The sequence below is a fragment of the Methanoregula sp. genome (assembly GCF_041663825.1).
Lineage (GTDB): Archaea > Halobacteriota > Methanomicrobia > Methanomicrobiales > Methanospirillaceae > Methanoregula.
The window spans coordinates 57,672-105,149 of record NZ_JBAYLY010000008.1 but is presented as its reverse complement, the minus strand read 5'-3'; the positions used below and the strand labels follow the sequence as shown (position 1 = coordinate 105,149).

At 51.2% G+C, this 47,478-nt stretch carries 47 protein-coding genes (1 of these 47 cut by a window edge); 27 read left to right on the top strand and 20 right to left on the bottom strand.

The features are described from left to right. Nucleotides 1-765, bottom strand: a 765-nt coding sequence (locus WCX19_RS05680) for a PAS domain-containing protein (protein ID WP_373006022.1), incomplete at its 3' end; no start/stop codon positions are given. Between the two features lie 151 nt (nt 766-916). On the opposite strand from WCX19_RS05680, the gene WCX19_RS05675 reads away from it, so the two are divergent. Then, nucleotides 917-3,505: a PAS domain S-box protein gene (locus WCX19_RS05675; protein WP_373006020.1), complete on the top strand. Its 2,589-nt coding sequence runs from the start codon at nt 917-919 to the stop codon at nt 3,503-3,505. 210 nt (nt 3,506-3,715) lie between these two features. Here the strand turns inward: WCX19_RS05675 and WCX19_RS05670 are convergent, their stop codons facing one another. After that, nucleotides 3,716-4,168, bottom strand: coding sequence for an Hsp20/alpha crystallin family protein (locus WCX19_RS05670; protein WP_373006018.1), 453 nt, complete (start codon nt 4,166-4,168; stop codon nt 3,716-3,718). Between the two features lie 282 nt (nt 4,169-4,450). Here WCX19_RS05670 and WCX19_RS05665 point away from each other — a divergent pair, with 282 nt between their 5' ends. Further along, the gene (locus tag WCX19_RS05665; protein WP_373006016.1) at nt 4,451-4,684 is read left to right on the top strand and encodes a DUF2164 domain-containing protein; all 234 of its coding nucleotides are present in this window, start codon (nt 4,451-4,453) and stop codon (nt 4,682-4,684) included. 130 nt (nt 4,685-4,814) lie between these two features. Here WCX19_RS05665 and eif1A read toward each other — a convergent pair whose 3' ends face one another. After that, on the bottom strand, nt 4,815-5,156 hold the full coding sequence (eif1A, locus tag WCX19_RS05660; RefSeq protein WP_373006014.1) for a translation initiation factor eIF-1A: 342 nt from the start codon (nt 5,154-5,156) through the stop codon (nt 4,815-4,817). Between the two features lie 348 nt (nt 5,157-5,504). Here eif1A and thsA point away from each other — a divergent pair, with 348 nt between their 5' ends. The 5 genes from thsA (at nt 5,505) to WCX19_RS05635 (ending at nt 11,250) form a co-directional block, all read left to right on the top strand. Next, nucleotides 5,505-7,145 (top strand): thermosome subunit alpha, encoded by a 1,641-nt coding sequence (thsA, locus tag WCX19_RS05655; protein ID WP_373006012.1) that lies wholly within the window; start codon nt 5,505-5,507, stop codon nt 7,143-7,145. Nucleotides 7,146-7,147: 2 nt separating this feature from the next. Next, a complete protein-coding gene (locus tag WCX19_RS05650) occupies nt 7,148-7,441 on the top strand; it encodes a hypothetical protein (protein ID WP_373006010.1) in 294 nt (97 codons plus the stop codon). 218 nt (nt 7,442-7,659) lie between these two features. Then, nucleotides 7,660-10,431, top strand: coding sequence for a PAS domain S-box protein (locus tag WCX19_RS05645; RefSeq protein WP_373006008.1), 2,772 nt, complete (start codon nt 7,660-7,662; stop codon nt 10,429-10,431). Nucleotides 10,432-10,502: 71 nt separating this feature from the next. Further along, nucleotides 10,503-10,781, top strand: coding sequence for a hypothetical protein (locus WCX19_RS05640; RefSeq protein WP_373006006.1), 279 nt, complete (start codon nt 10,503-10,505; stop codon nt 10,779-10,781). A 136-nt stretch (nt 10,782-10,917) separates the two neighbouring features. Continuing rightward, nucleotides 10,918-11,250, top strand: coding sequence for a hypothetical protein (locus tag WCX19_RS05635; protein ID WP_373006004.1), 333 nt, complete (start codon nt 10,918-10,920; stop codon nt 11,248-11,250). A 203-nt stretch (nt 11,251-11,453) separates the two neighbouring features. Here WCX19_RS05635 and WCX19_RS05630 read toward each other — a convergent pair whose 3' ends face one another. Beyond that, the gene (locus WCX19_RS05630; protein WP_373006002.1) at nt 11,454-11,624 is read right to left on the bottom strand and encodes a hypothetical protein; all 171 of its coding nucleotides are present in this window, start codon (nt 11,622-11,624) and stop codon (nt 11,454-11,456) included. Nucleotides 11,625-11,721: 97 nt separating this feature from the next. Beyond that, nucleotides 11,722-12,021: a hypothetical protein gene (locus tag WCX19_RS05625; RefSeq protein ID WP_373006000.1), complete on the bottom strand. Its 300-nt coding sequence runs from the start codon at nt 12,019-12,021 to the stop codon at nt 11,722-11,724. Nucleotides 12,022-12,504: 483 nt separating this feature from the next. On the opposite strand from WCX19_RS05625, the gene WCX19_RS05620 reads away from it, so the two are divergent. Further along, complete coding sequence (locus WCX19_RS05620) at nt 12,505-13,800, top strand: O-acetylhomoserine aminocarboxypropyltransferase/cysteine synthase family protein (RefSeq protein WP_373006026.1); 1,296 nt, start codon at nt 12,505-12,507, stop codon at nt 13,798-13,800. A gap of 614 nt (nt 13,801-14,414) precedes the next feature. Here the strand turns inward: WCX19_RS05620 and WCX19_RS05615 are convergent. The 6 genes from WCX19_RS05615 to WCX19_RS05590 form a co-directional block, all read right to left on the bottom strand. Then, entirely contained in the window at nt 14,415-14,978 is a 564-nt protein-coding gene (locus tag WCX19_RS05615) for a protease inhibitor I42 family protein (RefSeq protein WP_373005998.1), read from the bottom strand. Between the two features lie 466 nt (nt 14,979-15,444). After that, complete coding sequence (locus WCX19_RS05610) at nt 15,445-16,056, bottom strand: hypothetical protein (RefSeq protein ID WP_373005996.1); 612 nt, start codon at nt 16,054-16,056, stop codon at nt 15,445-15,447. A 126-nt stretch (nt 16,057-16,182) separates the two neighbouring features. After that, on the bottom strand, nt 16,183-17,544 hold the full coding sequence (locus WCX19_RS05605) for a hypothetical protein (RefSeq protein ID WP_373005994.1): 1,362 nt from the start codon (nt 17,542-17,544) through the stop codon (nt 16,183-16,185). A gap of 41 nt (nt 17,545-17,585) precedes the next feature. After that, nucleotides 17,586-18,743, bottom strand: coding sequence for a C39 family peptidase (locus WCX19_RS05600; protein ID WP_373005992.1), 1,158 nt, complete (start codon nt 18,741-18,743; stop codon nt 17,586-17,588). Between the two features lie 389 nt (nt 18,744-19,132). Continuing rightward, nucleotides 19,133-19,660, bottom strand: a complete 528-nt coding sequence (locus tag WCX19_RS05595; protein ID WP_373005990.1) for an ArsR/SmtB family transcription factor — start codon at nt 19,658-19,660, stop codon at nt 19,133-19,135. Nucleotides 19,661-20,732: 1,072 nt separating this feature from the next. Then, nucleotides 20,733-21,644: a class I SAM-dependent methyltransferase family protein gene (locus WCX19_RS05590; RefSeq protein WP_373005988.1), complete on the bottom strand. Its 912-nt coding sequence runs from the start codon at nt 21,642-21,644 to the stop codon at nt 20,733-20,735. Between the two features lie 45 nt (nt 21,645-21,689). Here WCX19_RS05590 and hmgA point away from each other — a divergent pair, with 45 nt between their 5' ends. Then, nucleotides 21,690-22,958: a hydroxymethylglutaryl-CoA reductase (NADPH) gene (gene hmgA / locus WCX19_RS05585; RefSeq protein WP_373005986.1), complete on the top strand. Its 1,269-nt coding sequence runs from the start codon at nt 21,690-21,692 to the stop codon at nt 22,956-22,958. Between the two features lie 185 nt (nt 22,959-23,143). Then, a complete protein-coding gene (locus tag WCX19_RS05580; RefSeq protein ID WP_373005985.1) occupies nt 23,144-23,461 on the top strand; it encodes a hypothetical protein in 318 nt (105 codons plus the stop codon). Nucleotides 23,462-23,597: 136 nt separating this feature from the next. Here WCX19_RS05580 and rimI read toward each other — a convergent pair whose 3' ends face one another. After that, nucleotides 23,598-24,086: a ribosomal protein S18-alanine N-acetyltransferase gene (rimI, locus tag WCX19_RS05575; RefSeq protein ID WP_373005983.1), complete on the bottom strand. Its 489-nt coding sequence runs from the start codon at nt 24,084-24,086 to the stop codon at nt 23,598-23,600. A gap of 173 nt (nt 24,087-24,259) precedes the next feature. Here rimI and WCX19_RS05570 point away from each other — a divergent pair, with 173 nt between their 5' ends. Continuing rightward, nucleotides 24,260-25,525 carry a DUF1015 domain-containing protein gene (locus tag WCX19_RS05570; RefSeq protein WP_373006024.1) on the top strand — a complete coding sequence of 422 codons (1,266 nt, stop codon included), beginning with the start codon at nt 24,260-24,262 and terminating at the stop codon, nt 25,523-25,525. Between the two features lie 56 nt (nt 25,526-25,581). Continuing rightward, on the top strand, nt 25,582-26,454 hold the full coding sequence (gene hisG / locus WCX19_RS05565) for an ATP phosphoribosyltransferase (RefSeq protein WP_373005981.1): 873 nt from the start codon (nt 25,582-25,584) through the stop codon (nt 26,452-26,454). A gap of 383 nt (nt 26,455-26,837) precedes the next feature. Here the strand turns inward: hisG and WCX19_RS05560 are convergent, their stop codons facing one another. Then, nucleotides 26,838-30,161: an Ig-like domain-containing protein gene (locus WCX19_RS05560; protein WP_373005979.1), complete on the bottom strand. Its 3,324-nt coding sequence runs from the start codon at nt 30,159-30,161 to the stop codon at nt 26,838-26,840. 204 nt (nt 30,162-30,365) lie between these two features. On the opposite strand from WCX19_RS05560, the gene WCX19_RS05555 reads away from it, so the two are divergent. From WCX19_RS05555 to WCX19_RS05530, 6 genes are read left to right on the top strand one after another with little or no spacing between them, the layout of a single operon-like run. Further along, entirely contained in the window at nt 30,366-30,992 is a 627-nt protein-coding gene (locus tag WCX19_RS05555; RefSeq protein WP_373005977.1) for a hypothetical protein, read from the top strand. Beyond that, a complete protein-coding gene (locus WCX19_RS05550; protein ID WP_373005975.1) occupies nt 30,985-32,127 on the top strand; it encodes a hypothetical protein in 1,143 nt (380 codons plus the stop codon). The genes WCX19_RS05555 and WCX19_RS05550 overlap by 8 nt, the downstream gene beginning before the upstream one ends. After that, nucleotides 32,121-32,621, top strand: coding sequence for a hypothetical protein (locus WCX19_RS05545; RefSeq protein ID WP_373005973.1), 501 nt, complete (start codon nt 32,121-32,123; stop codon nt 32,619-32,621). Before WCX19_RS05550 ends, WCX19_RS05545 begins: the two co-directional genes overlap by 7 nt. After that, nucleotides 32,609-32,968, top strand: coding sequence for a hypothetical protein (locus tag WCX19_RS05540; protein ID WP_373005971.1), 360 nt, complete (start codon nt 32,609-32,611; stop codon nt 32,966-32,968). The genes WCX19_RS05545 and WCX19_RS05540 overlap by 13 nt, the downstream gene beginning before the upstream one ends. Next, a complete protein-coding gene (locus tag WCX19_RS05535; protein WP_373005969.1) occupies nt 32,946-33,413 on the top strand; it encodes a hypothetical protein in 468 nt (155 codons plus the stop codon). Before WCX19_RS05540 ends, WCX19_RS05535 begins: the two co-directional genes overlap by 23 nt. 2 nt (nt 33,414-33,415) lie before the next feature. After that, nucleotides 33,416-34,234: a hypothetical protein gene (locus tag WCX19_RS05530; protein WP_373005967.1), complete on the top strand. Its 819-nt coding sequence runs from the start codon at nt 33,416-33,418 to the stop codon at nt 34,232-34,234. 778 nt (nt 34,235-35,012) lie between these two features. Here the strand turns inward: WCX19_RS05530 and WCX19_RS05525 are convergent. Together WCX19_RS05525 and WCX19_RS05520 are read right to left on the bottom strand one after the other, a co-directional pair. Beyond that, nucleotides 35,013-35,426, bottom strand: a complete 414-nt coding sequence (locus WCX19_RS05525; protein WP_373005965.1) for an ATP-binding protein — start codon at nt 35,424-35,426, stop codon at nt 35,013-35,015. A gap of 9 nt (nt 35,427-35,435) precedes the next feature. Next, nucleotides 35,436-36,818: a PP2C family protein-serine/threonine phosphatase gene (locus WCX19_RS05520; RefSeq protein ID WP_373005963.1), complete on the bottom strand. Its 1,383-nt coding sequence runs from the start codon at nt 36,816-36,818 to the stop codon at nt 35,436-35,438. A 142-nt stretch (nt 36,819-36,960) separates the two neighbouring features. Here WCX19_RS05520 and WCX19_RS05515 point away from each other — a divergent pair, with 142 nt between their 5' ends. Then, a complete protein-coding gene (locus tag WCX19_RS05515; RefSeq protein ID WP_373005961.1) occupies nt 36,961-37,296 on the top strand; it encodes an STAS domain-containing protein in 336 nt (111 codons plus the stop codon). Beyond that, entirely contained in the window at nt 37,280-39,016 is a 1,737-nt protein-coding gene (locus WCX19_RS05510; RefSeq protein WP_373005959.1) for an MBL fold metallo-hydrolase, read from the top strand. Before WCX19_RS05515 ends, WCX19_RS05510 begins: the two co-directional genes overlap by 17 nt. A 29-nt stretch (nt 39,017-39,045) precedes the next feature. On the opposite strand, the gene WCX19_RS05505 is transcribed toward WCX19_RS05510, so the two are convergent. Continuing rightward, the gene (locus WCX19_RS05505; protein WP_373005957.1) at nt 39,046-40,083 is read right to left on the bottom strand and encodes a mechanosensitive ion channel family protein; all 1,038 of its coding nucleotides are present in this window, start codon (nt 40,081-40,083) and stop codon (nt 39,046-39,048) included. A 427-nt stretch (nt 40,084-40,510) separates the two neighbouring features. On the opposite strand from WCX19_RS05505, the gene WCX19_RS05500 reads away from it, so the two are divergent. The 4 genes from WCX19_RS05500 (at nt 40,511) to WCX19_RS05485 (ending at nt 41,828) form a co-directional block, all read left to right on the top strand. Continuing rightward, entirely contained in the window at nt 40,511-40,744 is a 234-nt protein-coding gene (locus WCX19_RS05500) for a hypothetical protein (RefSeq protein ID WP_373005956.1), read from the top strand. Between the two features lie 12 nt (nt 40,745-40,756). After that, complete coding sequence (locus WCX19_RS05495) at nt 40,757-41,023, top strand: hypothetical protein (RefSeq protein WP_373005954.1); 267 nt, start codon at nt 40,757-40,759, stop codon at nt 41,021-41,023. 86 nt (nt 41,024-41,109) lie between these two features. Further along, nucleotides 41,110-41,337 carry a hypothetical protein gene (locus tag WCX19_RS05490; protein ID WP_373005952.1) on the top strand — a complete coding sequence of 76 codons (228 nt, stop codon included), beginning with the start codon at nt 41,110-41,112 and terminating at the stop codon, nt 41,335-41,337. A 47-nt stretch (nt 41,338-41,384) separates the two neighbouring features. After that, on the top strand, nt 41,385-41,828 hold the full coding sequence (locus WCX19_RS05485) for a hypothetical protein (protein ID WP_373005950.1): 444 nt from the start codon (nt 41,385-41,387) through the stop codon (nt 41,826-41,828). A 546-nt stretch (nt 41,829-42,374) separates the two neighbouring features. Here WCX19_RS05485 and WCX19_RS05480 read toward each other — a convergent pair. Then, on the bottom strand, nt 42,375-42,572 hold the full coding sequence (locus WCX19_RS05480) for a hypothetical protein (RefSeq protein WP_373005948.1): 198 nt from the start codon (nt 42,570-42,572) through the stop codon (nt 42,375-42,377). A gap of 94 nt (nt 42,573-42,666) precedes the next feature. Here WCX19_RS05480 and WCX19_RS05475 point away from each other — a divergent pair, with 94 nt between their 5' ends. From WCX19_RS05475 to WCX19_RS05465, 3 genes are all read left to right on the top strand, one after another. Continuing rightward, nucleotides 42,667-44,046: an ATP-binding protein gene (locus WCX19_RS05475; RefSeq protein WP_373005946.1), complete on the top strand. Its 1,380-nt coding sequence runs from the start codon at nt 42,667-42,669 to the stop codon at nt 44,044-44,046. Between the two features lie 798 nt (nt 44,047-44,844). Then, nucleotides 44,845-45,195, top strand: a complete 351-nt coding sequence (locus tag WCX19_RS05470; protein ID WP_373005944.1) for a hypothetical protein — start codon at nt 44,845-44,847, stop codon at nt 45,193-45,195. A 22-nt stretch (nt 45,196-45,217) separates the two neighbouring features. Then, the gene (locus WCX19_RS05465) at nt 45,218-45,400 is read left to right on the top strand and encodes a hypothetical protein (protein WP_373005942.1); all 183 of its coding nucleotides are present in this window, start codon (nt 45,218-45,220) and stop codon (nt 45,398-45,400) included. Nucleotides 45,401-46,010: 610 nt separating this feature from the next. On the opposite strand, the gene WCX19_RS05460 is transcribed toward WCX19_RS05465, so the two are convergent. From WCX19_RS05460 to WCX19_RS05450, 3 genes are all read right to left on the bottom strand, one after another. Next, entirely contained in the window at nt 46,011-46,166 is a 156-nt protein-coding gene (locus tag WCX19_RS05460; protein ID WP_373005940.1) for a hypothetical protein, read from the bottom strand. 274 nt (nt 46,167-46,440) lie between these two features. Beyond that, a complete protein-coding gene (locus WCX19_RS05455) occupies nt 46,441-46,674 on the bottom strand; it encodes a hypothetical protein (RefSeq protein ID WP_373005938.1) in 234 nt (77 codons plus the stop codon). Between the two features lie 27 nt (nt 46,675-46,701). Next, nucleotides 46,702-47,478, bottom strand: the 3' portion of a protein-coding gene (locus WCX19_RS05450) for an AAA family ATPase (protein WP_373005936.1). It continues 87 nt past the right edge of the window; the window shows 777 of its 864 coding nt (coding positions 88-864); its start codon lies off the right edge, out of view; it ends in the stop codon at nt 46,702-46,704.

The following is a 47,478-nucleotide window of genomic DNA, read 5'->3' as shown; positions in this document are numbered from 1 at the left end:
CTGCATGGCCTTGTTTATCTGATCGAATCCCTGGGCAATCTTTACGGTATTTTCGCTGACCCCGGCCGTATTGACAGCGATCTGGTGGACGCCTTTTGATGCCTCTTCAATACTCTGGCTTGCATTCTTCGACGTGGATGTCATATTCTGCATCCGGGTATCCACATCCCCGATACTGAGCCGCAGACTCTTGATAATTCCTCTTACCGAGTCCTGCAATTTTTTTGTTATGGTATATATTGCCTGGGTATCCTCATCCGGGGTAGAGAGGTCATAATGAACCGTCAGGTCTCCATTTGCGGCGTGTCCATAGGCTATCGCGAGTTGGTCTACCTCGTTTTGCATATATGCATAGACCTTTTTTGACGTTGCCTCATTTTTCTGGATTGTTTCAAGTTTATGTCGTTCCTCTGTTGCATCCTGGTAGATGGTGAGGAAATTTTCGATTGCCCCTTTCTGGTCCAGCAGGGGAACGGTATGCCGGACCACAATTTTCTTCCCGGCGGGGAAATTGAATGTTGCTTCGCCGGTGACACCGTGCTTGAACTTTTTTGCCTCTTCAAAGCCTTCGCCGGACGCGGATACCACGTTGAAATCCTTGAGCGTCATCGCCAGGACACGGTCGCGATCATACCCGGTCAGGGTAAGCAATGCAGCATTTGCATCTTCAACGTTCAGACTGGTGTTCCAGAGAATGGTCGGGTAGGGACTGTTGTGGAATAATGCATCTGCCCGTCTCTGAATTTTTGAAAAATCTTCTTCCATACTATGTCAAACCCCATTTTTAAATAATAATGTTAATAAATGGTGATTTGACCAAAATAATACTTAAATCTTTTTCTTTGCGCATACTACAAATTCGGAGATACCAGATAACCACATAAGATTTACATATTTTAAAAGAAATTGCTTACCTATGGATAACACCGGGGTTGAAATTGACCGGATCCGGGATATTTTAAAGTCCTGCCAGAAAGGGCTGACTATCGCAGAAATTTCCCGGATGCTGAACCTGAACCGGATTTCCACATCAAAATACCTGAATATGATGGTTGCAGCGGGCGAGGCAGAGATGCGCATTCATGGCCCGGCAAAAGTGTATTATCCCTGCCAGAGAGTGCCGATATCATCGATCCTGAATTTTTCATCAGATCTTCTTGTCGTGATGGATGACTCCCTCACGATCATTGATGCAAATAATGTACTGCTCGATTATTTTCTCTTAAAAAGATCAGACCTGATCGGCCACAGGATCGATTATTCCCCCCTGGTGCAGTATATCGATACGGTCATTCTCAACCATATCGAGAAAGCAATCGATTCGGAAGGCAGTACCCTGAGTGTCAAACTGACGGTAAACAAAGAAGATTGTTATTTACAGCTAAAGTTTATCCCCACCGTTTTTGAATCAGGGGATCATGGCGTCACGTTGATCGGTGAAGATATCACCGAATTATCACTTCACCGGCAGCATCTCGAAGAGCTGGTGGACGAACGGTCAAAAGACCTGGTATCTGCAAACGAGCAGCTCAAAAAAGAGGTTTCGAACTATAAAAAAGCACGAAACGAGTTAAAAGCAAGCGAAATAAAATACCGGGAACTGGTCCAGAATGCAAACAGTATCATTCTCAGGATGGACAATAAAGGCAATATTGATTTTTTTAATGAATTTGCACAGGATTTCTTTGGCTGGAAACAAGACGAGATTCTCGGAAAAAGTATTTACGATACGATTGTCCCGGAACAGCGGACCGCCGGGAAACATGTAAAAGAACTCCTTGAAGAACTGAAACTAAACCCTGCCGGTTTCACCCGGTTTGAGAATGAAAATATCAAAAAGAACGGGGAACGCGTCTGGATTTCATGGACGAACAAATATATCCGCAACGCACAGGGTTCCATAACCGGCATACTTTCCATCGGCAATGATATTACCGACATAAAACTGGCAGAAGGTGAACTGAAATTACAAAACATCCTGCTTTCTACGCAGAACGAGACAACAATAGACGGCATCCTTGTTGTGGATGAAATCAACAAAATCATTTCCTATAACCACCGGTTTGTCGAACTCTGGGGTATTCCGGAAAAAATTCTCGAAAAAAAAGACGATGCACCTGTTCTGGACTACGTCCGCAGTCTCGTGACAGATCCGGAATCGTTTCGTAAAAAAGTCGAAGAGATCTACAACGATCACCAGAGAACCGTCAGGGACGAGGTCCCCCTCAGGGACGGTAGGTTTTTCGACCGGTACTCGGCGCCAATGATCGGTCCGGACAAAATATACTATGGCAGGATCTGGTATTTCCGTGATAAAACGGATCAGAAGCATTACGAGGAGCAATTACGGAAATCCGAGCAGAAACTTGCCAGCATTATCAATTTCCTGCCGGACGCCACTTTTGTGATCGATACCGGGGGCTATGTAATCGCATGGAACCGGGCGATGGAGGAATTAACGGGAGTACCAGCACGGGATATTCTCGGTATGGGGGATTTTGAATATTCATTAGTCATCCATGGCTCCCGGATACCGATCCTGGTTGATTTTGCTTTGAAACCCGACCAGGAAATTCCAAAAAAATATTATTCCTGCAAACGGGAGGGCAATACATTCACTGCCGAAGTCTATTCTACCTATCTTAACCCGGACGGTACCTATATCAGGAGTACTGCGTCCTCATTATACGATGCCACCGGCACGGTCATTGGCGCCATCGAATCGCTCCGGATTATCACGGATATCAGACGTACAGAACAGGCGTTGAAAGAACGTGAAGCCATTTATTCTGCGATTGTAGAAGACCAGACCGAAATGATCTGCCGGTTCCGGCCGGATGGCACCTATGTCTTTGTCAATGAAGCATATGCTACATTTTTTAACAAACCAAAAAATGAAATTGTCGGGACACACTTCCAGCTGCCTGTTGTTGAAGAAGAGCGATCCATGCTCAACCATTATTTTTCCAGTATCAACAGGTCAAATCCGGTGATCACCATTGAGATCAGGATGATCCCAAAAGAAGGGAATATCCGCTGGACACGGTGGAATATACGCGGGCTTTTTTCTCTCACAGATAGAATTATCGAGTATCAGGCTGTTGGGAGAGACATAACAGATTTCATTGCGGTAAAAGAATCAGCAGATTACCTGGCTTCACTGTTAAACCAGGTAAACGATGGGATCATTGCCACCGATATGGACTCCCGGATCACGTATTGGAACCGGGCTGCGGAAGGATTGTATGGCTGGAAATTACGTGATGTTTTGGGAAAAGATATTCACGACCTCATCCAGTTTGATCTGACAAAACAGGGTATAACTACACTCAGGGATCACCTTATGGCCCACGGGATATGGAAAGGCCCGCTTGTTCAGGTTACTAAATCCGGAAAATCTATCCCGGTTGAATGGTCAATCTCAATTTTCAAAGACCATGCAGGAACGATGACCGGAATCGTGGGATTGTGTCGGGAAATCCCGGCAAACAGACCGCCGGACTAACAAACCTGCTGAAAAGCTAAAAGCCCCTTACCGGGAAACCAAGTGGTACTGCGTATCTTTGTGTGGGTGACGCGGATGTCAGGGAGATTGCCCGCAGGGGGTAAGCTCCTTAAAAAAAACGTGAAATGCGTTTTTCGGGAAACGATCCCATGCCTTCCTGGTACCCCGCAATGAAGAGCGGGAAAAAAGAGTGTAAGTCATGGCATTTTTCTATTGTGCCGGCTGAGCTTTTTTAAGACGGATATCGAGCACGCCATTTTTCAGGGTCAGTTTCGCCCCGGCCTTCATGACCGGCCCGGGGAGCGGGATGACCTGCGAGAGGGACAAGAGTCTTCGTTCGCACAGGCAGTTCCCGTCATACTCCCCGGTTCTTTCCTCCTCCCGGTCACAGGTGATCTTCAGGGTTTTTTCGTCCTGTAAGGCAACGGCAATTTTTGAGATTCCGGTTCCGGGGATCGTGTCCATCGTCACGGCCACTTCGTCGTCATGCTCGGTGACTTCCGCGTTTAAGGTGTGCACATACTGGCACACGATCCCGGTGTTTTCTTCTTCTGGCAACAGCGGATTATCAGCTGGTTCAAGAGCAAGCTGGTACAGGTAGTCCATGGATGCCCTGAGTTCATCGAGTTCGTCATAGATTGATCTGTGAAAACGTCGTACCATTTGTCTACCACCTCCTGATTGCTGCCCAGGTGTAATCCCACCTGGATACTAGGGACGGGTGTTGTCTGTGCCAATATACATTTCGATGAAAAACCCGGGAGCGTTTTGTATTTTTTTTGAGAACGGATTTGAGCGTATGGCCCGGTGGTGACAGGATTTATTTTAGACTGAGTAAAAAGAAACACCCGGGGAATTTTACGGTAAAACCGTAGAGCAGAAGCGTGTCGGAGGGTGTAAGGAAAATCTATTACCGTTTATGCGATAAAAAAAGGAATGAATGGTATGAGAAATGAAAACACACTCACCCTAACAAAAGAGAGAAGGGCCGATATGGTCTCCCTGATAAAGAATTATTTTTTAAAGGAGAGAGATGAAGAGATCGGCGACCTCGCAGCGGGCCTGATCCTGGATTTCATACTGGAAAAACTGGCACCGGAATTTTACAACCAGGGCGTTTATGATTCTCACCAGTACATAAAAGACGCAGCTGAAGATCTTTTGTCAATCCAAAAATAAACAAAGCCTGCATATTTTTTCTATCCGGATACCCGGAGTGAGTGCATGAATCCTGTCACGGGCGATCAGGATCCGGCCAGCCGTTCCACTTCACGGTATGGCTCGGGCAGTGAACAATAAAAAAAGAGAATCAGATGTACCGGTTCTTCCGCAGCCAGTCGGTCTGCGGTTTGAGGTACCGGTAGATGATATCGCATTTCTCATCCTGGATACTCCAGGGAACGACAATGACGGTATCGCCTTCGCGTATCCACTGTCGCTTCTTAATCTTGCCCTTGATCCGGCCCATACGGGGAATACCGTCAATACACTGGACGCGGATATGATTTGCCCCCATCATTGTTTCGGCACGGGCAAACTGCTCATTGTTCCATTTCTTGGGCAGACGTACACGGCAGACCGGCGTACCATCGGGGTTTAACGCATTCGGGTCTGCTGCACCTGTATCTTCTCTCCTGTGAAAACCAGCCATTCAACCAACTACGTACGCATTACCAGTGATCGCTGACATGTTGAAGGTATGGATGGAGGGAGGCCGGGAATACGTTCCACGACAGATACATCTTTCTAGCCCACAGACCAATTACCACCCATCACAGCAGAGCGATGAATGCGTACGGATCAGCTGTAATTCTAGCTGGTGGCGCCCCGCGACAGATCATGACGGGGCGGCATCATTCCCGATATCATACTTTTCTGTCATGATCGAAACGATCCATGGTGCGGCCGTTGTAATAACCGGCACGAAAAGGGATCCGGTATTTTTTCCCGAAAATGAGGGGAACCAGCCGGAACATCCCCCTAAATAACGAGGAATGAAATGTCACAACAGCTTGGCGGGCAGCAGATTATTATCTTACGACAGGGAACGACACGGAACCACGGGCAGGAAGCCCAGAGCAGTAACATCAACGCCGCAAAAGCGGTGGGAACCGCGGTCCGTTCAACCCTCGGGCCAAAGGGCATGGACAAGATGCTCATCGATGGCATGGGCGACGTGGTCATCACCAACGATGGCGCGACGATCCTAAAAGAGATGGACATCGAGCACCCGGCCGCAAAGATGATGGTCGAGATCGCAAAGACCCAGGACGACGAGGTCGGCGACGGCACGACATCGGCCGTTGTCATCGCCGGGGAACTGTTGAAAAACGCAGAAGACCTTCTCGAACAGCACGTCCACCCGACCGTGATCGCGGAAGGGTACCGGCAGGCGGCGGCAAAGTCCCTTCTTATCCTCTCCGACATCGCCATCACGGTAAAGCCGGACGATCACGCGATCCTTGAAAAAGTCGCGGAGACGGCGATCAGCGGCAAAGGGGCGGAGGCATACAAGAAACTGCTCTGCAACATCGTCGTAAAAGCGGTCACCTCGGTGACCGATCCTGACGGTACGGTCGATATAAAGCACGTGAACGTGCAGAAAAAGACCGGGGGCGCTGTCGAGGATACCGTGCTTATCGAAGGCATGGTCATTGACAAGGAACGGGCAAACCCGGGGATGCCAAAGATTGTCAAGGGCGCAAAAATCCTGCTCCTGAACGGCGCACTCGAATACAAAAAGACCGAGGTTTCGGCAACGATCAATATCTCCAGTCCCGATCAGGTCCAGGCGTTTCTTGACGAGGACGAGCAGATGGTCCACGCTCTTGCAGAGAAAGTGATCCGGAGCGGGGCAAACGTGGTGTTCTGCCAGAAAGGTATTGACGATGTCGCCCAGCATTATCTTACAAAAGCCGGGATCTTCGCAGTCCGCCGGGTAAAAAAGAGCGACATGGAGAACATCTCCCGTGCCACCGGGGCAGCAATTGTCAACAGTATCGATGCCATCACACCGGCCGATCTCGGGGCTGCCGGCCTTGTGGAGGAGAAGAAGTTCTCCGGCGATGAGATGATCACGATCTCGAAATGCAAGAACCCGAAAGCCGTCTCTATCATTATCCGGGGCGGGTCCGACCATATCATCGACGAGATCGAACGTGCCCTCCATGATGCACTCATGGTTGTCGGCGTGGTCGTCAAAGAGAAGAAAGTTGTTGCCGGTGGCGGGGCGCCCGAGATCGAACTCTCGCTCCAGCTGCACCGGTATGCGGCGACCGTCGGGGGAAGGAACCAGCTCGCCATCGAAGCATTCGCTAAAGCGCTCGAAGTCATCCCGAGGTCGCTTGCCGAGAACGCCGGCCTTGACGCCATCGATATGATCGTCGCGATCCGGGCGGCACATGAAGCAGGGAAGAAAACGTTCGGCCTCGATGTGTACGAAGGAAAACCGGTCGACATGCAGAAAGCCGGCGTTATCGAGCCCTTAAAGGTAAAGACGCAGGCCATATCAAGCGCAGCCGAGGCGGCAGTCATGATCCTGCGCATCGACGACGTCATTGCATCCTCGCAGTCCGGTAGCCGGGGCGGGATGCCCCCCGGAGGCATGGGAGGCATGCCGCCGGGAATGGGCGGCGATTAAGTATGAGCGTCCTTGTAAAATTCAGGCATACCGGGGTCTACCACCAGGGAGATTCCCTGTCCATCGACCTCGCCAAAATTTCAGAATTTAAGATAACCCGGCAGCGCAGTACCTGCGATCTCCTTGCGATCACCCCGGAAAATCACCAGCCGGATCATCCGTATGCGATTGCAACACGGGACCGGGAATACCAGTTACAGGAGATCATCACCGATCTCAAAGGGCTCAAAAAGGAGACAAAGGATCTCATCTACGAGATCACCGATACCGAAGTCCACCGGGTAAAACCGGCATAATTTTTTTCCGGTTCATTCTTTTTTGTGCAGAGTCGCATGGCGCATGGGGGTTATTGCAGTAACAGAACCACGGGACGTTATTGTGAGAAAACCTTCGGGCCCGGCCGGGATCTATTATAGCGGGGTTGATTTATTCCGGATTTATTCCGGACGAAGTATTTATTGCCCCTGACAACAGGTGAATCTTTTAGAAGAACTTATTTCCGGTAGTTGGTCATTTGATATCTGTTCTCTATGTAGATGATGAACCCGGTCTGCTTGAGATCGGCAAACTCTTCCTTGAAGAGCGCGGGCAATTCAGCGTTGATACTATAACTTCAGTCCCGGCTGCACTTACTATTTTAAAGACAAAGAATTACGATGCCATCATCTCTGACTACCAGATGCCGGGCATGGATGGTATTGAATTTTTGAAAAATATCCGGACTTCGGGAAATACCATTCCGTTTATCCTATTCACCGGACGGGGCCGGGAAGAAATTGTCATCCAGGCCTTAAACGAAGGGGCCGATTTCTATCTCCAGAAAGGTGGGGAACCGGTTTCGCAGTTTACCGAACTCGCACACAAGATCCGGCAATCCGTCCAGAAGAGACAGGCCGAGCTCATGATACGCGACCATGAGCGGCGTGAAGCAGATATCATCAATTTCCTGCCCGATGCAACGTTAGCTATTGATATCCATGGAACGGTGATTGCATGGAACCGTGCCATTGAGGAGATGACCGGTGTTCTGGCAGGGGAAATTATCGGGAAAGCCGATTATGAATATGCTCTCCCGTTCTACCACAAACGGCGTCCGGTCACGATCGATCTCATCCTTCACGATGACCCGGCCGTTGTTGAAAAATATCCGGTCATAAAAAAGGATGGCAGCTCCCTGTTCTCCGAGATCTATATCCCCCACTTCAATAAAGGTAGGGGGGCGCATCTCTGGTTTACGGCATCCCCGCTCTATGACACCGCCGGGAATCTTACGGGTGCAATTGAATCTATCCGGGACATCACAGAGCGCAAGCGGGTGGAAGCGCAGGTTGCCACCCTCAACCGGCTCTATGCGGTGCTTTCCGCGACCAACAAGGCAATCATCCGTATTCACGACAAAAAGGAACTGCTCAACGAGATATGCCGGATTGCTGTCGACAGCGGTGGCTTTGCAATGGTGTGGGCCGGCTTTGTCAATACAGAAAAACATCTCATCGAACCTGTTGCGAGTGCAGGTCAGGAGAAAGGATTCCTCGATGAGATTACAATATCGACTGATAATGTCCCCACCGGGCGGGGGCCGACCGGAACTGCATTCCGCACGGGAATATTCAATTTCTGTAACGATATCGAACATGATTCAAAGAATGCGACACCGTGGCGCACAGGGGCACTTGAGCGGGGCTATCGGTCACTTGCAGCTTTTCCCTTCGCACATAATTCCCCAAGTGCAGGTGTTATTACCTTCTATGCGTCTGAACCGGGATTCTTTACTGACCGGATCATCCGGCTTCTTGCTGAACAGTCCGAGGATATCTCGTTTGCTCTTCAGTCTCTTGGCCATGAAGAGCAGCGAATCGCTGCCGAACAGGATATCAAAACGTCAGAACTCCAGTACCGCCGGCTCTTTGAAACGGCACAGGACGCGATCCTGATCCTTGACGGGGATACCGGGGAAATTCTCGATGCGAATAAGTTTATCCTCGATATTCTGGGATACCCGCTGGATTATTTCGTTGGCAGGCATCTCTGGGAACTCGGGGTCCTCAAAGACAAATCCCTTGCAGAGAACGCATTTGCAAAACTGAAAACCGATGGATATATCCGGTATGAGGATCTGCCCCTGGAAACAAAACAGGGTAAGGAAATCCATGTGGAATTTGTCAGCAATGTCTACCTTGTCAGGGACCGGAGGATTATCCAGTGTAATATCCGGGACATCACCGAGCGCAAAGCGGCGCAGGAACTATTGCAGGTATCCGAAACCCGGTACCGCCGGCTCTTTGAAACGGCACAGGACGGTATTCTGATCCTTGATGAAGGGACAGGAAAAATTATCGATGCAAACAAATTTATCCGGGATCTGCTGGGATACCCATTAGAGTATTTTGTTGGCAGACAACTCTGGGAACTCGGATTTATTAAGGATAAATCATTCGCGCAAAAAGCATTCGCCGACCTGAAAAAGAATACCTATATCCGGTACGAAGATATCCCGCTGGAAACAAAAGACGGGCAGGTCAGGGACGTCGAGTTCGTCAGCAATGTCTACCCGGTAAACCACCACAAGATCATCCAGTGCAACATCCGGGATATTACCGAGCGGAAACGCGCCGAGGATGCACTTGCTCTTGCAAGCAGGAAACTAAACCTGATGTCCGGCATCACCCGCCACGATATTATGAACCAGCTGACCGTGCTTTCCGGTTCCCTGGAACTTGCACGGAATACCGTTAAAGAACCTGATGGTGTTGCCAATATCAACCGGGCATATACCGCAGCAAAAACCATCCGGCACCAGATCGAATTTACTAAAGAATACGAGGATCTCGGGGTCAGGGCACCCGTGTGGCAGCGGTTATCCGACATCGCCCGCTCCGCTGCATCGCATCTGGCAGCCACTGCCATCAGTTTTGAAATTCTCGATGACCGGCTTGAAATATACGCTGACCCGCTCCTTACCCGGGTCTTTTACAACCTGTTCGATAATGCCCGGCAGCACGGGGGAGCGGTCACCCGTATCAGCATAGCACATCATCCCGCCGGCACCGGGCTTGTTGTCACCGTTGCCGATAACGGAACCGGCATAGCCCCGGATGACAGGCCACACCTGTTCGAACGCGGTTTCGGGAAAAATACCGGGCTTGGCCTGTTTCTCTCCAGGGAGATCCTGGCGATTACCGGCATTTCCATTTCCGAGACAGGCGTCACTGGGGAGGGTGCACGATTCGAGATCGTGGTCCCGGAGGGTACATTCCGGTTTGAGAAAGAACCGGCAGCCCCGTAACGATCCGGTAGATCCGTTCCCTTCCCGCCGTTATGCATTCCTTTATCAACAAGGTTGCGGGAGTATTGATTATGTCACCGCGACAATCCCCAAAACCCCATGCCCGGGATCCGCAGTCTCACCCCGGGCCACAGTCCGGCCAGGACAAGGTACGTAACGAGGAAGATAACCTGCACCACCCCATGGATCACCCGCAACCTCACCCGGCTCACCACCCCCAGGCAAAACCAACCCTCTCCCCCCGGCATGATGCCCACTCCCATCCCCATGGCGATGAGCTGCCGGCCCATACAAATCCCCCGGGCCCCCTAAAGCCATCCAAGAAGATGACCCGGACCGGGAAAGCCTGATCGGGAAAGACGTTTCGATCAGGGACAGCGGATTCCCGTTATGGATGACGGGAGGAATTTTCCCTGTTTTTTTAGCTTTGTTCAAAGAAGAGAATATTAGGAATACCGTTACGGTGAATAAAGAGATGACTGACGCATGTTACGCCCCGAAGATGTTGAAACGATCCTGACGACGCACGACCTGTCCGTGTTTCTTTTGGACATGGTAAAGAAAGACGATCGCGATTTGAAAATTGATGTCGATTACGAATCCGGTGAAGTATTCATCAATTGCCCGGGTTTTTCGAATGGTCTTTCCGTGACCACCGATCCCTTCGGGGTCTGGGTGATCAATGAAACGATCTCAAAAGACAATGACGGGATTTTTACCCAGAGCGGGAACCACCACAAGACCGAGAGGACCATGACGGTGCTCCGGGCTGTTGCAAACTGGATCCGGGATCTTGAAGACAGCACCCGGCATACCTGAACAAAATTAGTATTTATTTTTCATTCTTTTTTTTAGAACGGAAGAACCGGTGCAGGACAATGGCCCGGTTTTTCGTGAGGGATACCCGCATTCTTATCCGTCTTGTAAATTATGCACACGATTGCCGGGAAAAACTCTGGCTCCATAAATTTTTTATTCTCCCGTAAAGGGAACGGCCTCGGATTATCCCGCCATACGGAAATTTACATCAGGGCAGATATACTTTGGAGAATCCAGATGAGGACGATGCACATGACCGTAATACCGGCCCAGAACCACCACGTCTTCCAGACCGGGTGAGACTCGGTAAAATCATACGAGAACCGATCCTCCGCGTTTTTTCCCCGGAACCATTCCATCAAGGCATTGGTCATGGTGTCACTCCGCAGTACGCCGGTGTCTGTCCGAAAGAAACAAGCAGGCCGCCCGGCATTCTTCCGGGATTTTTAACCGGGTCATTGAAAGGCATCATCAGAGAATCCCCCGGGCCTGATCGATCAGCTCGATCGTGTAATGATGGGGATAATCGGTTTTCAAAAAAGGCGCTGTCCCCATGATGTAGAAACCAAACCGGGTCTCCCGGATCCGGTTGGTGTAAAGAAAATTCAGCAGGGCACTGATTGAACGGCAGGATTCCCATGACAGGTGATGAAACTGTGCAACCTCCCGGGCAGTTACCACGGCCCGGGTGATATGGTTCGTGAGCAGGTAGGCACAGATGAGATGAGCACAGGTATATCTCTGTCCTGAATCCGTCCTCCTGTGTCCCATTGCCGGCTCCTGTCCTCACATTTCTTATGCCTCATTGGGCCATCAGGGGAAATAGTTTCTCGCAGCCGACGGATTTTTTTAATTCGGCAAACGACGCGCCTGACCCTGACCGGTGCATAAGGGCCGGGGATTTGTCCGGTAGTGTAGGGTTACGGACAAATATTGCCCAAACTGTGGGGAAAACAGGAATTATCAAGGGGTTTTTACTCATTTCCCATGCTATTTACCTGATTTTGAAGAACGGTATATCCGGGACAGCAGGCACCGGCATTCTGCCTTACCGCCTGCTCCACCTTAACGGGCCGGCTGCACTCCCCTGCCCTCCGCGAAAGATCGTTACCGGGAGACAGGATCTCCCGTCACGGGACGATACATAGTATGACAGGAAACGCTTTCGGATTCCTTGCAAAAGTGAATCCCTTCTCCAAAAAGATTCAGGAACCGACAAAAAACAAACCAGAACCCTCAAAAGAGGTGGTAAAAATTACAGAGAAAAAGTTCAGACTTGGCACAATTTCCATTCATGCAGGACAGGATGTAGACCCGACAAGCAGATCAAGGGCCGTCCCGATCTACCAGACCACATCGTATGTATTCAAGAACACCGAACAGGCAGCAAACCTCTTCGGCTTAAAGGAACTCGGGAACATCTACGGGCGTCTCATGAACCCGACCCAGGATGTCTTCGAAAAAAGGCTCGCCGCAATCGAGGGAGGAACAAGTGCACTCGCTACGGGTTCCGGCCAGGCAGCGATCACCTACGCAATCCTGAATCTCACCCGGCCGGGCGACGAGATCGTCTCGGCCGACAACCTGTACGGCGGCACCTACGAGCTCTTCCACTACACGCTCCCCAAGTTCGGGCGGCATGTCGTCTTTGTGGACTCGACCAAACCAGAAGAGTTCAAGAAGGCGATAAACTCCAGGACCCGGGCCATCTACGCTGAGACCGTCGGAAACCCGAAACTGGATACCCCCGACTTTGAGGCAATTTCGAAGATCGCCCACGACCACGGCATCCCGGTCATCGTTGACAACACAACCGGTATCGGCCTTGTCCGCCCGTTCGAGCACGGCGTCGACATCATCGTCCACTCGGCCACGAAGTACATCGGAGGCCACGGTGTCTCCCTCGGGGGAGTTATCGTCGATTCCGGAAAGTTTGCCTGGAACAACGGCAAGTTCCCCGAGTTCACCGAGCCGGACCCGGGTTACCACGGTCTCAAGTACTGGGACACCTTCGGGAACTTCCCGGGCCTCGGGAACGTCGCGTTCATCTTCAAGATCCGCGTCTCGCTTCTCCGGGATACCGGCGCCGTCATCAGCCCGTTCAACGCGTGGACGCTCCTCCTCGGCCTTGAAACCCTCCACCTGCGGGTCCCCCGGCACTCGGAGAACGCACTCGCGGTCGCCAAATTCCTCAAGACCCACACGAAGGTCGCGTGGGTCAACTACCCGGGCCTGCCGGACAACCCGAACCACGCCAACACCAGGAAGTACCTCCACGGAGGCTTTGGCCCGCTCGTCGGTGTCGGTATCAAGGGCGGTGAGGTGGCCAGCAAGAAGTTCATCGATAATCTCAAACTCTTCAGCGACCTCGCAAACATCGGCGACTCCAAGAGTCTCGCGATCCACCCGGCAAGCACCACCCACCAGCAGCTCACGGTCGAGGAACAGGCAAAGACCGGTGTTACCCCCGACTTTGTCAGGCTCTCCATCGGGACCGAGGATATCGAGGATATCATTGAAGACCTCAACCAGGCCCTCGCAGCGGTCTGATAATTCTCGTTCTTTTTTTTAGTGAGGTTGCCCCGGGAACAAAAAAACAAAACGGGTTTCCCGGGCTCGTACGAGTACCGGTATCCCGCATTCGCACTCTCTGACGAAAGGCCCCGTAACAGGGTGTACATTTTGCATCAAGCAGGGGACGAAATCGCAAAAAAGGGGGCCCAATTCGGGTCCCGGGAAGCATTTTCACGTCGGTAAAAAAAGGGCCTAAACAGGCCCAATTGGACGGCCGATCTCCTCCTTATATGACCTCAGGTACGTGGAGATCAAAAGAAGGCTGTTTTTTGGGGGGGCGATCCGGGCATCGGGACATACGGTCCGGCATACTGAGTTCTCCGACGGAGACCCCTTTCCGCAGGGTGGCATTTTCCCTCAAATGAGGCACTGATCCCCCCAAAACCGGCACTAATTCAGGGTCCGGACGGCATTTTCACGTCGGAGAGCCGAGGCCGCTAATAGCAGCGTTCCAGCGGTCGATCTTTTTCCGGATGGATTCTGGCACGTGGGAATGAAAAGAAGGGCGGTTTTGGGAGGTCGATCCGGATACGATACCGAAAGTTCCTAGGGACACACTCTCCCAAACGAGGATCTTTACCCGCACGGCTCTACTTCACGATCACCGTAAGATTGAACCGGAGATTACCCACTTCTTTGGGTTTGGCGAGATATTCTCCGTTAAGGACCGATCTCCCGGGGCTGACCGCCCGATACCTGGCCCGGTAATGGCCGGAAGTATTCCAGAAATCGGTACCAGTGTCGTAATATCCGTCATTCACTAACTCGATCCCACACCCGGAGACCGGGACGATCCAGTATAAGCCATGTCCTGGTCTCCAACGGAGGTTGATCTCAACATTCTCTCCCTTATCGAGCACGATAGTCCTGTCGGAATCGCTCTCGTTCAGGGAATACCGGATTCCGGGCATCGGGTCCTGGATCGGGACGGACGTATCAACCGGAACAGGGATTCGGGAACCAGCAGCGGAAAGATTGCATTGTGACCCGGGATCCTGCAGGGAAACGGTTGACGGTTCAGCAGCCGTATAAGTTGGTTGAGCCGATTCCGCGACAGAGGGTGTCGCAGTATTCATCAAAAATACCAGGATGACTGCCGCACACGCAACAACGCATACCAGGGCAATTCCTGCTATCATCCATCTCTTTTCCATTTCATTCCTCCGGATACTTTTTCCTTGCACGATTCCCGTTATACCGCTGTTTCATTTCCTGCAACCGTTCCCGGCCCGGAAAAAGATCGCTTTGTCATGAAAATTTTAAAAACTTCAGTCGATAGAGCAGGCAAATGGAAATTCGAGTTTGGAGTGCAAAATTTTCATTGCTTTGGTGCGAAATCTTTGACTTCATGCGGGTTTTTTTATCAAAATTCCACAGGCCACAATCGATGAATCACCCGTATCCCGGGCAGATCGGCGGGGATCGCACGTATTTCAAAGTGCAGTTGATATCCGCAGTTTGTGCTTTCGCCCGATCCGTTAAATGATTTCTGGCCATTCCCTTTACACAGGAATCGCCGGATTTTTCTGTTTTTTATAGTGATCACTCTCCATCCACATTCCCGCTCGGGAGTCATTCAGCCGTTTCATCGGAGCCGCGCCGGTTCTTGTTGTGCCGTCACTATTTCACGATCACGGTAAGATTGAACAGGAGATCCCCGGCCTCATCGGGGTTGAGGACCAGTTTTCCGTTGATGACGGATGTCCCGGGACTGACCGCCCGGTACCGGGCCCGGTAATGGCCCGTAGTGTTCCAGAAACCAACACCTTCCACATAGTTGCCGCCATTTACCAGTTCCAGCCCGCAGCCGGAGACCGAAACGATCCAGCGAAATGGAAGTCCCGCAGCCCATCCAAGGTTGATCTCAATCACATCCCCGGTCCCGAGCACGATCGTTTTGCCGGAATCATTCTCACCAAAGGAATGGCGGATTCCGGGCATCGGGTCCTGGATTGGGACGGACGTATCGACCGGAACAAGGGTCCGGGAACCGGCTGCGGAAAGGTTGCACGGGGATCCGGGATCCTGTGGGGTGCCGACAGGTACGGCCGGAGAAACTAGTCGGACCGGTGTCGGAAGAATTGATGTCGGTGGAAGAGTCTGTAGGGGGTTCTGGCGAAAATCTTCTGATGACAAATAGGAAGTATACCCGATATAACTCCCGACAAGTACCAGAATCATCAGGCAAATGAGAAATGCCAGATAATTAGCGTTTATTTTAGATTTTTCCATGAAATGATCACTCACTCATTCCTGCATAAAATCTCCTTTTACAATGTACACTAACAAATTTCTTTCCCTTGATTATCTGACATAATCATTGTTGGAGGGGGATAGTATTCTCAAAAAAATTGAGAATCATGTCCATGCCGATGACATATACGAACTGGTACCGATTTCATCGGAATTATCGCCACCAATGAACCAGTAAATATTCGTAAAAATTTCATCAGTATATGCATTTTCATACTGCCAGACATCGGCGGGTTTTCTCCACGAATTCAGGGTCGCATCGTGGACCCACTGGTCAATAACCGGGGTAGTTGACGCCGAGAAGGTATCCGTTATCGGACTGGTGATCTGCTGGAACTCAGAGGATCCGCTGAACTCGGTAAACGTAGTACTCGGATTATCCTGATCGTTATACACATATTGATCATACCATTCCAGAGTGGCCATATTCTGGAACGTAATATAATATTTCCCGTTCACGATCTGAACATGGTATCCAAATGATTTAGGGAAAGTTGTCGGATCCAATCCAATAATATCTTCACCTGAATTCTCCCAAGTATCCAAGGGTACCGATTCATTGGAATGATTATCATAGATTGTGGGGAATAAATTAATCGTCGTATTTGGCCAGATTGACCAGTGATCGTAATTTACCACAATTTCGATGGCATCCTGCCGCTGATTATTTAGATAATATTCTCTTTCCTGAGGCGCGTAGTACTGATCATTATTGCTGGAGACAGACCAGGAATTCGGTGTGATCTGTCCGATACAATAGTCATAAGTATCGGTATACATACGGTTGAAAAATATCCACTTTCCATGTAACGTGCCAGGTCCCTGAGGGGTTCTCAGCGGTGTTGCTATTCGTGATACCAGCGGATTTGAAACGATTTGTATCTTTTTTACCGATACCGACACATTTGTTTTTTCTGCCAGAACGGGATCCGCGCTGGGAGTAATACTCACAGCATTACCGTCAGGGTGAATGTTGGCATCGAGATCTGCGAGATTTTTGTAATACCTTGAGAAGTACGAAGCCGGGAACGATACAATGCCCTCTTTGGATGTAGCAAGGAACCGGTCATACATCGATTTGGGCATCCGTACCAGGACAACAGATTTATCCGGACTAATGCCGTTTTCAACAAATCTGTTCTGCCAGTTTTTTGATTCTGTGAATTGCGAGACAAAGTTCAGATGGGACACCGGAACCGTGATTATTCCCTCATGCTCGTCCCCGCTGAATGAGTCAAGTGTTTTTTCAGAGAGAACTATGTTTATCATCTCCGATTCCGGCAATGGAGTCGCAGGTTTTCCTGCCTTAAAATAGTCCGGTGAGAGATGATGCTCTGGAACTGCATATTTCCATGTACTGTTGAGCTGTCCGGTTGCATTCTGTTCAGCCGCATTCACCATCGGTACCATCGCCATCCCCGCCAGCAACAATGCCAGCAGGATGACTCCAAATTTTAGTTGTGTCATGTTCCCTACCTTCTCACATTTTTCCGTGCCTGAAAAATTAATCAGCCTTTAAGTTTTCTCTCCGTAAGCTCGTCGTATACCCGGCCTTTCTGTGCGAACTGATCGTAGCCGACATATTTTGTCTTACCAGCTGCGCTCGTGAACTCCCACACTGGCATGAACTGGGACATTGTCTGTTCGCAGGGTTTCCATACGAGCCGGGCCTTCCATTGATCGCCGGAGCCGTTATCGGGAAGAGCTTGTTTTGCGTCCTCAAAATCGGGCATTATAACGCTGGTAACCTTCTCAAGTGCTGCCCCTGCGCCAAATGCGACGATATTATCCTTGACGGTAATCAGGGAGACAACAACAGGCACGCCGTTCTTTTCAAAAGGAATCAGGTAATAATCCGGATAGTGCTTATCCAGTGAATGAACAAGGACCGGTTTTCCCGGGCTGCTGCCCTTAAGCTCTTCCGTGAACAGATTCTGCATATTCATCTGCTCCCGAGCAAAACCGGCAAGATCCGTTTTTGCAGTGAGCGGCGCACTCACCTCCGATTCATCCATGAACCGGATATTTTTTGTTTCGTTTTCATAGTCCGGTTTACTGCGGCTCCCCCAGTATGCCTGAACCGTTACCCAGTAATTATCCCAACTGGATGAAGGGACATCTACCCGGGTAAATTCATTTTTCCATGAATTGATGGCATAGTAGATATTAGCGGACATCGTGTACCAGGGATCCTGTACCCAGACACCGTTAACCTGGTAAATTTCACCGCCATACAGGGAATAACTCACACCTTTTATGAGGTTCCAGTGGTCTCCTCCATTGATCAGCGATGCAGAAGGAATTCCCCGGTTTACAATATCGACTGCCTGGCCCAGTATTGCCGAGTCGGCAGAGCTCCACTTGTGATCGTCGGCAATGAGATTGGGGACATAATTTTCCACGCAATCTTCCAAGCCTTGAGGATCGGTCGCCCATCCGGTTTCGATGTTATGATTCGTAATGAACGAATACAGGGTATTCTGGCTGACTAAACTGCTGTGGTAGTCCGTCCACATCTGTGCAACGGCAGGGCCGCAATAATAATCGTTTTCCTGCTGGTAATACGGTACTCCGAGATTGGTATCTGTAGCGAGTCCCGGCACGGTCATAACGGACAGAAATGCCAGAACCGCAACAACATATCTCATGGTTGATTGTTGATTCATGGTTTCACTACTTCCTTTCATCATAGGTCTCGTGCAGGCCGGATCAAAAATGACAGTTCAAAGGATTATTTTGCGAGATATCTGTCAGATCGGTGTGAGGCAGATGCGTGTCAACGATTTTTGACGGGTGCCTGCTTTTTTTAAGGTTGGGTGGTTGTGTCGGGTTTTTCAACAAAACTCTTCTCTGGAGGGAATGTGCGAAGCATCGCATCCAGAACAGAAATGGCTTTTCTCCGATCGTATTTCAACATCTTAAAAGCGTTCGGTTTTTTCCTGACAGTTCAGGAACATTAAAAAAGATCTGCACATAATGTCCGAAACGTTTTTTAGTTCCCTCTTTAAAAAAGGAGTCCTACCATTTTCTCGGGGAATGCAAAAAGATCTGCCGATCACGATACTGTTTTCCCGTCACTTCTTATCGCTGCACGTACCCTGTGCAGCCGGATAAGGATCACGATCGCTGCAATAAACAGGATGACCCCGATGACCGCAAAAAAAATTTCCGGGGTTGAATTTCCCGCGAGACCCGCACCGTGAACTGGCACCTGCGAGATTTCACGGGACCGCGATATCCATGCCATAACAAATGCTGCGAGCGATCCTGCCACACAGAGGAATATCGTTGAAGAAAGAAGGAAGACAACCGTCACCGAATTTTCCGGCAGGAGCAGGTTCTCTCCCTTGCGGGTAATCTCATAATATTTCCAGGTATGGTCGTCGGGAACAGGTGCAATCAGGCCGGCCGTCGTCATCATAAGGAGATGTTCGTGCACCGTTGATTTTGCAAGGTTTAACTCGCGGGATAATTCACTTATGGTCATCCTGCGGTGTGCAAGTTTTTTTAAAAGGGTAATCCGTGTTTCGGATGCAAGGACCCGAAATATTTTTTTTGTCAGGATTATTTTTTCTGAGTCCATTGATTTTTGTATTGAACGATCTCCTTAATGAATCTTTTAATATGGTTGATTTGTTGGGATCTGTTATTTTTTAATTGGCAATAATGGGACATCATTAGTGTCAAGGCAACGACTCTACTCTCTCTGGAGATTCAAGACTCTCGACTCCCTATTCCTAACAACCCATCACTCCGCCGACACGCTCCACAGGTGAGGCCCGACCGGGGGGAATACAGGAGATGTCAGGACTCACGGTCCGGTACACCCCAATCCGATCCCGCAATTGCCTCAGATTGGCGGATTTGCCCGAAACCCGACCGGCTGTTTTCGGCATATTTTCAGCGAGGGTTCTGGAAATTTCGTTCCCCTTCGCGATTTCCGCAGAAATCTGCACTATGCACTATACTGGGCGGAAAACCGGCCGGTTTAAACCTGTTTTGACGATCGATCTCCTTCTCATAAGGCCTCTGGCCTGTGGAGATCGAAAGAAGGCTCTTTTTTGGGGGTGCGATCCGGGCATGGGGACATACGGTCCGGCATATCGGATTCTCCGACGGAGACCTCTTTCCTGGAGGTGACGTTTTCCCTCAAATGAGGCACTGATCCCCTCAAAACAGGCACTAATTCAAGGTCCGGAAGGCATTTTCACGTCGGAGAGAAAAGGCACCTAATAGCACTCTTCCAGCAGCCGATCTTTTTCCGGACGGGTTCTGGCACGTGGAAATGAAAAGAAGGCCTGTTTTAGGGGGTGCGATCCGGGCATCGGGACATACGGTCCGGCACACCCGGTTCTCCGACGGAGAGTCAGATAGGGGATCCCGTTTTTTCCTGATCCGGTAAGTCAGTTTCGCAAAAAAGCAAGTCTGTTTTCGGGATTTTTCAGGGTCGGGCCGAAAATCCACGACGGAGAATGGCCGGGATCCTGCAAGCGTATTTAGGCTTGTTTGGAGGTCGGATAATTTTCCAGACTGGCTCCTGCACGTGGGCTATGAAAAGAAGGCCTGTTTTGGGGGTCGGAACGCATCACCCTCACGTCGGATACCGTCGTAAAATTAAGGGGGGAGGGGGTAGGGGTATGAAGAAGAGACCCCCCTCACCCCACCACAATATCATACACCGCGTGCCACTGCCCGGGCGAGTACGACCGGACCTCGCGTTCGGTCACAAGAGTCCCGCCCAGCTCTTTGATCCGGGCTAGGTGTTCGCCTTCTTTTGAGACGAGCGAATAGAAATGGATCGTGCCCCCGGGCCGCACGAGCCGGAACGCTTCCGGTAAAAATTCCGTGCCGGCAAGCGGGAGGTTCATGATGATCCGGTCAAACTTCCACGGCAGGATTTTTTCGAGCCGGCGTGCATCCGCGAGCATGGGGATTACATTTGCCGCCCGGTTCTTCCGGATATTTTCAATCATCAGGAGGATTGCCTGCGGGTTTAAGTCCGCTGCCACCACGAGTGCCGCACGCGGGGCAAGCGTGATCGCAAACGGCCCGACACCGGCGAACATGTCGAGCACGAGCTCGTGCTCCTGCATCTGCCCGGAAATATGCTGCCGCTCGGTCGAGAGCCGGGCCGAGAAATAGGCGCCGGCAAGATCGACCGCGAACCGGTGGCCGTGCTCGATGACGTCTGTCCGGGTCGTGTCCGTCCCGGCAAGCACCGCATACGAGCGGGTCCGGTACTCGCCCGAAACCTCACTTGTCGGGAAGAGCACCGTGTGGAGCGAGGGCCGGGAGAGAAGGATCAGCGCCGCGCCTTTCGGATCGTTCTCCTGCATGATCGCGATCCCGCCCACCTGCTCGTGCCGGGGGAGCTCGACGCGGCCCGGCTGTTCCTCGAAAATATACCGGGCAGCACCATCGCGCTCCTCAAGCACCGGGAAGACGAGCCCGTCGCCATCGTGCAGCACCTTGAGCGTGACATCGAGCGCACCCTCGCCTATAAGCGCCTGCCGCGTCGGCTCGCCCTGCCGGGCCGGCACCCGTATCCCCCACTGTTCAACCGTCATCGCACGACCACTGCAATCATAATAGTGTACGTGCAACATTTATTCATGGCTGGTGATGGTGAGGACCGAAACGCGGCAGGGCAGGGCGACCCCGACCGCGAGAAAGAATCAGAGATCCATACGAAGCTCAGGGCAGGTTCGCTCAAACTCTACGAACTCGAAAAGCAGATCGCCCCGGTCGATGCTGTCAGGGTGCGGAGGGAGTTCATCGAGAAAGAAACAGGAACCACCTTAGAGAACATCGGCATCTTCTCCATCGATGTCGACCGGGCGGCAACCCGGAACTGCGAGAACATGATCGGCGCCGTGCAGGTGCCGGTCGGGGTGGCCGGGCCGCTTGCGATAAACGGCGAGTACGCGAAAGGTGCGTTCTGGCTGCCGCTCGCAACAACCGAAGGGGCACTCATCGCATCGGTGAACCGGGGGGCGGGTGCGATCACAAAAGCCGGCGGGGCAGAGGTGCGAATCCTGCACGACGGCATGACCCGGGCACCGGTCTTTGCCGCGACGAGCGTCGGGCATGCAAAAGAGATCGCTGACTGGGCCGAAGCACACGAAGAAGAGCTTGCCGCGATTGCCGCTACGACCACCACCCACGGGAAGATGACCGGCCTTGTCACCTTTGTCGCAGGCACGAGCGTCTTTGTCAGGCTCGAATTTGACACAAAAGACGCAATGGGCATGAACATGGTCACCATCGCCAGCGCGAAGATAGCAGACGAGATCGCAAAAGCGACCGGCGCCCGGTTGATTGCCCTCTCGGGCAACATGTGCACCGACAAGAAGCCGGCGGCGATCAACACCATCATGGGACGGGGCCGCAGCGTGGTCGCCGGCGTCGCTCTCTCCCACGAGCTCATTGAGAAAGTCTTCAAGACGGACGCGAAGACGATGGCCGAGGTCAACTACCGGAAGAACCTCATCGGTTCCGCCCGGGCCGGTGCAATGGGCTTCAACGCCCATGCGGCAAATGTCGTTGCCGCGATGTTCATCGCCTGCGGGCAGGATGCGGCCCACGCGATTGACGGCAGCACCTGCATGACCACGATTGAAGAGACCGGGACCGGTGCATACGTTGCGGTCACCCTTCCCTCGCTCCCGGTAGGGACTGTCGGCGGAGGAACCGGGGTAGATACCCAGCAAGAGTGCCTGAAGATCCTCGGCGTTGCCGGTGGCGGGACTCCCCCGGGTGCAAACGCGAAGAAACTCGCCGAGATCATCGGGGCCGGTGTGCTTGCCGGGGAACTCTCGCTCATCGGTGCACTTGCCGCCCAGCACCTCGCCCGTGCCCACCAGGAACTGGGCCGGGAGTGAAGCGGTAAGAAAACCCCGCTTACTCTTTTTTAATGATAAATAGTCAACAGTGTGGTAACATACGATGAGGAAAAAGACCTCATGAAAAGAAATGCGGTAGTCCACGTATTGCCTGAACTAAAAATGATAGAATTATTTTATTCGAATCACAATTTTGTTAATGTCACCATTTGGGGTGTAATACTATGTTAAACCTGAAAATCCCGGCTGAAAAAGCAATTCTCCAGATTAATGAGAGAATCGAAGATATGAAAACGATACAACAAAATACATCCGGTCTTGAATATTACGACTTTATCCGCTGGTGTTCGAAAACCTGGTCCGTGATTGACGGGATCTATGGATCTGATGATCCACATTCCGAAGAACTCCGGACTATGGGACTTTCCAATTGTTCCTGTAATTCACACGTGGCCGCCCTCCTACTCGCAGAGGCATATCATTCCCGTCTGCTGGAGTTTATCAATGAGATCAGGAGTTCTATGGAGAATCCGGAATCATAAAAAATCTAAAATCACTATATTGTCATCTTGATAAATTCTCAATAATACGCGAGTTTCTTTGAACATCAGGGCCGAAGCAACCGACCGGGACATAACCCCACTATAAGGATCCAAAATCTATAAAAAATCATGTGGTTCAAAACCGGAACCACTTCATCATCACGAGCGCGTCCTCGCCGTTTTTATAATAGCCGCCGACCTGGAAGACGTTCTCGTACCCGAGGCGGTGGTAGAATCGCTGGGCAGGGGAATTTGACTCCCGGACTTCGAGCTGGGAGCCGGTCGCAAGTTCGAGCGCGAACTGGTGTTCGAGCCGGATCACGAGTGCCCGGCCGATCCCCCTCCGCTGGAACCGGGAACCGACGGCAAAATTGCAGATATGGCCGTAGATGTTCTCTCCCGTATCCTCAAGCGCCCCGACAATAAATCCCGCGACCTGCCCGTCGCTTACTGCCACGAAAAACGTGGTCGGGTAATAGGAGAGCGATTCGGTGAACGTGATCTTGTCCCACGCATCGACAAACGCTTCAAGTTCGAGCGCGTAGATTGCGTCGACATCCGCCGGGCCCGCTCTCCGGATAAAAGGCTGGGCCGCCGGGGGGATGACATCGTGGGATCGGATCATGGTTTCACCTGCTATGCAGTATCACCTGTTGCTCCCCGCGTACAATAAGGATTGCGCCGCGGCAGGATCGACCCGGCACGTCAGTCCGGCTCCCGGTGTCTTTGATTATATATGTGACCGCGCCCTAAATTATGGGAAAGAACGCCCTTCTTGTCGGGGCGCTGGTTGGTATCATGGTAACGATCTATCGTTTTCCCGCGGTGCGTCCTGCACCCGGCGAGGCCCAGGCCATTGCAGCCGTCCCGTACGATGTTGTGACCGCTGACGAGGCGCGTGCGATCATCAGAGGAAACCCGGACAGTTTTCTTACCGTCAGCCGGTCCGACGCAGAACTCCCGGACCTTCCCCCCAATGACGACCGGGTTTACGAAAGGGCCCGGGAAAATTTCCGTGCGCTCCTCGCGAGTGGCCGGATGAAAAAGGACGACCGGCCTGCGCTGTACGTGTACCGGATCCACCAGGACGGGGATACGTTTGTCGGCCTGTGCTGCTGCCTTGACACTGACGATTACCGTACCAATAAAATCCGGCGCCACGAGCTGACCCGGTACGACAAGGAGGAGGACCGGACCCGGCACATTGCTGCGGTCAGGGCCCACAACGGCCCGGTCGTGCTCCTGTACCGGGATGCGGACAACCTTTTCCCGTACATCGAGTCGCTGATTGCGGGAGACAGGAAGCCGGACGCGGAAGTCACCACCCCGCAGGGCGGCATCCACCAGATCTTTGCCATCACCGATCCAAAAGTCCTCGACGGGATCGAACGCCGATTCCGTGACGTGGCAAATCTCTACATCGCTGACGGCCACCACCGGGCAAAGGCGGCAGTCAACCTCGCAGACCGGAAAAAAGCGGCTGGGGAACGGGCCGATGGCGAGATCGGCCGGTTCATGGGCGTGCTCTTCGCCCACGAGCGGGTGAAGATCCATGGGTACAGTCGGCTCTTAACGGACATCGGAAAGTACACACCCGAAACATTCCTTGCGGAACTCGGGAAGCGGTACACGGTCACCCCATACGGGAAGGTGGACGGAAGCGGGTACAATATCCGGCCGTACATCAGTCACCCGGAAAAATACCATGTGATGCACCTCTATCTCGAAGGAAAGTGGTATGAGTGTACCTGCCCGATTGATCCAAAAGCCGGGCCGCTTGACGTGCTCGATGTTGCGGTGCTCCAGAATCTCGTGCTCGAAGGGATGCTTGGCATCACCGATCCCCGGGGGGATGCCCGGCTCCAGTACCTTGGCGGTGCACGGCCTGTGGCCGATCTCGAAAAACTCGTGGACGCCGGGAAGTACCGGCTCGCGTTTGCGATGCAGCCGGTCCGGGTCGGGACGGTGCTCTCGATTGCGGACGCCGGCGGGGTCATGCCGCCCAAGTCCACGTGGTTTGAGCCCAAACTTTTGAGTGGGCTTGTCATCCACTCGTTTGACTAGCCCCACAAAAATCAAACCCCGAACCTTTATTGGTTTTGCCGGTGAGGGATTATCATATGATCACCCTCGCACTTCCCAAGGGCAGTCTCGAAGCGCAGACGCTCCAGCTTTTCAAGGAGGCCGATCTCGAAGTCAGGCGCACGGACCGCGACTACAATCCCCGGATCGATGATCCCCGGATCGGCAAAATAAAGATCCTGCGCCCGCAGGAGATCCCCACTTACGTCGACAAGGGCTATTTCGATCTCGGTATCTCAGGCCTTGACTGGGTCCGCGAGACCGGGTCTGACGTGGTCGAGGTGGCAGCCCTCACGTACAGCAAGACCGGGGAGGGTAACGTGAAGATCGTAATCGCCGTCCACCGCGACGAGCCCATCGAGAGTGCCGCACAGATCCGGCCCGACAGCCGGGTGACGACCGAATACCCCGAGCTCACAAAGAAATTTTTTGCCGACCTGAAAATCCCCGTCCAGCTTTTCCACTCGTTTGGCGCATCGGAGGCAAAGGTGCCCGACCTCATGGACGTGGTCGTGGACTTAACCGAGACGGGAACGACGCTCCGGAAAAACGGCCTCAAGATCATCGGGCAGATCATGGAGTCGCACACGGTAATTATTGCGAATAAGGCGGCCTGGGCGGACAAAGAAAAGCGGCGCGAGATTGAAGAGATAAAGACCCTGCTCTTTGGCGTGCTCGAAGCCCGGCACAAAGTGCTCCTCACGATGAATGTGCCGACCGCTTCACTGGAGAAGATTGTTTCTGCTCTTCCCGCTATGAAAAAGCCCACGGTCAGCCGGCTCCACAGTATCGAATACTACAGCGTCCAGACCGTGGTGCAGAAGAGTGCGGTCAACGAGCTGATACCGAAACTGAAGAGATGTGGGGCAGAGGATATCCTGGAGATACCGATCGCGAAGATCGTACCGTGAACGGGTATACCGGAGATGTGGTCCGATAGTCTTACCCCATCAGACTCTGTCCGACATCCCCATTTTCAAAAGAAAAATCACGGTGACATTCTCAAAAGGAATCGTCCGGATATGTCGAACAGACTAATTCAGAAAAATGCCCGACCTTTTTTTTAAAACGTACAGGTAACTGACTACCGGGAACCAATCATCGATTTTAAGAATTATGCCCGGATGTAACCCCGGTGATGGCAAGCCGACGGGAGTGGGAGAGACCCCCCTGTTTTCCCTGCCATATGACCTTTTAGCTCTCCTCTTTTGAGAAATCGTTGCTAAAAAATCCACTTCGTATTTATTACAAAAAAGGATTTATGAGATGCGAAGGGTCACTAAAAAAAAATGAATTATTCGAGCCGGATATATGATTGTCCGGTGGGACTCTTCGTATACGTGATTGTCGCAAAACTGTCAGGAGCATTATCCGCGACTGCATATACTTCGAGTGTATAGGTACCTGCAGCCCAGGCACTTGTATCAATATCCGCAATGTCGGGAACACCCGGCTGTTCGAGGGGACCGTTTTTAGAGGGCTGCGTTGCGTAGGTAATCCAGTGCGATCCTGATACGTCACTATAATATCGTACCGTTTCCCCAACCGTCCCTCCTCCACTCGCGGCCGGGCCGGTATAGGTAGTGTTCCATTGTATTCTCACAATGTTCTGGTCTGCACTGCCGCTGTCAATCCGTTTCAACTGATCGACAAGGAGTGTATTCCCACCCAGCCCGGTAACGATGGTACTGTTACGGACGGTGATCAGCAGCGACGGAATAAATCCCGTTGTTGTTTTACCGGTAGAGGCATCGGTGAACGAGACAATGGAGCCGGTACCGGGGCCAAAGAGCATGAGAGTCCCATTATGAGTCAGGTTAAACGTAAATGAGGTCTCCCATACATCATTGAGTTTCATCGTCCCGACATTAAAACTGAGATTTTTGTAGAGGCTCCAGTTATTGGTATCATCCCGGGTATAACTGTAATAATCATGGTTTGTGGTGCCGTCAGAGGATACATTGAACTTATACACAAACGTGGACTTCGGGGGAGCATACGTGTAATTCAGATAATTCCCCACATTTTCTGTAACATTGTCTACGGTAATTTTATCTAAATTCATCACCAGTTGGGTATTTCCTCCAGCCTGTTCATTCAGGTCGCCGGCGATCTGTGTGTAAAGATCATTAAGTTTGGTTGAATCTGATGCAGGCTGATAATATGCTCCGGTAGAATTGGAGATAATGCTAAGAACACTGGAAATATCTCCCGTTATAGCGCCCCCAAATCCAATCGAATAGATACGGATCTTGCTCGATGCGGCATATACTGACATATTCTGATTGGAATATTCCGCATTGGTGTAATACGTCAAGGTTGTTGTGGTTGTTAGTTGAGTCCCCTCATTCTTGTCCGATGCCCAGCCAGTACAGGATGAACTATCAGGAGAATAATAATAGGTCTTGCCAGAACTTCTGTAGGTATTATCACACAGTTGACCGCTGGGAACATCATTCCTGCTTCCTGTAATGGCTGTTCCACCACCCAGATCATCGAAATAACGGTAGGGGGCGGTATTCATATTAGTTTGAAGAGGAAGATTCCCTGCCCATACACTGTGAAGGCCGGCCCGATCGGTTTCCGAAGACAAAAAGGACATATCAAATCCGGTTCCACGGGCCAGTGGATCCCCCTCCATGCTCCAGACTCCGTCTGTCATATGGATGATCGCCCGGACTGAGGCCCGGTTATTCCAGTTGTTCATGAGGGTTATCGCTTCATAAAGGGCATATCGTGTCCGTGTATGATAGCCAGTTTCCTGTGCCGCAGTTCGTGTATACGAATTGATGGCGGTTTTCACAGATGCGAGATCATACGTGAGTGGAACATAGACGGAAAATCCTGGAGAGGGATACGTGTTTTTATCGTAAAAAATAACTCCGACCCGATCTTTTCCTTGTGTCATCTTGTTGATAAAATTGATCGCTGCAGCTTGTGACTGGTTGATTCTGCTCGAAGAATCTGTTGTAGATCCCATGGACCCTGAATTATCCAGCAGGAGCAGGACATCGATCGGCTTTGGCTGGAGTGCCGCACCATCCCCTTTGATTCGTACAGAAACCGTAAGATTGTCCCCCACTTTGGCATTGGTACTGCTGGCACTCGAGCTGATGCTCAGGTAGGGATAATTTTTCCAGATAAGAGGAACTGTTCTTTGGATCTGATTACCCTGGAGGTCAGTCCAGAGTGCCGTCACGCTTGCCTGTCCTGTGGCAGTTGCGTTGTATCCTGTCTGACCATATGTCACAAACGTTCCGGGATAAAACTGCACTGTTGCAAATCCGTCATCACCCATGTCCGCGCTTGTGGCTGACAGGGAAGAGCTGCTCGTTTCTACATAGGGACTATCGGATGGTGTATCGGGAAAACTGTCAGTACTGTTTGAAAAGGTAACCGTAACCTTTCTACCATCACTGTAGGTCGTGACCGGGTTGCCCGCGGCATCCATCACCCGGGCCATAACTGAAGCTGAGCTTTTTGCATCGACATCACGGCTCACCATCATCTGGGGACTTACTACCAGCTGCATGTCCACCGGAGCCGTGGAATAATACTGCACATCCCCACTACAATATCCGGTCGTACCCGGGTTGGTACACGCTATCGTAGAATTACTCTCTGATCGTGCCGTAAGAGTGTACGTCCCCGTCGCCACCTGAGTGAACTGTGCATAGGCAATTCCCAATGAGTCCGTGGTCGTTACGTAGGGTGTGCCCATTACAACCCCCCCTTGGGTGGAACTAATTATGACAGTACTTCCACTGACAGGATTCTGATATTGATCCAAAAAAGTATAATAGAGATTGAACGGGTGATTCCCATCAGCAGGACAGGATGTTGAGGGTGTACAGGATGACGAGATCGTCTGCGACATATACGAAGGGGCAGCCGACACTCCATCGATTGAGATCAGTTGAGTGCCGGAAATGGAGCCGATGGGATCCATGGTGATCGGGTTACTTCCCGCCACTGTTGACACCCTGACCGTGACCGAAATATTTCCTTCTGCATCTGTCGGTTCCAAAAGCCGGGTAACATAACCTGAACCGTCCCACAAGCCCGAACCACCATCGCCGCTCATGGTAAGAGTGCCCGTGTGGACCTCATCGGTGTTTTTGTTATCGATGCGATTACCCCACGTGTCGGTAAGCGTGATAGTGAGCGAAGTAACCGACCCTGCCGTAACCTGGGGGAGATACGTAAACTTTGCATTGGAAACTTTATCGTGATCAATCTTCTGGGAACAGTCACGATCGATGATGGAATACTCTATGCCATCATAATAAACGATATGCGCATGGATTGTCGCTGTGCCGCTCTTTTCCTTTACCGTGAATACTGCGGTTGCCCGACCATCAGAACCGGTCGTAAAAACTGTCGGGGCAATCGTTCCCAGCGTCGTGTCATCCACAGAAAAGGTAACCGTGGCATTGTTTACCGGCGATGTGGCTGATGACATAACGTACACGGTAATGGTTGACTGATCCCCGCCGTTTGCAACAAGCCAGCCGGTATTACCCGATGAAATTGTTGAGGGACTTAGATCTGTCGCGACAGCAGCTCCCGTAAGCAGGATAAGGCCCAGCACAACCAGAGTCAGCCGCTTCACTTTCATGTCCAATACATCAAAAGAGGAATTGCACGTTGTAGTATATATACATTATTTATTCTAAAAACCCGTTATTTTATCTGTTTTTTCAAAAATTATCATCTAATTACTGAATCCTGCGGTTTTAACGGGTTCGAAAAGCTGATTGCACCATGAAATTAAACCAAGGTTTATATCTCATCTCCCACGTATATCCCATAAGGGTACTGTATGCGCAACCGGGCTCTGTTCTACGGTGTTCTCTTTATTATCGTGGCCGGTTGCCTGATCCTGGGATGTCTTTTTCTTCCTCTTTTTGGCCAGCCTCCCCAGAAAACGCCGGCGCCGACCGTTAATATCGGATTTACCTCAGGCACCGCAGGCAACATGTCCGGAGAAGTCCTGTTGTACAGCTTTGATGAGGCAACAGCAAATCTTGCAAAGATCGACGTTACTAACGGAACAAAATTCTCTGCACATGAAACCGGGAATATCTCGATTCTCTCTATCATGGGGACTGACCTGGACACGGACGCAAATGCGAAAAACTGGGCGTTTGTCGTGCGCCACGGAAATACAACATCTTTTGTAACGTACGACCGCAACGGCATGAACCGTGTCAACTGGCCTGCCGGATTTTCGGGGAAAGAAATACGCATCGACCAGATCATTTTACCGGGCGTCCTCTTTGACCGGAACCGGGAGATAATTTCCAAAATGTCTCCGGCAAAAAGTACCCTATCACGACAGCTGGTACTGGAAAGTGGCAATTACACCCTTACCCTTTCCGGTCAGGGTTCGCCCCGGGTCCTCGTATTTGATGCAACGACAGGAGCGTTGATTTCATCCAATGAGTGACAATTGCGGGAACCTGTCGGTGGACTTTCTGGCAGGATTTACGATCTTTATCATTGCATTTATCTGGGTAGCGACCATGATACCGGGCCTGTTGATCGGACTCCAGGTTCATAACATCGATTATGATGCTGTCGCGTACCGGACCGGTGTGATACTTGTGGAAGACCCGGGTGCTGCCGGTAAAGTGATAGGTGGGGCACCCTGTTATAGTGGCTCTGACGTCAGCACGGTGACTGGCCCCTGGGAATCCCAGAGTGACAAATGCCATATTGCCCGGTTTGGGCTTGCAGTTTCAAAGGATACCCCCGGTATCCTTGATGAGAATAAGGTGAACCGGTTTTTCTGCTGGACCGTCTCGGCAGATCCCAATGACAGGGAAAATTTCTCGTACCCGATCGATTACCAGGAGCGTGCAATTTTCGGGGATTATCCCTACCGGTTCAACATCTCCCTCAAGGTTGTCGGGGAGGAACGAGTCCGGTCCATAGGCGATGTCATTCCCGAAGGGGATTATGGATATATTCGCCGGGATGTGCAGATCAAGGGTTCAAGCAATGCGACGATCAATAAGACGATCATCCAGACAAAATATTGGTCGAAGGAGAATGTAACTGCGGATGTTTTCACAATTCACCTAAACTGTACGAAACTGCTGGGTGATATCCGGCAGTCTCCCCACCAGGTAGATTATCGGGGGTACCAGATCGATCCAGGTCTGGACAATATCATCATTAATATCACGGATCTTAACACGCTGCATTATCCGACGTCAAAAACCACGACTAACCTGTCAGGTATTACCATTAATCCCGGGAACATGCCACTAGGGGCACAATATACCTATATTGACGGTAATGCCACCCCGGTCGGTACTCTTCCTTCCAATGTCATGAGTAATATATCGCTCGTTTTCCCTGCAGGAAAGGTAATTTCAGACAGTATGGAAGTCGCGAGCCCGCAATTGTATATCACCCTGACTTTTAAAAATACGAATCCCGATCCGACGATAAACGGGACCTATGGGGACTGGTTCCTTAATAGTTCCATGAGCGGCCCCTTCGAGTATGATTACAACCTGGAAAACGTCACCCAGCCTCAGTTACAAAATGGTGTCCTGGAGGTGGCGGTATGGTAAATACGGAGGGGCAGCTCTACACCATCGAAGGTTTCGCGGCAGCGTTGATCATGCTTATGACCGCGTACCTTGTAGTCAACGCGACCTCCATCTATACTCCGGGAGACACTCATATCAGCGATATGCAACTCGAAGTGCTGGGGAGCGATGCGTTAGCCATGATAAATACTGCACCAAACGGTACATCCGAAAGCCCGCTCCAGACCATTGTTGAAACAAACGACGGGGATATGTTTGGGCAGATATTCAACAATATCGTAAACAACCGGACCAAACCGGGTCAGGATCATATCCAGTTTATGGCGAACGTAAGTTACGTGAAATCCGATAATACGGTCAGTAGTACAACACTCCTCGATAAGACGCGTTCCCTTTCCGGTGGAGAGCACGCGGTTCGTGTATCGGAGTGGGTGATCGTTGAAAAAAAATTTCCCGATAGCGACTCACTTCGTAAAAGGGCAGTTCTTGTGGAGGTACTCTTATGGCGGGATTAAATGACGATGCACAGTGGATCGTGCTGATGGGATTTCTCGTGAGTTTCAGCCTGTTCTTCCTCGCAATGGTGCTCAACCAGTCCGTGGTGGTGGGACAGACGACCGCAGAAGCCGTATCGGAGTTCCCGAAGGATGATATACGGGGAGTGAGGGGGGTAATTATCCAGTCTGCATATATGGATAATCCGGACCGGACGGGCGTACAGAACGATATTCGCACCCTCTCATTGATCCGCCAGAATTCTGTGGTGAGTTTCTCAAATACCACAAACGGGGCGTATACCTACATCGAGATCCATTACAATAACGGGGTGACTGTGTATAATGAGACCTGGAGATCACCATAACCAACGACCCGGGGACGCCGGCGTGACAGAGATGATTGAGTACGTGATGATATCTTCCATCATGATGATCCTGCTGGTCATCCTGCTGCTCCTTGTGAATGCAAATTTCATGGAAGGGCCGGTAAATACCCTCACCTATTCGGCGTTTACGGATATCGGAAACGGAGTCTCCACCCGCATCGTCGATGTTTATGCCATTGCACCCACTACGGGAAATATTTCCTCCCGGTATAATCTTCCTGACGACATCGTCGGGAGGGGATATTTTGTGGAGATTGGGAATTTCCCGGGGGACACATCAACTCAGGTGGTTACGATATCACGCGGCAACATTGTCACCAACATTGCAATTGCAGGGATCTCCTCGACAGCACAGGGGAGGGCCACGGGCAATACCACAGGTGCCGGAATTAACAGGATTAGTTATGATTCAGGAGGGATTTGATCATGGGCGGACATGGACGCGTATATAGTGATGCAGGGGTTTCTGAATCGATTGGGTTTCTTTTGATCTTTACTATTATCATCGCAGGTATTGGGCTTGTGACGCTGTACGGGTACCCCATGCTGATGAAGCAGCAGGTGAGTGCGGATGAGCAGATTATGGAAAAAAATCTGATCGTTTTGCAGAACGATGTCAAGAGTCTTGCTTACAAGACCGTGCCCTACAAAGAAACATCCCTGAAGATCGGTGGCGGAGCGCTCACGGTATACGATATGAATTATGATACTACGAAATCTTCAGAATTTGAGATATTTGATTCAGCCGGATGTATTCCTAACAGCGCCGGAGATGCGGCAACTCTTGGTGCCCCGTTAATTTTTTCGTCAGGGGATATTCGATATGCATCAACCAGTGCCCAGACGGACATCTCGCTTGAGAACGGTGCGGTTGTAATGAGGAAACTTGCGCAGCCGGGATCCGTAATGCTTGCAGAACCGAGGTGGTTCTACGATGGCACGACAAACACTGCGGTAATCTACCTGATCGGATTTAATACTACGAACATAATGTCAAGTACCGGTGTCAGAACCGTTCAGATGGCACTGGGAGAAAGTAATTACACCTCATGTCCACAACCAACAACGGTCTATATTCGCTATCAGCCAAATTCCGATGTGGACTATTCAACGGCGTGGAATACGTATTTTGACAATACGCTGGGCATGAAACCGGATTCACTTGGCTACTACACATTCCCCTCACCTTCAGGGAAAACCAACCTTGTAATAAAAACCTATGAAATCAGGATAACTTCCCTGTAGAAATGGACTTGAGTTCAACCAACGCCGTACCGAAAAACCGGGAGACTTCCCCGGCTAAACAAAATGAGCGGTTGGGGGCCCCCCGGGATCCACCCTTGTTTTTGTGCTTCTGATAAGGTGACATAATCCGATCCAATCCGGGCCCATTCTGGTCTCCGATTACCCCCGCCCCTACCCAAAAGAAGCCCGTATTGGGCTCCGTTTTATAAAGTCCTCAAATCTGGGTTATTTCGGAAAAAGGACGAATTAAAACGTTCACGTATCGCGATTTTGAGGCTCGATCCGGCCCCGGTAAGAGGTTTGTCGGATCTGGAAAACAAAGGGCCGAAAAACCCCCATTATGGGGCGGGAAACGGCATTATATGGGGCTCATTTTGCCCTTATTTTCACCAACCGGGGCATATAACCTATCGGATTTCCGACGATCCCCATCGGGCGGGTTTCCGGGCGTTTCCGGGCACAATCCCTGATACTTCCGGTTCCCTGGCAATCCTCCGCGAAAAGACGAGGCCCCACTAAAAAAACCCGCATAACGTCAAAGACTTCGCACCAAAGCAATGAAAATTTTGCACTCCAGACTCGAATTTCCATTTGCCTGCTCCATCGTCTGAAGTTTTCAAAATTTAATATCAAAATGCCCCTGGCATTTTCATCCTGTATGCTTGTGGCCCTTTGGTATCATGTCCGTTTTCATGACAAAGAAATGAGCACCCTACGATCTCCACCAACCCCGGGTGTCGATTAAAATATTCCCGCCAAAAAAAAGTCTCTGCCCTTCTTACTCCCTCTTCACCTTCACCAATGTCAGAATATTTTTATGATTTTTATGCCGGTAGGTCACAATATCCATAACCTGCCGGACTAAAAAGACCCCCAGCCCCCCAATACCCCGTTCCTCAATCCCCTTTGTTATATCCGGTTCCGGAAGAGAAAGCGGATTAAACGCCGGCGCAGAATCTGAAATTTCTATCGTTGCTTTTAATGGCGACGCATCGCAGAGAATGCCAATCGAACCCTCTTTCCCACGATACCCGTGTTTGATAATATTGACGATGACCTCTTCAAGTGCCAGCTGGACATCAATAATCGCTTCACCCGAAAAACCCTGCGCAACAAGAATTTCTTCGATGTCCGCCGTGACCCTTGCAATTTCTTCAGGATTTGCCGGTATCACAATATCCAGGTGATTCATACGCGCTCCTTACTTCACCCGTACAGCCATCAGGGTGATATCATCATACTGCGGAGCGTTGCCGCAGAATTTTGTCAGATCGTCAAGAATGCGTGCGAGGATCTCTTTTGCCGGAAAATCAACCGCTGACCGGATACACTCCTGCAACCGGACCTCACCGTACATCTCCCCATTCTCATTCTGCCCTTCCGTGACCCCGTCCGTATAGAGGACCATCACGTCGCCCGGCTTAAGCGGACAGACCTTTGACTGGTACGGAGTATCCTTGACGGCACCCATCGCCATTCCTGTTGCCTCAAGTTCGGAAATGATCCCATCTGAAGAATGATACACGATAGGTGGGTTATGCCCGGCATTGACAAACGTGATTGAATGGTTCTCGTGATCAAGGACACCATAGAAGAGCGTAACAAACATACCCGATGTTGAGTCCGCCGCGATCAGGTTGTTCGCATCATATATGGCAAGCGCCGGCTGGTCCCGGTGCCAGGTCGCATTCACCCTCACGACAATCCGGGACAATGCCATGAACAGCGCCGCCGGAATCCCTTTCCCGGACACATCAGCGATCAGGATTCCCATGCGGTTTGTATCAAGGGACACAACCTCAAACGGGATAACATCAAAAAAGTCACCGCCGACCTCTTTTGCCATCACACTTTTTCCCGCCACATCAAACCCTTCGACCTGGGGAATGGTTGTCGGGAGGAAACTCTGCTGGATCTCTGCCGCGATCGACAGCTCCGTGTTTTTACGTGCCATCTCCCCCACAAGAGTATCCCGTTCTGCCGCCATCTTCCGCTCGTTTTCGAGGTTCTGGATAATGAATGCAAAGATAAACACACCGACAGCATTCGCGAGAACCATCGGGATCCAGATCGTTTGCACGAGTGCAAGAGCGGCAGAAAACGGCTGGGCGATGACAAGCGTCAGCAGCATGTGCAGGCTTTCCATTAAGAACGCGAAGATAAATGCAATATAAATCGGGACAAACCGGCGTTTGTTCAAAAGCCAGATAATGCCCCCGAACAGCCCTGCAAGAATTGTCGCGGTGACACAAGGTACTACCGTGAACCCCCCAAGACTTGCACGATATGCCGCCCCGATAAGGCCGGCGCCGAGACCGACAACCGGGCCACCGACCAGTCCGCCAACCATCGGGCCAAGGTCACGCACATTGATAATTGCACCCAGCACCTCAACGCCGCCCACCGTACCATAGATGGAAAGTGCGCCAAAGAACAGGATCAGGAACGCCTGGACTTTGAGAACAGGATGGCCGTCAAGAACGCTGGAAAAGAACCTGCTCCGTGTCAACAGGTACGCCGCGACGACAATGACACACATAAGCTGGAGAAGTACGAGCAGTGTAGTGAAAATGGTCGATGCCATGGCGTATCCGTGTGTAGGTGTTACACACAAAAACACTTAAACCTCAGCACCATTTTGGGATTTTTAAGAAAGATTATCTTTTGATAAAAACCAAGATATTATCCAATAGCAGCTGTTTATTAAAAGGAACCGGGTGACTTTTTTGGATATAACAACGACAACGCAGGAAGGCATAACCATGCTCGCGCTGAGCGGACGCCTCGATACGACAACCTCTTCGGATCTTGAACATGAGATAAACAGCCAGATCGACAGCGGGAACCGGAGAATCCTGTTAAATTTTGCCGGGACGACATACATCTCAAGTGGCGGTATGCGGGTGCTGCTCGCAACAGCAAAAAAACTGCGCACCGATGGAGACCAGTTCGGGCTCTGCTGCCTGACCGCAGATGTATATAAAGTCTTAAAACTCGCCGGGTTTACTTCACTTTTTTCGATCTATCCCTCCGAGGGTGAAGCGCTTGTCGGATTGCGGTAAGACTCCTCTTGTTCCCCTTGCATGGCAACCGGTGCCCGGGGTTCTTACTGTAAATATCTATCCGCTCATCCGCAAGATCGATACGATCTCCTCAAACTCGTACCTGATCGAAACGCCGGAGATTATCTGCCTGATCGATCCGGGTGGCCTTCCTGAACAAGTCATCCAGCTGGTTGCCGGGATACAGGAACTCCGCGACACTCTCGAACGTCCCCTCGTGATCTTCCTCACCCATGCCCATATCGATCATTTTCTTTCGGTCCAGCACGCACCGGCAGCTGCGTATTTCAAGGACGCGGTTTTTGCCGTGCAGGAAACGGGTGCCGATGCGCTGGAACGGGGAGACCGGTTCCTGACACAGGCCGATATGCTGGGCTTTTCCGTCACCCCTTTACAAGTCCAGTTGAGGCTTCTCGCACAAAAACCTGCAGGTGGCGGTGCCCCCTTTACGTATCATGCAAAGAATGGTGCGGCGATCACCGTCACCCGGAACCAGCCAGGTACCGGCACGGATCTTGTAACCGAGGACATCTCGTTTGGCAGCGGCCCGCTTCTTACCGTTTATCATACGCCGGGTCACAGTCCGGACAGCATCAGTCTTCGCATCGGCAGGCTGCTTTTTATCGGCGACGTCCTGTTTGCAGCAAATCCCGGCGTTGCGGGGCTCTATGGGTGGGACCAGAAAGCGCTCATCAGATCACTCGCAGCGATCCGGCAGCTCATCAGCGCCGGGGGTATCGACTGGGTGCTCCCGGGCCACGGCAGGGTCGTTGCGGCACCGGATGCGGTCCACATGTTAGGAGTGCTGGAGAAGGAAGCATATAAACTGGAAAACATTGCTGAGTTCAATGCGGAGCGGGCAGGGCAGATTGCCGCACTGGGTGATGACTGCATGGTGCAGGTGAATGAATTATTCACGATCATGTCCGGCCGGCTCGGGTATGTCACCTATATGATGGAAGAGCTGGGGGAATCCGGCGTTGCGGAGCAGATAACCGGCCTGATTAAGAGCAACGTGATCGATGAACTGCTGGAGGCGTTCCGGTTATTTTCCGAGGAACACCATTCTTCAGACACGGTTTCCGTTCATCTGGCTTTAAAGGCGGGACAGATTATGGGAAAACTCGAGCGGTCGTTTGCGAAAGAGGATCTGACAAACATCATTGATCCTACGCTTGTGACCCGGGCAGAGCACCTGCTGTCCGATTACACCACGATGCTCCGGGGGTTCTGTCCGCCGGATAACCGGTGCGAATGTGACATTAACAATATTCTTTCGATGCTGGTGGCGGACCTCTCGTGCTCCCGCTGTTCCGATGAAGACGTTTTCTCATCGGCAGACGATGATACGGCATTTACCCGGATGCTCGTCTCCCGTATCGGTTCACAGCCGCTTCTCACGGATATTGACGTGTCCACGTCGTTTAACCCGGCACAGGGCCCGGTTCTTGTCGACCGGGATATTTTCTCGGATCTCGTCATCTATCTCCTGGAAGACCTTGTGGGTATCGGTGCAACCCGGATCACTATCACGACCGGACAGGACGAATCGGCAACAACCGTGAAAATTGCCGGCGACACGGGATCGTTCGTCTTTGCCAGCGATGCACAGATCAAAGGGGTTCTCCTGCGGCTCGCGGCCCGGGCCGGGGGAGTGCTTTCCCTGCAGGATGCGGATGGGACACGGACATACGTGATGAAATTTGGTAAGGAGATATGAGGGGTCCGGGATAACAACTACCACAGGAATTATTTCTTATCCCTCATCCGGACATCAATCTGCTTATACGGGATCTCAATACCCTCTTTTGCGAATCGTTCATCGATCTGCTCGTTTATCCAGTCCTGCACATCCCATACGTTATCGTAATTATTGGTCCAGAGAAGCAGCTGCCCGTTGAGACTTGATTCTCCAAACTCAAGGAAATAAACTGACGGCACCGGATCAGTCATCACCCACGGCGTTTTCTCTGCGGCGTCCCGGGCAATCTCAAGGAGAATTTTCTTTACTTTTTTGATATCCGATCCATACGCAACCGAGAACGGAATAAAGACTTTGAGCTGAATATCCGGCAACGCGTAGTTGATGACCACACTGTCGGTGAGCTTCTTGTTTGGGATCGTAATTATCCTGCTGTCAAGCGTCTTTATCCGTGTGCTCCGGGGTCCCACCTGCACCACGTCCCCGACAAAGGCATCAAATTTTATCCGGTCGCCCACTTTAAACGGCTTATCGATGGTAATCACTGCCCCGCCAAAAAAGTTCCCGAGAATATCCTGTGCGGCAAGCGCAAGGGCAATACCCGCAATACCCGCGCCGGCTAGTAACGGCGTGATATCAACCTGGAACTCCGCGAGCACGAGGAGCAGGGCAACAAACCAGATCACGTATTTTATGATCGTCGCAAGCATCGGGATCAGGCGGTCGTCAATATCCGTATCGGTCTTTTTTGCAACAACGCCCCCGTAGGTGTGGATAAAACTGTACGAGAACACTGATGCAACCCATGCATTGATGATAATGAAAAATGCACTGACAATTTTATCGGTGTCAACCGACGCAAACGATGCCGGAAGCACATCGAAATAAATAATCGCGATATAGACTGACGCTGCGATGATGACGACGACAATCGGTTTACCTATCGCCGCAAGGATAATGTCATCCAGCCGGGTTTCGGTCTGCTCCGCTTTCTTTTTGAGCTGCCCGATAACCAGGTAAGCAATGACCGCAGCGGTAAACCCGACCAGGATCGTGATCGCGGCATACAGGATGTTTAGTTCCACTATACAAACCCCCCTTGTATGATGGATGCTGCAATTCCGGTTCTCATGCTAACCAAATCATCTGTTGTAAACATTCATAGTATCGCTTGTTCTGCTGTATTGCACAAAAGATCGAAAGGGAGATCATGGTTATCCGGCCCGACAAAGCAAGCAACCGTCTGTGATGCGTCCGGTAACCGTCGATTTGTCTTCCCGCCCGGGCCGGGGACCGGTAGCGGTTGATCGGAAAAGGTGATTTGCTCCGGCTGTACCCATCCGACACATCAAATCTTGTCATGTTCAAGAAAAGAGGCGAACGGGTTCAACAACAACCTTTATTTCAGCCAGCGATTATTATTGTACAACTGTACAAGTTTGTACTGTTGTGCAAGTTGTACAATAATTTTAAAATTACTAGGTATTCTTAACTAAGAGGAGAGGTAAAGACATGGCTGAAGCAAAAGGCGGACAGATGGAAATTGCGAACAAGAGGGTAGCTCTCACCCCGAGTACATGGGCAGCACTCTCAAATATAAAAACTCCGGGAAAGTCCCTTGGCGATACCGTATCTGATCTCATCGCTGAGCACCAGAAGCGGATGCTGGAACGGGACCTCGATGAGATTGACGCGAATGGTCAGTTCATCCCCTGGGAGAAAGCTAAGAAAGAACTCGGGCTCTAAACGGGGGGTAACGTGAGGATCAAAATCGAAGATACTGTAAAAGATTTCATCCGTGAACTCCCTCTGAAAGATCGCCGCGTGATCGGTGAACATATCGAACGGCTGTCTGAACATCCGGACGCTACGGGAAATATCAAAAAACTCCGTACAAAAAAACCCCGTTGGCGTATGCACATATCGATGAAATTTACCCTGTTCTATTACGTCGATTCCGACAGGGTATGGGTTGATAAAATCATGACGATCGAACAGGCTCATAAGAAGTACGGGAAGATCTAACCCGTGAGATTTTTTTAATCCGATTTGGCGGGAAGTGCATTATACAATCTGCTGATATGGCGTGAACTTTCCCGATAAATCAAATTGTGTCTTCCCGCCCGGACCCGCTCACTGTTGCCGTAGGCAAGGGGCATCATGCGGACTGCCCGTCCCTTTTTAAGGGCGGGAGGAGTGCGGCCCGAAGGGTTGTGAGCGTGGGGATGCTTGCCTCTTCCCGTAAGCGAACAAAGTACGGGCGGCGGTTTCTCGTGGCCACAGCGGCCCGAACGAGCACCGCTTCAGGGCGCGAAGGTAACGAGCCGCATCAGCGGTGAGTCCGAGCCCCCGATGCGTCGTGCGAGTGAGTCACTGAGCGTTACGCATGTGCCCGATCAACCGCGAAAAACAGCGAGGTGATGTGAAGCGAGCCGGAGCATCAGCGAGGACGAGTGAACATGACGGAAGCGTCTTCGTATTATTGCCAAAGTTTCACTTATTTTCGTCAGATTTATCATTATCTTTAATTGAACTTTTACAGGTTACTATGATCAACGAAAAAATGACGATTTCTCCAATTGAAACGACAAGAAGCGAACTCATCGACTATATTGAATATCCCTGTTTTATGAATTGGAGAAGATTGGCAAGAAAGCCGGCGGCAAATGGAGGGATTTGCGGAAAGTGTCCATTTCGAAATTATTTAGAGCAATTTGTTATCGATAATCCCACGGCTTCACCTAAATTTATAAAATTTTTGAAAGAAGTATCGGCACAACCCGAATTATATCAGAGAATCACAAAACTGCCCGGATACAAAAAACAATAGAAGATTCCCAAAATACATGACGGAAGCGTCTTCATGCCCAACCGGACACGATGGTTCCCGCCCTCGGCATGGTGGGTGGGACTCCAGGGGGGCGGTCCGGAGGATAATCCCCCGCAGATCGACGCCCCGCTCCGCACGCTTAGTACATCTTCGGCGCACTCGCACCTGCTCCTCGGACCGGCTTACCTTATGCAACGCCCTAAACCCCATTTTTGAAGTCTTCGTCGGAAAAAATGACCTTCATATTCGCGTTCTGGCGGCCTTCCCGGGTGCCGGATGGGTTAAACAAGGTGGCGAAAACCGTCTCGATTCCAGGGCCATTAATGGCCATTGGGGGAGGTCGAAATCAGCCGTATTTTGACAAACAGAGCGGAATATGGGTTTATTTTCCACACGAACAGGAAACGAGGATTTTACGGGGGTTTCTGGCGGGGGTCCGGGTATGAAAACAGGAAAAAAAGCCCAATTTGGGCGTATTTTCATCACGGTTTGGAACCATGATCCCTATCCCACTAAAAGGGGGGTAAGACCGGGAAAGGGGAGATTTTACACCCCCATCCCCGTAATCACCCCCACAACCTGCTGAGCAGTCCCCGGGTCCAGAACCCGGGCGAGTACCAGCCCGGCCATCGACACAAACATCGCCCAGAAGACTTTTTTCACATGCTCATTCTTCCCGAACGCCTCGATCGCTGCATCGGCATCCGCCTTCATCGCCCGCTGGATTACCTTGGGCAGGAACACCACCGCAGCACCGGTAAATGCGATCTCGGCTCAGACCGCAACAAGAAAAAGGAAGAGTGCCCCAACTCAGTACAACATTCTGTGACCCCCGCACATGACCCTGCACGAATCCGACACCGTAGAATTCAAAAAATCCCTCTCCCTCATAGAGCCCGCGCTCAAATCAGTGTGCGGATTCCTTAACCTTCATGGAGGTATTATCTCGTTTGGCAGGACCAACACCGGGACGATTGTTGGTGTAGATCCTGCCGATCACTCACTCCGCAAACTCTCCCAGCAGATCACATCGCGGATTAAACCGGAGATCACACCGGATATCCGCGTTATTGAAGAACAGGGCAAACCGCTTATCGTTGTGACGGTCCCGGAGGGATCCGCCAAACCGTACTTCCTTGATGGCATCGCGTACATCCGGTCGGGAACCGAGAACCGGGTCATGCCTCCCGAAGAACTGAAACGTATCATACTTAACGAGCATGCCATTCCTTGGGATGATCAGCCGTGTCAGGGGGCCACTCTCAAAGATATTGATGTCTCATCGGTCAGGACATTCCTTGAAAAAGCTCATAAGGAACGGCAGTTTGATGCAGATCGCACGATGCCGGTGAAGACCGCACTTGAAAAACTGGGAGTTATGAGCGGAGGACAACCCACCCATGCAGCCATCCTGTTCTTCGGGAAAGATCCGCAACGATTCTTTATCCAGTCCGAGGTCCGTTGCGCCCGATTCAAAGGGGAGGAAGTTTCCAGTACCTATCTCAACATGATTGTCCTGCATGGCAGGATCGATCAACTCATAGAAGATACCAACCGGTTTATCGCGCAGACAATCCGAAAGGCCGCATGGATCATCCCGGGAAAGATGCAGCGGGAAGAGAACTGGGAATATCCGCCAGACGCCCTGCGGGAAGCGGTGATCAATGCAATCTGTCACCGGGATTATGGTGCATCGGGGAATGTCCAGATCCGTGTCTTTGACAGCCGGGCGCAGGTCTGGAATCCCGGGTTATTACCAGAAGGGGTCACCGTCGAACTCTTAACCGTTGAACATGCATCCCGCCCCAGGAACAAAACCATCGCCCGCCTCCTGTTTCTTATTGGATACATTGAGCAGTGGGGCTCGGGCACGCTGAATATGATCGCCTCCTGTGAACGGGATGGTGTTCCGGATCCGCAGTTTCTGGAATCCGGGAATGATTTTGTTGTTACCTTCTCGCATTCAACGTTCAACGCACTTCTCGAACATCCGGAGATCCTGAACGAACGGCAGCTCAGCGTGATTGAATATCTCAAGACCCACAAGGCAATATCAACGTCTGAATATGGGGGTATCTATGAGTGCACCGATCGGACTGCACGTCGGGATGTGTCTCATCTTGCTGAAATGAATGTCATCATCGTGAAACGAGAGGGGAGACAATTACGGTATGCCCTTAACCCGGTGTTTCGGTCATTGCGGACAGAGAACAAATAATAGCGGACAATAGCGGACATTGTCAGACAAAATCCGATGCGGTCTCCGTAGGGAATTTCGATAATTTCGGATTGGATTGTCATAACTCCCGGGAATCAGCGCTCGATCCGGGAGGGGGATATCTGGCGGATGTCGGACAATAGCGGACATTGTCGGACAAAATGCTATCCCTCTGTGAGTGATTCGGGTCAGTCTTCATGATCTGTCTTCATTTCCCGGGCACAACTTAAACTGCCTTAATATTCGAAATCTCTGGCTGAAGATTAATAAAACAAATAGGGATACATATCCCGAAGATTGGGAGCAAGAATTAAAAAACTATGAGAAAAACATCGATCAGCTCAAGTGATTAATGAGAAAGAGGGATCATTTCATCCCCCCATCCCCGTAATCACCCCCACCACCTGCTGAGCAGTCCCCGGATCCAGAACCCGGGCGAGCACCAGCCCGGCCATCGAGACAAACATCGCATAGAACACGTTACGGATATGGTCGTTTTTCCTATCCAGAACCCTACCCCCTCCATCCAATCCGGGCTCAATCCGGGCCCCGATCACCCCTTTCACATCCCAAAAGAAGCCCGTATCGGGCTCCGTTTCAAAATACCCTTAAATCAGGCTTATTTTGGCAATCGGGCCAATTAAAATGACCCCATAGTGCGATTTTAAGGCCTGTTTTCGGGGCAGGATGGGTTTTCTGTTGATAAAGAAAATGACCGCTGCCAGAACGCGAATACGAGGCTTTCATGGCTATTATATGGGGCTCAATTTCGGCGTATTTTGGCAAATGGGGAGACATATGGACTCTGATTTTCGGGCAAGGGAATCGGACAGCATCTCGGAGAATTATCAGCAGTCCTGGTGTGAAGAGCTTCACGCACTTATTCTCGAAATCAAGGGTGAAGTGGATTCTGTATCGGAACACTCGTGTTCTCTCAGACCTCATAAGATAGCGGATTTTGAGGACAGATATTTTCGAATCATTGAAAATGGGCTGAACGAGATTCCGATCCCGGCTGACTTGGATTTCCCCGGGAAACGCGGTCGAAAGAAACAGTCAAAAGCGAAAAACCTGATTGACCGCTGTATATTATTCCAACGTGAGATCTTGTCTTTCATGCATAATTTCTCAAATCCCCTTTTCGAATAATCTGGCTGAACGAGATATCAGAATGGTCAAACTCCAGCAGAAAATTTCCGGGACTTTCCGAAGTGAGGAGGGGGCTGCCGCATTCTGCAGGATTCGGGGGTATCTCTCAACGGTTAAGAAAAATGACCGACCGGTTCTCGCTTCGCTTGTTGGTGCATTTCAGCGTAATCCATTCACTCCTGCTTGTGCTCACCGGACCGGCTGAATAGTTACAAAATTATAGTTACTTCTTGTTATTTGAGATAGTTAAGAAGCACAAAAGAAGAACGCAATGCCTCGAACATTGAGGCAGAATGCGCCGACCGGGACTCTGATCAATACCACCAAGCACTCTTTCCGAACGTTCACGGATTGCACCGGTTCAATCAGGGTGATGTGAAGCGAGCCGGAGCATCAGCGAGGACGAGTGAACATGACGGAAGCGTCTGCATGCAAACCGGACACGATGGTTCCCGCCCTCGGCATGGTGGGTGGGCGGTCCGGGGGATCATTCCCGTAATTGTGGCGGCAGTGAACCCACTATTGTGAGGATGGGCGACCAATATTCGTCCAGTTACATGCCCGTTACATAACCGGCTCCATCAAATTGGCGACCAAACGAGGTAACCCCCTCAATCCGCCCTTCTTTCTTTCGAGATTCTCCCTGCCAGTTACATTGGCCGATGACGTTCTTGTGTAACACAAAATCAAAAATCTGGTACGCAACGCCCTCTTGTGTATCACCGGTGTTACACAAGGAATCCCTGCGTATCATAGAATGGTAACGAGGGTACGCGAAGGAATTCCCCCTCTTGATCCTAAAGGCCGGAGAGAATTTACTCGCTGCTCGTCTCTGTGATCGAAATCAAACGGGAGAACCGCAGGATCGTCGGGCTTGTTCCTTTCCCTTCCCGGGTTACGATAAGAATTCCTCCGTCAGTCAGTTTGCGCAGGATACGGTGAGCGCTTTGTTTTGGGATTCCCGATTCCATAATAAAATCGCCACGTCGGAAAAAACGACCTTCATATTCGCGTTCCAGCGGCCTTCCCGGGGGCCGGATGGGTTAAACAAGGTGGCGAAAACCGTCCCGGTTCCAGGGCCATTAATGGTTATTGGGCGAGGTCGAAATCGGCCGTATTTTGGCAAATGAAACGATATAAGGGCTTATTTTCCACAGGAACAGAAACTGCGGGCTATGCAGGCGTTTCCGGAGAGGGGGGAGATACAAAACCGGGAAACGGAGCCCGTATGGGGCTTATTTTCGATCATTCGAACGACATTGTCATGACATTGTCAGATAACGGATGTTTCATACCTTTTTTCAGGTAAAAATACCGGCTTCCCCTGTTTTGGGAGTACGCATCACAGGAAGGCGACCCTGCCTGGCTCGCCATCGAAGCATTTGCCTCGCCACTTTGAGATTTGTCGGGAACCCGGGGCTTGCTGCCCTCGATATGCTCGTCGCGATCCGGGCCGCTCACGAAGCTGGAGTAATTCATCTGGCTTGAATTTTTTGCCCCTTGTTTTCAGGCCTTCCGCGTTTGTCGGATGCCCTCTGCAAGACCTCTCATCCCGTCCATGAAGGACGACTGCTGCATAAGGAGGGGAGTGACAACCGGTTCAAAACGGATCACATCCGGATCCGACGGGAGGGTGATCATCCGGGAAAAGAGTCCTGCTTCCCCGCAAAGTTCCTGTATTTTCGCGGTTTCATCCGGCCCCCCGGACCGGTTCACGACAAGGATCCTGTTTTTTATTCCCATTTGCTGCGCGAGAACCGCAGATTCACGTGCGACCGATAATGCATTCCATGACGGATCGCTGATAATCAAGGCGGTTTCAAACCCGTCGGCAACCGCCCGTCCGAAATGCTCCATGCCTGCGGGGGTGTCAAGCACGATCACCTGATCCGGCAGGAGCGGGATGTGGCGGAGGATTGCAGAAAGGAGCGTATACTCCGGGCAGAGGCACCCGGTCCCTGCCGTTCGCACGCCTCCCATGACGAGAAGTCGCAGGCGATCTGCAACAGGGAGGGAAAAACGGTCGATGACATCGCTCACATCCGGGTTCAGGGTGAGCAGACCGCCGGGCGTTATATCCGGGCCGGCGCCGGTCTTTTCCCGGAGATAGTTCGCACTTTTCGAGACCGGGATGATCTGCCCTGCCTGTCGTGGGGGAACCCCGAGGGTCACCGCGAGGTTCTGCTGGGGATCGCCATCCACGGCAAGGACCTGGAGACCGTCACGGGAAAAAAGATGGGCAAGGAGAGCGGTGGTCGTCGTCTTGCCCACCCCGCCCTTACC

Bases quoted from the DNA above. Each gene is read 5' to 3' on its own strand.
- WCX19_RS05675 (WP_373006020.1), top strand. From the start codon at position 917: ATGGATAACACCGGGGTTGAAATTGACCGGATCCGGGATATTTTAAAG.
- WCX19_RS05670 (WP_373006018.1), bottom strand. From the start codon at position 4,168: ATGGTACGACGTTTTCACAGATCAATCTATGACGAACTCGATGAACTC.
- WCX19_RS05665 (WP_373006016.1), top strand. From the start codon at position 4,451: ATGAGAAATGAAAACACACTCACCCTAACAAAAGAGAGAAGGGCCGAT.
- eif1A (WP_373006014.1), bottom strand. From the start codon at position 5,156: ATGGCTGGTTTTCACAGGAGAGAAGATACAGGTGCAGCAGACCCGAAT.
- thsA (WP_373006012.1), top strand. From the start codon at position 5,505: ATGTCACAACAGCTTGGCGGGCAGCAGATTATTATCTTACGACAGGGA.
- WCX19_RS05650 (WP_373006010.1), top strand. From the start codon at position 7,148: ATGAGCGTCCTTGTAAAATTCAGGCATACCGGGGTCTACCACCAGGGA.
- WCX19_RS05640 (WP_373006006.1), top strand. From the start codon at position 10,503: ATGTCACCGCGACAATCCCCAAAACCCCATGCCCGGGATCCGCAGTCT.
- WCX19_RS05635 (WP_373006004.1), top strand. From the start codon at position 10,918: ATGTTACGCCCCGAAGATGTTGAAACGATCCTGACGACGCACGACCTG.
- WCX19_RS05630 (WP_373006002.1), bottom strand. From the start codon at position 11,624: ATGACCAATGCCTTGATGGAATGGTTCCGGGGAAAAAACGCGGAGGAT.
- WCX19_RS05625 (WP_373006000.1), bottom strand. From the start codon at position 12,021: ATGGGACACAGGAGGACGGATTCAGGACAGAGATATACCTGTGCTCAT.
- WCX19_RS05615 (WP_373005998.1), bottom strand. From the start codon at position 14,978: ATGGAAAAGAGATGGATGATAGCAGGAATTGCCCTGGTATGCGTTGTT.
- WCX19_RS05610 (WP_373005996.1), bottom strand. From the start codon at position 16,056: ATGGAAAAATCTAAAATAAACGCTAATTATCTGGCATTTCTCATTTGC.
- WCX19_RS05605 (WP_373005994.1), bottom strand. From the start codon at position 17,544: ATGACACAACTAAAATTTGGAGTCATCCTGCTGGCATTGTTGCTGGCG.
- WCX19_RS05600 (WP_373005992.1), bottom strand. From the start codon at position 18,743: ATGAATCAACAATCAACCATGAGATATGTTGTTGCGGTTCTGGCATTT.
- WCX19_RS05595 (WP_373005990.1), bottom strand. From the start codon at position 19,660: ATGGACTCAGAAAAAATAATCCTGACAAAAAAAATATTTCGGGTCCTT.
- WCX19_RS05590 (WP_373005988.1), bottom strand. From the start codon at position 21,644: ATGACGGTTGAACAGTGGGGGATACGGGTGCCGGCCCGGCAGGGCGAG.
- hmgA (WP_373005986.1), top strand. From the start codon at position 21,690: ATGGCTGGTGATGGTGAGGACCGAAACGCGGCAGGGCAGGGCGACCCC.
- WCX19_RS05580 (WP_373005985.1), top strand. From the start codon at position 23,144: ATGTTAAACCTGAAAATCCCGGCTGAAAAAGCAATTCTCCAGATTAAT.
- rimI (WP_373005983.1), bottom strand. From the start codon at position 24,086: ATGATCCGATCCCACGATGTCATCCCCCCGGCGGCCCAGCCTTTTATC.
- WCX19_RS05570 (WP_373006024.1), top strand. From the start codon at position 24,260: ATGGTAACGATCTATCGTTTTCCCGCGGTGCGTCCTGCACCCGGCGAG.
- hisG (WP_373005981.1), top strand. From the start codon at position 25,582: ATGATCACCCTCGCACTTCCCAAGGGCAGTCTCGAAGCGCAGACGCTC.
- WCX19_RS05560 (WP_373005979.1), bottom strand. From the start codon at position 30,161: ATGAAAGTGAAGCGGCTGACTCTGGTTGTGCTGGGCCTTATCCTGCTT.
- WCX19_RS05555 (WP_373005977.1), top strand. From the start codon at position 30,366: ATGCGCAACCGGGCTCTGTTCTACGGTGTTCTCTTTATTATCGTGGCC.
- WCX19_RS05550 (WP_373005975.1), top strand. From the start codon at position 30,985: ATGAGTGACAATTGCGGGAACCTGTCGGTGGACTTTCTGGCAGGATTT.
- WCX19_RS05545 (WP_373005973.1), top strand. From the start codon at position 32,121: ATGGTAAATACGGAGGGGCAGCTCTACACCATCGAAGGTTTCGCGGCA.
- WCX19_RS05540 (WP_373005971.1), top strand. From the start codon at position 32,609: ATGGCGGGATTAAATGACGATGCACAGTGGATCGTGCTGATGGGATTT.
- WCX19_RS05535 (WP_373005969.1), top strand. From the start codon at position 32,946: ATGAGACCTGGAGATCACCATAACCAACGACCCGGGGACGCCGGCGTG.
- WCX19_RS05530 (WP_373005967.1), top strand. From the start codon at position 33,416: ATGGGCGGACATGGACGCGTATATAGTGATGCAGGGGTTTCTGAATCG.
- WCX19_RS05525 (WP_373005965.1), bottom strand. From the start codon at position 35,426: ATGAATCACCTGGATATTGTGATACCGGCAAATCCTGAAGAAATTGCA.
- WCX19_RS05520 (WP_373005963.1), bottom strand. From the start codon at position 36,818: ATGGCATCGACCATTTTCACTACACTGCTCGTACTTCTCCAGCTTATG.
- WCX19_RS05500 (WP_373005956.1), top strand. From the start codon at position 40,511: ATGGCTGAAGCAAAAGGCGGACAGATGGAAATTGCGAACAAGAGGGTA.
- WCX19_RS05485 (WP_373005950.1), top strand. From the start codon at position 41,385: ATGTGCCCGATCAACCGCGAAAAACAGCGAGGTGATGTGAAGCGAGCC.
- WCX19_RS05475 (WP_373005946.1), top strand. From the start codon at position 42,667: ATGACCCTGCACGAATCCGACACCGTAGAATTCAAAAAATCCCTCTCC.
- WCX19_RS05470 (WP_373005944.1), top strand. From the start codon at position 44,845: ATGGACTCTGATTTTCGGGCAAGGGAATCGGACAGCATCTCGGAGAAT.
- WCX19_RS05465 (WP_373005942.1), top strand. From the start codon at position 45,218: ATGGTCAAACTCCAGCAGAAAATTTCCGGGACTTTCCGAAGTGAGGAG.
- WCX19_RS05460 (WP_373005940.1), bottom strand. From the start codon at position 46,166: ATGGAATCGGGAATCCCAAAACAAAGCGCTCACCGTATCCTGCGCAAA.
- WCX19_RS05455 (WP_373005938.1), bottom strand. From the start codon at position 46,674: ATGAATTACTCCAGCTTCGTGAGCGGCCCGGATCGCGACGAGCATATC.